Annotated in this window: 47 protein-coding genes and 4 tRNA genes (1 of these 51 running past the window's edge); 24 read left to right on the top strand and 27 right to left on the bottom strand. The window is 68.1% G+C overall.

From position 1 onward, the window contains the following. The 4 genes from mprF to NS334_RS03950 all read right to left on the bottom strand — a co-directional run. Positions 1–2,557 carry the 5' portion of a bifunctional lysylphosphatidylglycerol flippase/synthetase MprF gene (mprF, locus tag NS334_RS03965; RefSeq protein ID WP_058754680.1) on the bottom strand. Its footprint begins 17 nt before the window's first position, so only the first 2,557 of its 2,574 coding nucleotides appear in the window; it begins with the start codon at positions 2,555–2,557; its stop codon lies off the left edge, out of view. Then, positions 2,550–3,005, bottom strand: coding sequence for a DUF2147 domain-containing protein (locus NS334_RS03960; RefSeq protein WP_083500238.1), 456 nt, complete (start codon positions 3,003–3,005; stop codon positions 2,550–2,552). The genes mprF and NS334_RS03960 overlap by 8 nt, the downstream gene beginning before the upstream one ends. A gap of 91 nt (positions 3,006–3,096) precedes the next feature. Next, entirely contained in the window at positions 3,097–3,834 is a 738-nt protein-coding gene (locus NS334_RS03955; RefSeq protein WP_058754679.1) for an AcvB/VirJ family lysyl-phosphatidylglycerol hydrolase, read from the bottom strand. 3 nt (positions 3,835–3,837) lie between these two features. Next, positions 3,838–4,206 carry a hypothetical protein gene (locus NS334_RS03950; RefSeq protein WP_058754716.1) on the bottom strand — a complete coding sequence of 123 codons (369 nt, stop codon included), beginning with the start codon at positions 4,204–4,206 and terminating at the stop codon, positions 3,838–3,840. 156 nt (positions 4,207–4,362) lie between these two features. Between NS334_RS03950 and NS334_RS03945 the strand changes: the two genes are divergently transcribed. Then, positions 4,363–7,290 carry a PAS domain-containing protein gene (locus tag NS334_RS03945; protein ID WP_193752994.1) on the top strand — a complete coding sequence of 976 codons (2,928 nt, stop codon included), beginning with the start codon at positions 4,363–4,365 and terminating at the stop codon, positions 7,288–7,290. Position 7,291: 1 nt separating this feature from the next. On the opposite strand, the gene NS334_RS03940 is transcribed toward NS334_RS03945, so the two are convergent. Further along, a complete protein-coding gene (locus NS334_RS03940) occupies positions 7,292–8,896 on the bottom strand; it encodes a DUF5597 domain-containing protein (protein ID WP_058754678.1) in 1,605 nt (534 codons plus the stop codon). 185 nt (positions 8,897–9,081) lie between these two features. On the opposite strand from NS334_RS03940, the gene NS334_RS03935 reads away from it, so the two are divergent. Beyond that, positions 9,082–11,352 carry a TIM-barrel domain-containing protein gene (locus NS334_RS03935; protein WP_241491798.1) on the top strand — a complete coding sequence of 757 codons (2,271 nt, stop codon included), beginning with the start codon at positions 9,082–9,084 and terminating at the stop codon, positions 11,350–11,352. Positions 11,353–11,354: 2 nt separating this feature from the next. Here NS334_RS03935 and NS334_RS03930 read toward each other — a convergent pair whose 3' ends face one another. From NS334_RS03930 to NS334_RS03915, 4 genes are read right to left on the bottom strand one after another with little or no spacing between them, the layout of a single operon-like run. Further along, positions 11,355–12,824 (bottom strand): Ppx/GppA family phosphatase, encoded by a 1,470-nt coding sequence (locus tag NS334_RS03930; protein WP_058754676.1) that lies wholly within the window; start codon positions 12,822–12,824, stop codon positions 11,355–11,357. Continuing rightward, positions 12,821–15,001 carry an RNA degradosome polyphosphate kinase gene (locus tag NS334_RS03925; RefSeq protein ID WP_058754675.1) on the bottom strand — a complete coding sequence of 727 codons (2,181 nt, stop codon included), beginning with the start codon at positions 14,999–15,001 and terminating at the stop codon, positions 12,821–12,823. The genes NS334_RS03930 and NS334_RS03925 overlap by 4 nt, the downstream gene beginning before the upstream one ends. Then, the gene (locus tag NS334_RS03920) at positions 14,998–15,618 is read right to left on the bottom strand and encodes an HdaA/DnaA family protein (RefSeq protein WP_058754714.1); all 621 of its coding nucleotides are present in this window, start codon (positions 15,616–15,618) and stop codon (positions 14,998–15,000) included. The genes NS334_RS03925 and NS334_RS03920 overlap by 4 nt, the downstream gene beginning before the upstream one ends. Further along, the gene (locus NS334_RS03915; protein WP_342585530.1) at positions 15,615–16,808 is read right to left on the bottom strand and encodes a heavy-metal-associated domain-containing protein; all 1,194 of its coding nucleotides are present in this window, start codon (positions 16,806–16,808) and stop codon (positions 15,615–15,617) included. The genes NS334_RS03920 and NS334_RS03915 overlap by 4 nt, the downstream gene beginning before the upstream one ends. Positions 16,809–16,917: 109 nt before the next feature. Here NS334_RS03915 and purM point away from each other — a divergent pair, with 109 nt between their 5' ends. From purM to NS334_RS03900, 3 genes are all read left to right on the top strand, one after another. Continuing rightward, the gene (gene purM, locus NS334_RS03910; RefSeq protein ID WP_058754673.1) at positions 16,918–18,009 is read left to right on the top strand and encodes a phosphoribosylformylglycinamidine cyclo-ligase; all 1,092 of its coding nucleotides are present in this window, start codon (positions 16,918–16,920) and stop codon (positions 18,007–18,009) included. Between the two features lie 77 nt (positions 18,010–18,086). After that, positions 18,087–18,599, top strand: a complete 513-nt coding sequence (gene purN, locus NS334_RS03905; RefSeq protein WP_058754713.1) for a phosphoribosylglycinamide formyltransferase — start codon at positions 18,087–18,089, stop codon at positions 18,597–18,599. Positions 18,600–18,609: 10 nt separating this feature from the next. Next, the gene (locus NS334_RS03900) at positions 18,610–18,966 is read left to right on the top strand and encodes an MmcQ/YjbR family DNA-binding protein (protein WP_058754672.1); all 357 of its coding nucleotides are present in this window, start codon (positions 18,610–18,612) and stop codon (positions 18,964–18,966) included. Between the two features lie 193 nt (positions 18,967–19,159). Here NS334_RS03900 and NS334_RS03895 read toward each other — a convergent pair. Then, positions 19,160–19,235, bottom strand: a tRNA-Ala gene (locus NS334_RS03895). A gap of 85 nt (positions 19,236–19,320) precedes the next feature. Continuing rightward, positions 19,321–19,641 (bottom strand): FYDLN acid domain-containing protein, encoded by a 321-nt coding sequence (locus tag NS334_RS03890; RefSeq protein ID WP_058754671.1) that lies wholly within the window; start codon positions 19,639–19,641, stop codon positions 19,321–19,323. A gap of 100 nt (positions 19,642–19,741) precedes the next feature. Here NS334_RS03890 and aroA point away from each other — a divergent pair, with 100 nt between their 5' ends. Together aroA and cmk are read left to right on the top strand one after the other, a co-directional pair. Beyond that, positions 19,742–21,079, top strand: coding sequence for a 3-phosphoshikimate 1-carboxyvinyltransferase (aroA, locus tag NS334_RS03885; RefSeq protein WP_058754670.1), 1,338 nt, complete (start codon positions 19,742–19,744; stop codon positions 21,077–21,079). Continuing rightward, on the top strand, positions 21,076–21,699 hold the full coding sequence (cmk, locus tag NS334_RS03880; RefSeq protein ID WP_058754669.1) for a (d)CMP kinase: 624 nt from the start codon (positions 21,076–21,078) through the stop codon (positions 21,697–21,699). The genes aroA and cmk overlap by 4 nt, the downstream gene beginning before the upstream one ends. Here cmk and NS334_RS03875 read toward each other — a convergent pair. Together NS334_RS03875 and NS334_RS19340 are read right to left on the bottom strand one after the other, a co-directional pair. Then, positions 21,696–21,971: a type II toxin-antitoxin system RelE/ParE family toxin gene (locus tag NS334_RS03875; RefSeq protein WP_206542629.1), complete on the bottom strand. Its 276-nt coding sequence runs from the start codon at positions 21,969–21,971 to the stop codon at positions 21,696–21,698. The two genes, cmk and NS334_RS03875, sit on opposite strands and share 4 nt — an antisense overlap. Before the next feature lies 1 nt (position 21,972). Next, positions 21,973–22,416: a type II toxin-antitoxin system ParD family antitoxin gene (locus NS334_RS19340; protein WP_342585529.1), complete on the bottom strand. Its 444-nt coding sequence runs from the start codon at positions 22,414–22,416 to the stop codon at positions 21,973–21,975. 83 nt (positions 22,417–22,499) lie between these two features. Between NS334_RS19340 and rpsA the strand changes: the two genes are divergently transcribed. The 5 genes from rpsA (at position 22,500) to NS334_RS03845 (ending at position 26,748) form a co-directional block, all read left to right on the top strand. After that, on the top strand, positions 22,500–24,206 hold the full coding sequence (gene rpsA, locus NS334_RS03865; RefSeq protein ID WP_058754666.1) for a 30S ribosomal protein S1: 1,707 nt from the start codon (positions 22,500–22,502) through the stop codon (positions 24,204–24,206). A 188-nt stretch (positions 24,207–24,394) separates the two neighbouring features. Continuing rightward, positions 24,395–24,676: an integration host factor subunit beta gene (gene ihfB, locus NS334_RS03860; protein ID WP_058754665.1), complete on the top strand. Its 282-nt coding sequence runs from the start codon at positions 24,395–24,397 to the stop codon at positions 24,674–24,676. Positions 24,677–24,767: 91 nt separating this feature from the next. Continuing rightward, a tRNA-Leu gene (locus NS334_RS03855) sits at positions 24,768–24,851 on the top strand. Positions 24,852–24,883: 32 nt separating this feature from the next. Continuing rightward, positions 24,884–26,320: an ABC transporter substrate-binding protein gene (locus NS334_RS03850; protein WP_058754712.1), complete on the top strand. Its 1,437-nt coding sequence runs from the start codon at positions 24,884–24,886 to the stop codon at positions 26,318–26,320. Positions 26,321–26,346: 26 nt separating this feature from the next. Continuing rightward, entirely contained in the window at positions 26,347–26,748 is a 402-nt protein-coding gene (locus NS334_RS03845) for a DUF4112 domain-containing protein (protein WP_241491797.1), read from the top strand. Here the strand turns inward: NS334_RS03845 and NS334_RS03840 are convergent. Further along, complete coding sequence (locus tag NS334_RS03840) at positions 26,738–27,847, bottom strand: anhydro-N-acetylmuramic acid kinase (RefSeq protein WP_058754663.1); 1,110 nt, start codon at positions 27,845–27,847, stop codon at positions 26,738–26,740. The two genes, NS334_RS03845 and NS334_RS03840, sit on opposite strands and share 11 nt — an antisense overlap. A 93-nt stretch (positions 27,848–27,940) precedes the next feature. Between NS334_RS03840 and rimO the strand changes: the two genes are divergently transcribed. Further along, a complete protein-coding gene (rimO, locus tag NS334_RS03835; RefSeq protein WP_058754662.1) occupies positions 27,941–29,278 on the top strand; it encodes a 30S ribosomal protein S12 methylthiotransferase RimO in 1,338 nt (445 codons plus the stop codon). A gap of 86 nt (positions 29,279–29,364) precedes the next feature. Next, positions 29,365–30,450: a methyl-accepting chemotaxis protein gene (locus NS334_RS19265; RefSeq protein ID WP_083500236.1), complete on the top strand. Its 1,086-nt coding sequence runs from the start codon at positions 29,365–29,367 to the stop codon at positions 30,448–30,450. A 199-nt stretch (positions 30,451–30,649) separates the two neighbouring features. Here the strand turns inward: NS334_RS19265 and NS334_RS03825 are convergent. After that, positions 30,650–30,736 (bottom strand) — tRNA-Leu (locus NS334_RS03825). 175 nt (positions 30,737–30,911) lie between these two features. Between NS334_RS03825 and NS334_RS03820 the strand changes: the two genes are divergently transcribed. The 5 genes from NS334_RS03820 to gltB all read left to right on the top strand — a co-directional run bounded on the left by NS334_RS03820 (position 30,912) and on the right by gltB (position 39,378). Then, positions 30,912–31,841: a complex I NDUFA9 subunit family protein gene (locus tag NS334_RS03820; RefSeq protein WP_058754711.1), complete on the top strand. Its 930-nt coding sequence runs from the start codon at positions 30,912–30,914 to the stop codon at positions 31,839–31,841. A 31-nt stretch (positions 31,842–31,872) separates the two neighbouring features. Further along, positions 31,873–32,682, top strand: coding sequence for an undecaprenyl-diphosphate phosphatase (locus NS334_RS03815; RefSeq protein ID WP_058754661.1), 810 nt, complete (start codon positions 31,873–31,875; stop codon positions 32,680–32,682). A 155-nt stretch (positions 32,683–32,837) separates the two neighbouring features. Beyond that, the gene (locus tag NS334_RS03810; protein WP_058754660.1) at positions 32,838–34,277 is read left to right on the top strand and encodes an NAD(P)-dependent oxidoreductase; all 1,440 of its coding nucleotides are present in this window, start codon (positions 32,838–32,840) and stop codon (positions 34,275–34,277) included. Then, positions 34,274–34,852, top strand: coding sequence for a DUF2059 domain-containing protein (locus NS334_RS03805; protein WP_058754659.1), 579 nt, complete (start codon positions 34,274–34,276; stop codon positions 34,850–34,852). The genes NS334_RS03810 and NS334_RS03805 overlap by 4 nt, the downstream gene beginning before the upstream one ends. Continuing rightward, positions 34,852–39,378: a glutamate synthase large subunit gene (gltB, locus tag NS334_RS03800; protein WP_058754658.1), complete on the top strand. Its 4,527-nt coding sequence runs from the start codon at positions 34,852–34,854 to the stop codon at positions 39,376–39,378. The genes NS334_RS03805 and gltB overlap by 1 nt, the downstream gene beginning before the upstream one ends. A 148-nt stretch (positions 39,379–39,526) precedes the next feature. Here the strand turns inward: gltB and NS334_RS03795 are convergent, their stop codons facing one another. From NS334_RS03795 to NS334_RS03770, 6 genes are all read right to left on the bottom strand, one after another. Then, entirely contained in the window at positions 39,527–40,027 is a 501-nt protein-coding gene (locus NS334_RS03795) for a hypothetical protein (protein ID WP_153002576.1), read from the bottom strand. Positions 40,028–40,145: 118 nt separating this feature from the next. Beyond that, positions 40,146–41,585: a sugar porter family MFS transporter gene (locus tag NS334_RS03790; RefSeq protein WP_275044671.1), complete on the bottom strand. Its 1,440-nt coding sequence runs from the start codon at positions 41,583–41,585 to the stop codon at positions 40,146–40,148. Positions 41,586–41,657: 72 nt separating this feature from the next. Next, complete coding sequence (locus NS334_RS03785; RefSeq protein WP_058754656.1) at positions 41,658–42,404, bottom strand: SDR family NAD(P)-dependent oxidoreductase; 747 nt, start codon at positions 42,402–42,404, stop codon at positions 41,658–41,660. Then, entirely contained in the window at positions 42,401–43,534 is a 1,134-nt protein-coding gene (locus NS334_RS03780) for a fumarylacetoacetate hydrolase family protein (RefSeq protein WP_058754709.1), read from the bottom strand. The genes NS334_RS03785 and NS334_RS03780 overlap by 4 nt, the downstream gene beginning before the upstream one ends. A 95-nt stretch (positions 43,535–43,629) precedes the next feature. Further along, positions 43,630–43,941: a hypothetical protein gene (locus NS334_RS03775; RefSeq protein WP_058754655.1), complete on the bottom strand. Its 312-nt coding sequence runs from the start codon at positions 43,939–43,941 to the stop codon at positions 43,630–43,632. 81 nt (positions 43,942–44,022) lie between these two features. Then, positions 44,023–46,131, bottom strand: a complete 2,109-nt coding sequence (locus NS334_RS03770; protein ID WP_153002575.1) for a putative bifunctional diguanylate cyclase/phosphodiesterase — start codon at positions 46,129–46,131, stop codon at positions 44,023–44,025. Between the two features lie 189 nt (positions 46,132–46,320). On the opposite strand from NS334_RS03770, the gene NS334_RS03765 reads away from it, so the two are divergent. Further along, complete coding sequence (locus NS334_RS03765; RefSeq protein WP_058754653.1) at positions 46,321–46,797, top strand: GAF domain-containing protein; 477 nt, start codon at positions 46,321–46,323, stop codon at positions 46,795–46,797. An 86-nt stretch (positions 46,798–46,883) separates the two neighbouring features. Continuing rightward, positions 46,884–47,273: a response regulator transcription factor gene (locus NS334_RS03760; RefSeq protein ID WP_083500234.1), complete on the top strand. Its 390-nt coding sequence runs from the start codon at positions 46,884–46,886 to the stop codon at positions 47,271–47,273. Between the two features lie 4 nt (positions 47,274–47,277). Here NS334_RS03760 and NS334_RS03755 read toward each other — a convergent pair whose 3' ends face one another. Beyond that, the gene (locus NS334_RS03755; protein WP_058754651.1) at positions 47,278–48,108 is read right to left on the bottom strand and encodes a D-alanyl-D-alanine carboxypeptidase family protein; all 831 of its coding nucleotides are present in this window, start codon (positions 48,106–48,108) and stop codon (positions 47,278–47,280) included. A gap of 59 nt (positions 48,109–48,167) precedes the next feature. On the opposite strand from NS334_RS03755, the gene NS334_RS03750 reads away from it, so the two are divergent. The 3 genes from NS334_RS03750 (at position 48,168) to NS334_RS03740 (ending at position 51,365) form a co-directional block, all read left to right on the top strand. Further along, complete coding sequence (locus tag NS334_RS03750) at positions 48,168–48,731, top strand: DNA-3-methyladenine glycosylase (protein WP_058754650.1); 564 nt, start codon at positions 48,168–48,170, stop codon at positions 48,729–48,731. A gap of 140 nt (positions 48,732–48,871) precedes the next feature. Next, positions 48,872–49,279, top strand: coding sequence for a DUF2946 family protein (locus NS334_RS03745; protein ID WP_058754649.1), 408 nt, complete (start codon positions 48,872–48,874; stop codon positions 49,277–49,279). 94 nt (positions 49,280–49,373) lie between these two features. Then, complete coding sequence (locus NS334_RS03740; protein ID WP_058754648.1) at positions 49,374–51,365, top strand: TonB-dependent receptor; 1,992 nt, start codon at positions 49,374–49,376, stop codon at positions 51,363–51,365. Positions 51,366–51,413: 48 nt separating this feature from the next. Here the strand turns inward: NS334_RS03740 and NS334_RS03735 are convergent, their stop codons facing one another. The 5 genes from NS334_RS03735 to NS334_RS03715 form a co-directional block, all read right to left on the bottom strand. After that, on the bottom strand, positions 51,414–52,190 hold the full coding sequence (locus NS334_RS03735) for a 3-keto-disaccharide hydrolase (RefSeq protein ID WP_083500233.1): 777 nt from the start codon (positions 52,188–52,190) through the stop codon (positions 51,414–51,416). Beyond that, the gene (locus NS334_RS03730; RefSeq protein WP_058754646.1) at positions 52,187–53,554 is read right to left on the bottom strand and encodes a Gfo/Idh/MocA family protein; all 1,368 of its coding nucleotides are present in this window, start codon (positions 53,552–53,554) and stop codon (positions 52,187–52,189) included. The genes NS334_RS03735 and NS334_RS03730 overlap by 4 nt, the downstream gene beginning before the upstream one ends. A 107-nt stretch (positions 53,555–53,661) precedes the next feature. Next, on the bottom strand, positions 53,662–55,326 hold the full coding sequence (locus tag NS334_RS03725; protein WP_058754645.1) for an MFS transporter: 1,665 nt from the start codon (positions 55,324–55,326) through the stop codon (positions 53,662–53,664). A 371-nt stretch (positions 55,327–55,697) separates the two neighbouring features. Then, positions 55,698–57,338, bottom strand: a complete 1,641-nt coding sequence (gene tig / locus NS334_RS03720) for a trigger factor (protein WP_058754644.1) — start codon at positions 57,336–57,338, stop codon at positions 55,698–55,700. A 57-nt stretch (positions 57,339–57,395) separates the two neighbouring features. Then, a tRNA-Leu gene (locus NS334_RS03715) sits at positions 57,396–57,480 on the bottom strand. Positions 57,481–57,671: the final 191 nt, after the last annotated feature.

Genomic DNA, 57,671 nt, shown 5'->3' with positions numbered 1-57,671 from the left:
CGCGCCCGATCAGCCGCGACAGGTCGCGCAACGCGCGCACCAGCGCGATGCCCTTAGGCCCCGCGATGTAGCGTGGCTCCCAGCGCGGCGCGAACTTCTCCTTGTAGCTGCGCAGGCCCCTAAAGCCGTACAGCCGCTCGCCATGATTGAAGACCAGCGACGCCGCGCGTGCCCAGGCCGGTGCCAGCCGCCGCCCCGAGATTCCCGAAAGCGGGGCGATCCCCAGTGAGAAGCGCTGATACCCGCGTTGTTGCGCCCACTGGATGATGTGGACGAACAGATAGTCCATCGTTCCGTGCGGCGCATCGTTGCGGTGACGCATCAGGTCGACGGACGCTTCCGCATGATTGTCGGTCAGCCAGAGATTGGCGAACGCGACGATCCGCTCTCCTTCCATCACCAGTGCGACGTCGAATCGCTCCATATAGTCGCGCGCGAAATGGCCGAGGCTGAACCCCTTCTCCGCATGCCCCTTGTCATCCATCCACTCGCGGGAGATGGCCTCCAATTCGTCGATCACCACCGCCACGGCGGCGGCGGGCACGATCCGGAACGATAGCCCGCGTCGCGCCGCCGCGCGCTCCGACTTGCGCAGTGAACGCAGGCGCGGCGTGTCCAGCGTGAAGTCGGGCAGATCGATGATCGCCTCTTCACCGTATTTGACGATGTGAAGCCCCATGCCGATCGCGAGTTCCAGCACGCGATTGGTGACCTGATACAACAGCAACCGGCCCTGCGCCTGATCGGCCAGATCACGGATGCGCCACAACAGGTCCGGCCACGCCGCCGCGTCGCCGACCGGATCGCCCATCACGATCCAGCTTGCGCCACGGATCTGGTACATCAGCATCGCATCCCCGCTGTCGTCGAACAGCATGCGCTTGTCGCCGGTGTGCACCAGCATCGCATCGGTGCGGTCGGCCAGCGCCAGCGGACGATCGAGCGTCGCCGGATCGACCGGCTGATCGTCGGGGACGGTCGGGGCCGGCCCCATCCACCACCACGCCAGACCCGCGATCAAGGCCACCGTCGCAGCCAGCATCCCGCGCAGAAAACGCGGTGCGTCGCCTTTCAACGCGAAATGCCACCACAGATCGTCGGCATAGGGAACGCGGCGATAGGCGAACAAGCCGATCCACACCGCCGCCGCCAGCACCACCAGCACCGCCGAGAACCAGCCGGCCGACAGGCGCACCTGTGTCAGCGCGCTGCGGCGATAGAAGGCGCCCCGCGTCCATTGCAGCATCGCCGCCAGCGTCAGGCACGCGATCGCCTCCTCATAATCGATGCCCTTGGCCAGCGAGAAGGCCGCGCCTGCCAGCAACAGCGCGCGCGTGGCGACGAACGCGCCGTCCAGCCGCCGGTACAGGCCCGGCGCGAGCAGCAGCAGCCCGGTGCCGACCAGGCTGGCGGCAATATGGCTCGCCTCGATGAAGGGAAGCGGGACGATCGCCACCAGCACGCCCATCCGCGCGTGGAGCGACGGCAAGGAATCGGACAGCAGCAGCATCGCACCGCCCATGAATGTCGCGGTGCTCAACGCCAGCGGCGCGATGCCGTTGGCGACCGCGCGCCCATCGCGGATCAGGCGCGCGGAAAAGGGCGTGTCGAGGAGATGACGTCGCCGCACGCCCTCGCGCCACGCCAGGATCGCGACCGCGACGGCGAGCGGCAGCAGGTAATAGATCACGCGATAGGCGATCAGCGCGGCGAAGGCGATCGAACGGTCGCCCGGCAGCACCGCCATCACGACCGCCTCGAACACCCCGATTCCGCCGGGAACATGCGCCAGCACGGCAGCGACGATTCCCAGCGCATAAGCCAGGATGAAGGCCGGCAGCAACGCGGGGTCGGCCCCCTGTACCAGTACGAATAACGCCGCGGCGGCCGCGCTGGTGTCCAGCACCGCCAGCGCGATCTGCGACAGGGCCTGCCCGGCGCTGGGCAGCGGCACGCTCAGTCGCCACACACGCAACGGCCCCTTCGCCCCGCCACAAAGCATGACCAGCGCCGCCACGACGACGAGGATGATGGCTGCGACCGCGTGCGAGGCGGCCGCCGGGATCGTCAGACCGGCCAGATCGATCGGTCCAGGCCGCGCCAGCAGCGCCACCGCCGCAACCGTGACGACGCCGCTCCAGAAGGTCGCGCTGGCGATGCCGATCACGCGCGCGACGTCGGGGCCGTCCAGACCGTTGGCGGTATAGATGCGATACCGCGCCGATCCGCCGGTCAGCAGCGACAGCCCGAGGTTGTGGCTGAGCGTATAGCTGGTGAACGACGCGAGCGCGGCGATCCGCCAGCGCAATGGCCGGCCGATGATCCGCAGCGCCAGCACGTCATAGCCGGTGAGGGTCAGGTAACTGAGCGCGGTGAAGGCGATCGACAGGATAATCTGCCACGCCGACACCGCATGGAGCGCGGCACGCACCTGCGAGAAATGCAGTTCGCGCGTCAGCTGCTGCATCGCGACGAAGCCGAGCGCGATGAGCACCAGCACCGCCAGGATCGACAGCGGCGTACGATACCGGGCCACCATCGCACGCCATTCACGCATGGGGAACGTCCGCGATCCGGTGCCAGACCTGCGACTTGCAGATCAGTCCTCCCAGGATGCAGCCCTTCACCTTCATGTCGTTGGGGCCGATCTGCTGAATGATCGAATAGAAGCGCCGTCCCATGTCGGGCACGAACACGGTACCCGACCAATTGCCCGGCTTGTCCGACCGGTAATTTTCCAGCAACGCCGTGCCGATCAGCTTCGTGACGCCGCCATCGCGGGCATCGCTCTGCGCCTCGTCATTGGCCCAGACGATCCATCCGCACAGCCGGTCGCCGCACGGCCCGGTCCGCACCGCCACGCTCTTGTACGGGTTCATCCACACGCCGTAGATTGGATGGGTCGCGGGTGTCGCGGCTGCCGGCTGCGATTGCGACTGCGCCACGGCCGGATGGGCGGTAGCCGCGAACATTCCTGCCATCGCCAGGAAGAGATATTTCAACATTCGGTCGTCCCCTGTGATGCGACGACCATGCCCCCCAATGGATTGCCGACAGGTCGACGCCGACTGAATTATCGGTAATGAAGATGACGGATCAGCGACCGTTAACGACCGATGCCCACAAGGTCTTGGAGATCAACGGAATATCATAGCCAAGGAAATGTCCGCCGGGCAGCGTGACGCTGCGCACGTTGCTTCCGGTCAGCGACGGGCACAGGCTGTGCTCCTCTTCTTCGCCGTGGATGCACGTCAACTGTACCCAGTCGATCCGGCGCGCGCTGGGTATGGCGGATTCGTCGGGCGCGCCGTCCAGCACCCCGCCCGGACTGACCTTGAACAGCAAGGTGCTGCCGGGGACCAGAAGAACGATGCCCGCGACATGCGGACGCAGCGCCACCGGCAGGCTCGCCGCGCCATATTGCAGCATGTCCGCCCCGAACGACTGGCCGATCAGCACCACCCGCCGCGCGCCGCGCATCCGTAGCGCGCGCGCCACCGTGTCGGCGACAATCCGGTCGATATCCTCCGGCGTCCGACGCTGTCCGAATGCCGCCAGCGAGTTGAAGGACAACACGGTCATGCCATGCGCGTTGAGCGAGCCGATCAATCGCGGTCCCATGCCGGCATTGATGCCCATATCGCCCGACATGAACACCGCCACCGTCCCCGCCTGCCCGACGGGCGTCGGCGCGGTCGCCGGATCGACGCGGTAGATCCGCCCGCCGAAGTAACCGAGGAAGCCGACGAACCCGAGCAGCAACAGCACGGCGGCCGTTATCGCGCCGGCGACGATCGCCAGCGGGTTGCGGCGGGCGTTGGGCGCGATGATCATGGCTCAGGCACTCACGGCATAGGTGATGACGAAGCAGGCGGCGGTCAGCAGCAGCATGGCGAGGATGAAGGTGGCGTCGGCGACCTGCTCCATGCGGTGCAGCGTCGCATGCTGGCGTGGCGCGGGCGAACGCAACGACAGATAGGACGCCAGCGTCGCCACCAGGAACAGCAGCGAATCGATCGCCAGCAGATCGTCGGCGAAGCTGGCGCGTCGCCCCCAGGCGATCCCTACATGCAACAGGCCGATGCCCGTCAGGCAGACGCCGACCATCGCCGCCGCGATCGGGCAGATCATGCGGCAGATCCGTTCGTCGAGCGCGTGTCGTCGTTGCGTCGGCGCGATCGACAATCGGGAGGGCGGACGGCTCATCGCGACGCTTGTGCGGGCCGGCACTTCGCCCCCGGCTGTCCGGAACATGAGCAAATCGTCATAATGAGGCTTCAAGACACGCGCCAAGCGCCCTTTTTTTCCCCGTCCGTCGAAACGATCGGCTACACCGTACAGGATCAACGATTGGGCGACGACTTGAGCACGGACAGCGACCGCAACCGGGGAACGCCCGCCAGCGCGATGGCGGCGCTGGTCGAATCGCACGACTGGTCGGCGACCCCGCTCGGTGATCGCGCGGGCTGGCCCGTGTCGCTCCGCAATACGGTCGCGATGATGCTGGCATCCCGGCACGCGATGTGCCTGGCCTGGGGGCCATCGCTCACCTTCCTCTACAACGACGCCTATGCCGGCTTCCTGGGTCCGCGCCATCCCATGGCACTGGGCGATTCCCTGCCGGAGGTATGGTGGGACGTCTGGCCCGACATCAAGCCGTTGCTCGAAGCCGCGTTGGCCGGACAGGCGACCTGGTCGGAGGATCTTCACCTCGTCATGGAACGCAACGGCGTTCCTGAGGATACGTGGTGGAGCTTTTCGTACAGCCCGCTCTACGATGACGACGGCAACGTCGCCGGGATGATCGACATCGTCAGCGACATGACCACCAAGGTGCAGGTCGAGCGTCGGCAGGCGTTTCATCTGCGGCTCGAACATGCGCTGCGCACACTGGCCGACCCGCAGGAGGTCCAGGCGGTCGCCGCCCGCCTGCTCGGCGAACATCTCGGCGCACAACGCGTGACCTATGCGGAAGACAACGGGGACGGGCGCACCGCCACCGTGACGCGCGGCTATGTCGACGGCGTTCCGGCGATGGAGGGACTGTACCGCTACGACGAGTTCAGCCCCGAACTGGCGCCGCTGCTGCGCACGGGGAAGCCCGTCTTCTGTAACGATACCGCCCGTTACCTGAAGGGCCGTCGGGATCTGCTCGACACCTGCGCACGGCTGCAAATCGGCGCGACGCTCAACGTGCCGTTGGTGAAGGACGAGCAACTCGTCGCGCAACTCGCGATCCACTACCGCGCACCGCATCCGTTTCTTCCCACCGAGATCGCACTGGCCGGTGAGGTAGCGGAGCGCACATGGGCTGCCGTCGAGCGCGCGAAGGTGCACGTCGCGTTGCGGGAAAGCGAGGCGCGCTACCGCACGTTGTTCGAGGCTCTCGACGCCGGCTTCGCGGTCGTCGAAATGGTGTATGACGATGACGGCCAGCCGCTCGATTATCGCTTCGTGGAGGTCAATCCGGCCTTCGAGAAACAGACCGGATTGACCGGGGCCCCGGGACGGCTCGCCCGCGATCTGGTGCCGGGGCTGGAACGGCATTGGGCCGAAACCTATGGCCACGTCGCCCGGACCGGCGATCCGGTGCGGTTCGAGAACGGGTCGGACGCGATGGGGCGCTGGTTCGACGTTCATGCGCTGCGCGTCGGTGATCCGGCTCAGCACCGTGTCGCGATCCTGTTCAACGACATCAGCGCGCGGCGCGCGGCCGAGCAGCAATTGCGCAGCCTGAACGAACGGCTCGAACAACAGGTCGCGGAGCGGACGATCGAACTGCGCCGCTTCCGCGACGTCGTGGACGCGACCACCTCGCCGATCTGTGCTTTCGATCTCGATGGCCGCGTCGTCGCGTTCAACAAGGCGCAGTCGGCCGAGTTCAAGCGGGTCTTCGGGGTCGATGTCCGCGTCGGCGACGATCTGGCGGCGCTGCTGCCAGAGGATCAGGGGCCGGTGATCCGCGCGATGATGGCGCGCGCGCTGGCGGGCGAAACCTATACGGTGATCGAGGAATTTGGCGATCCCGACCTCGCCAAACCTTATTGGCAGGTCACCTACACGCCACTGCGCGACGAAGCAGGCGACGTGGTTGGCGCCTTCCATCTGGCCGTCGACATCACCGGCCGGCTTCGTGCGGAGACAGAGCTGGCCGCCGCGCAGGAGGCGCTGCGGCAGAGTCAGAAGATGGAGGCGATGGGCAGCCTGACCGGCGGCGTCGCGCATGATTTCAACAATCTGCTGACGCCGATCTTCGGCAGTCTCGACCTGCTTCAGCGGCGCGGCCTGGGCGGCGAGCGTGAACAGCGACTGATCGCGGGTGCCATCCAGTCGGCGGAGCGCGCGAAGACGCTCGTGCAACGGCTGCTCGCCTTCGCCCGCCGCCAGCCGCTACAGCCGATGCCCGTGGACGTGAGCGCGCTGGTGGCGGGGATGGCCGATCTGGTCGCCAGCACCTCCGGTCCGCAAACGCGCGTGATCGTCGATGGTGCCGAGGGACTGCCCGCGGCGTTCGCCGATCCGAACCAGCTCGAAATGGCGATCCTGAACCTGTGCGTGAACGCGCGCGACGCGATGCCGGACGGTGGGCGGCTGACGATGACGACCCGCGCCGCCACCCTGACGCGCGGCCATCCCAGCGGGCTTCCCGCCGGTCGCTATATCTGCCTGTCGGTCGCCGACACCGGGACGGGTATGGACGCGGATACGCTGAATCGCGCGGTCGAGCCGTTCTTCTCGACCAAGGGGATCGGCAAGGGGACCGGGCTGGGACTGTCGATGGTGCACGGCCTTGCCGCGCAGCTCGGCGGTGCGCTGACCATCGACAGCGAGGTCGGGCTGGGCACCGACATTCGCCTGTGGTTGCCCGCGACCGATGAGCGAAGCGTCGCGACGCCACGCAACGAGACGACGGGCAATACCTTGACCGCCGGGCTCGCGCTGGTCGTGGACGACGAGCCCGCCGTCCGGGCCAGCACGGCCGACATGATGATCGATCTCGGTTTCGAGGTGGTTGAGGCCGCCTCCGCCGAGGACGCGCTGAGTGCCGTCGGCCATGCCTTGAGCCCCGACGTCCTCGTCACCGATCACCTGATGCCGGGGATGAACGGCACCGATCTCGCGCGTGAGCTGCGCCGTCGTCGCCCCGCACTGCGCGTGCTGATCGTGTCGGGCTATGCCGACGTGGAGAGCGTCGCGCCCGACCTGCCACGGCTGGTCAAGCCGTTCCGCCAGGCCGAACTCGCCGCCGCGCTGTCGGAAGCCGGCGTCGTCACCGCGACGCCCGCCTAGCTCAGGATCGGTAACGCCCCATTGTGACCTTCAGGATGTGCGGACGGTCGATCAGATTGATGCCATAATCGGTCTGATCGCCGTTCCACACCCGCGACATCACCCACTTTCCGTTCGCGAACGTCCCTTCCTCGACCCGAAGCATCAGCGCATCGGTCCGCTTTGCGGCGTCCTCGATCCGCACGCGAACATGGTCGCCGACGATCAGGAACTCGTTGTCCGATAGCTGCGCCACCGCAAGTCCACCGACCGGCTCATTCGCCCAGGGCGCGGGATCGGCCTTCAGCCATGGCCAGTCGCGCATTCCGAACTGCCATTCGCCCCAGGCGGCGCTGACCGTCCACGCGCCCATGCGCGTCGATGTCGCGGCGCCGTCGTCGGGCTTGGCCACGCCCCAGGTTGGTCGCTCGAAGGCGATCTTCGCCCAGTCGCGCATGATCGAGCCGAACATCGTGTAGGACAATGCCAGCGGCGCCAGCGTCGCCTCGCTCAGATCGCGCGCGCCCAGCGGAAAGTTGAAATATCCGCTGTCGTCCATCCCGAACGGCGCATAACCGATCGCCCCGCGCCCGAGTGCCGGATAGACATAGCGGTGGAAATCGCGCGCATTGCCCACCTCTGGCACCATCAACGCATTGTCGGTGCGGGCATATTTCTCCAGATACTGTTCAGCGTTCGCGCTCTTGCGGTCATAGATGTCGGGTGCGGCGAAATCGACGTGCGGGGCGGCGGCCTTCCAGATGTCCAGCACGTCCTGCTGCGGCCCGCCACTCGCCACGCCGTTCGGGTCGGGGACGTTCGATGGCCCGGCCAGCGCGGCGTTGACGTACATCGGCAGCGGCTTGACCGCCTTGCCCGCCGCCGCGATCCGGTCGACGTATGCCGCGACATACCAAGTGTTGAATGCCCGGTCGGCCTGTGCCCCGAACACCTGCGCCCATGTGCCGCTCTTTCCCATCCGCTTCGCCAGCGCGGCCGGGATTGGCCCCGTGAACAGCGCATCGGCAGCGGCGGAATAGTCGCGCGGATTACGGTAGCTGCCGGTCTCATTCTCCGGCTGCACCATGATGACCGTATGCCGCAGGTCGTGATCGCGAAGATATTCCATCATCTTCACGAAGGCACGCGTGTCCGCCGCCAGTGTCGCCTCGCCATGCGCGCTCAAGACGTCGTGATCGCTCCCGTCACGCCTTTTCATGCGCGGGAAGCGCCGGTTGTCGAGCTTCACCCAGTCGGGAGTGTAGGACAGCGAGGTATTCTTCCACGTCCCGAACCACAGCAGCACGACCCGCTTGTCATGCGCGCGTGCCTGATCGAGCAGCGCCTGCAGGAACGAAAAGTCGAAACGCCCTTCGACCGGCTCGACCTGCTGCCACGCGATCGGCACCTCGACCGTATTGGCGTGGATGCGGTCCAGCACCGGCCATGCCGTCTTCAACGCCTCGGGATAGTTCGACGAATTGTTCACCTGTCCGCCCAGGATCGTGAACGGCGCCCCGTCGACGATCAGCGCATGGCGGCCGTTCTTCGTCTCGAGATGCGGCACCTGCGCGGTGGCGCCCGACGCGGCGAGCAACCCCGCGATCATCAGGTGGCGTGCGATCATGTCCTTCTCCCCTGTCCGCGACCATCATCGGCTTGTGCGGCGGGGTAGCGTCCCCCTAGAAGAATGGTAGCGCTACGATCTGTCGGCGCAACAGGAGAGACGACGACATGACGGCACGCGCCCCTCATCGGCATCGCGGGCACTTTCTGCGCCACGCGCTTCTCGGCGCCGCGGCGTTCGCCGCCATGCCAGCGATGGCCGCGCCGCTCGCCACGGTCGATCGCAACGGCGCGCTGGTCGCGGTCGAGCCCTATGCCCCCAACATCGTCCGCATCACGATCGCGCTCGATCGGGCACTGGCGGACGCGCCGCCCGGCGACGGCCCGCAAGCCGAAGCCGATTCCGCCGGGTGGCAGCATCGCACCGACGCAGGTGGCGACATTTTCTCCTCGGACGCCATGAATGTGCTGGTCAGGGCGCAGCCGTGGCCGGGCGCGCCGACCCAGATGCAACGCTATTTCGCGCCCTCGCTTCCCCCGGTCTCGATCGCCTTCACCCGCTCCGACGGCGCCACCATCGCCGAAATGAAGGGCTGGGAACGCGCGCCGCATGTCGTCAGCGGCGAACGCACCTTCCGCATCGGCGCCAGTTTCGCGGTTCAGCCGGACGAACATTATTACGGGCTCGGCCAGAATCAGGAGGGTATCCTCGACCTGAAGGGTCGCACGATCGACTGCCGCCACAATTACGACGCCCCCGCCGGGGAGACGGTCTGCGTGCCGTTCATGGTCACGAACAAGGGCTATGGCATCGTCTGGGACAATCCGTCCGCCACCATCGTCTCTCCCGGGCTCAACAACAACACCCGTTTCCAGTCCGAAGTCGGGGAGCGCGTGTCGTTCTTCGTCATCACCGGCGACACCACCGACCAGCTCTACGCCGGCTACGCCCGGCTGACCGGCGTCACGCCACTTCCGCCGAAGGCGGCGTTCGGGCTGATCCAGTCGAAGGCACGATACGAGACACAGAAGGAACTGCTCGACGTCGCCAACGGCTATCGCCGCCGCGGCTATCCACTCGACGTCATGGTGCTCGACTGGTTCTATTGGACCCGCATGGGCCAGCTCGATATCGACCGCAACTTTTTCCCCGATCCCAAGGAGATGAACGACCAGCTACGCGCGCAGGGGATGCGGTCGATCATCAGCGTGTGGCCGCGTTTCGAGAGGGAATCCCGCTACTTCGACCTGCTCGCCGCCAAGGGCTGGCTGCTCCACCACGAGGACGGCAGCCCCGTCGACGGCCTGCCGATCCGCTCGGACCGCGCCGGCGCGCTGCTCGATTCGACCAATCCGAAGGCACGCGACTGGTTCTGGGAACGGATCAAGGAGAACCTCGGCAGCCAGGGTTTCGACTGGTACTGGCTCGACGAAACCGAGCCGGACCTGGTGCCGGACGGCTACCATTATTCCATCGGTACCGGCGACCGGTTCCACAACCTCTATCCGTTGCTGCACACCTCGGGCGTCGCGCAGGGGTCGGCACGCGATCGGCCGAACCTGCGGAACCTGATCCTCTCGCGTGCCGCCTATCTCGGTTCGCAGCGGACCGGCTCGCTCTTCTGGTCGTCGGACATCCAGTCGACGTGGGAAGCGCTTCGCCGGCAGGTGCCCGCGGGGCTTGGCTTCACCGCGAGCGGCCTGGCCTATTGGAGCAGCGACACCGGCGGGTGGCAGTGGCCGAACGGGCCGAAGGCGTCGCGTCCGCTGCTGCTCGACCCGGCAGGCGCGACCGCGATGGGGCCGAACTATCCCGACTATCCGGAACTGTTTACCCGCTGGTTCGCCTACAACAGCTTCACCCCGACGCTGCGCATCCACGGCCAGCGCCCGGGCAGCGCTGCGATCTGGGAATATGGCACCGCCGCGGAGCCGATCCTCGCGAAGTTCCTGAAATTGCGCTATTCGCTCATGCCGTATCTCTATTCGCTGGGCTATGGCACCTACCGGACCGGCGCGCCGTTCATGCGCGCGCTGTTCATGGATTTCCCCAACGATCCGCACGTCGCCACGATCGGCGATCAGTATATGTTCGGCCCCGCCTTCCTGGTTGCGCCCGTCACCGAACAGGGGGTGACGTCGCGCAAGGTCTATCTGCCCACCGGGGCGGACTGGTACGATTACTGGACCAGCAAGCGCTATCCGGGCGGCCTGACGATCGACGCGCCCGCACCGATCGACCAGATCCCGCTGTTCGTTCGTGCAGGGTCGATCGTCCCGATGGGCGCCCCCATCCCGAGCACCGCGACCCGCCAGCAGCTGGAGACGATCCGCGTCTATCCGGGACGCAGCGCCAGCTTCACGCTCTATGACGACGATGGCACGACCAACGACTATCGCACCAAGGGCGGGCGCAGCACGACGCTGACCTGGGATGATGCCGCCGGTCGCCTGACCGCCACCGGCGCGCTGCCGACCGGTCAGAACGCCGCTGGCCTGGTGCAGGTGATCCGCTGACGTTACTGGGCGGCGGCGCTGAGCCCCAGCGCCGCCGCCAGCGCCCGATGCCGCTTCTGAACGGCTTCGCCATAGAGCGCCGCATCGCCGGGCTCCAGCGACAGCCGTACAGCGCCGTTCACGACGCTCAATGCCGAGCGCGCCAGCGGACCGGCGACGCCGCCGCTCAGTCGTTGGCCCAGCCGGATCGCCAGGCCCCATTGCACCGCGCGCCGCCGCGCCGCATCGCTGGCCAGCGCGGGCAGCGGATCGGGGCTGGTGATCGCGCCGCCCAGCGCGGTCCAGAGCGCCTGCGCCAGCATCGCGCGCCCACGGGCGTCGATCGCTACCCAATTGCCGTGCAAGGCGATTTCAACCCCGCGTTCGGCGCGAAAGTCGGGGTTGGCGCGCCAGCCGACATCCGCCAGCTGGCATGCGGCCATTCGCAGCCGCGCCGCCTCCGGACGATCCTCGACGAACAGCGGCGCGATCCAGCGGTCGAGGAGATCGCCGTGCTCGGGGAAGCGCCCGCTGCGCCGTCCTTCGTCGCGCGTCGCCACCACCAGCGGATCGGTGGCGCGATCGGCGGCGCCCAGCGCCTCGTACAGCAGCCCCTCGCGCAGCCCATAGGCGGACACCATCGTTCCGCTGCACCGTAAGTGCTTGAGCATGGACGACAATAGCGCCGCCGCGTCCGACAATGTCGGGATGCGACCGGAGGAGATGCCCGGCACGTCCTTCAACCGCGCCTTGCCGACATGCGACAGCGTGCGCCGCAGGCGCACGACCGTTTCCGGCGACATGGCATATTGGTGGATCACCGGCAGCGGATAGCGGTTCAGCTCCATGTCGAGCCGCGCCAAGGCGCGCCACGATCCGCCAATCAGATAGAAAGGCAACGCTTTTCCCGCGCCCAGCCAGTCGCTGTCCGCCAGCAGCTTGCGGACGCGCCGGTCGAGCCGCCCTTGCTCGCGCAGCGCCGCGATGCGCAGAACCCCCAGCGGAAAGGACACCCGCCGCGTCAGCTTGCCGCCCCGCACCCGTACCAGTTCCAGCGAACCGCCGCCCAGATCGCCGACGATGCCGTCCGCCTCCGGGATGCCCGACAGGACGCCATAGCCGGCCGCCTCGGCTTCCTGCTCACCGGATAGTATTTCGACCGTTAAACCAGCGGCTTGCGCGACAGCGATCAGATCGCCGCCGTTGCTGGCGTCGCGCACGGCGGCGGTCGCGACGGTGCGGAGGGTGGCGACGTCCATCTCGCGCGCCAGCGCCGCGAAGCGGCGGAGCGCGGTTTCGGCAAGCGCCATCGCCTGCGCATCGATCGATCCGAACTGCGCCAGGCTGCGACCGAGACCCGCCAACACCTTCTCATTAAAGAGAATTGCCGGCAGGCGCGGCGGCCCCTGATAGACGACCAGCCGGATCGAATTGGAGCCGATGTCGATGATCGCGGTGCGGGGTTCCTCGGTCGACCGGCGGGAGGCGCTCAACGCTTGCGCCTCAGCGAGAGGACCGGCACCTCATCGCCGTCCAGCGCGGCCCCACGGCCGGAGAGCGACGGGTTCACCATGAAATAACGATGCAGATTGAAAGGCTTCTCACCCGGTGTATCACGAACGTAGCTGCCGTCCGGTTCCAGTTCCCAGCTCTGTTCGTTGTCGATCAGGTTCGCGACCATCACCTGATCCAGCACCTGATCGTGCACCGTCTCAGTGGATAATGGCAGCAAATACTCCACCCGTCGGTCAAAATTGCGCGGCATCCAGTCGGCGGAGGAAATATACACGACCGCCCCGTCATTGGGCAGCAGCGCGCCATTGCCGAACGCGGTGATGCGGCTGTGCTCCAGGAAGCGACCGACGACCGACTTCACGCGGATGTTCTCCGACATGCCCGGCACTTTCGGGCGCAGGCAGCAGATGCCGCGCACGATCAGGTCGATCTCGACCCCCGCGCCGCTCGCCTCGTACAGCTTCTCGATGATCGTCGGATCGACCAGCGAGTTCATCTTCGCCCAGATCGAAGCGGGCTTGCCGGCGCGCGCGTTCGCGATCTCGGCATCGATGCAGGTCATCAGACGATCGCGCAGCGTGCGCGGGCTGAGCACCACCTTCTCCATACCCGCCGGCTCGACATAGCCGGTGATGTAGTTGAACATCCGCGCCGCATCGCGCCCGATGCGCGGATCGGCGGTGAAGAAGCTGAGGTCGGTATAGATCTTCGCGGTGACGGGATGGTAGTTGCCGGTCCCGAAATGGCAGTAGGTGCGGAACTTGCCCGCCTCTCGCCGGACCACCATCGCCACCTTGGCGTGCGTCTTCCAGTCGATGAAGCCATAGACGACCTGCACGCCCGCCCGCTCCAGCGCGCTGGCCCATTGCAGGTTCTGCTCCTCATCGAACCGCGCCTTCAACTCGACCACGGCCGTCACCGACTTGCCGGCCTCCGCCGCCGCGATCAGCGCGCTGATGACCGCCGACTGCTTGCCGGCGCGGTACAGCGTCTGCTTGATCGCGACCACGTCCGGGTCGTTCGCCGCCTGTTTCAGGAAGGCAAGCACGACGTCGAAGGTCTCATACGGGTGATGGACGATGATGTCCTTGGCCCGGATCGCCGCGAAGCAATCGCCGCCGAACTCACGGATCCGCTCCGGAAAGCGCGGGGTGAAGGGCACGAACTTCAGGTCGGGGCGATCCTCGTCCGCCAGCAGCGACAGATCGCCCACCCCCAGGAACGAGCCCGTCTCCGTGACGATCGCATCCTCGCCGCCCAGTTCCTCGCGCAGCGCGGCGGCGAGCGTGTCGGGCATCCCCGTCTCCAGCTCCAGCCGGATCACGCGCCCGCGCCGCCGCCGCTTGATGGCATTCGCGAAGTAGCGGACCAGATCCTCCGCCTCTTCCTCGATCTCGATATCGCTGTCGCGCAGCACGCGGAATTCGGCGGCGCCGAGCACGTCATAGCCCGGGAACAGCACGTGTGAGAAACGCTTGAGAACCGATTCGACGGCGACGTAGCGCGCGACCTCCGCCCCCGGCAGCCGCACGAAACGCGGCATCGCGGCGGGCAGCATCACCAGCTCGCGGATCGGCTCCTTGTCCGATCGGCGGACCAGATCGAACATCACCGCCATCCCCTTGTTGGGCATGAACGGGAACGGATGCGCGGGGTCGAGCGCCTGCGGGGTGATGACCGGAAAGAGCTGTTCCTGGAAATAGGTGTCGAGCCACGCGCGCTGTTCGACATCCAGCGTGTCGAGCGAGCGGCTGCCCAGCACGGTGATGCCCGCCTGGTCGAGATCGCGGCGGATATCGCGCCACACCGCCTGCTGGCTGGCCATCAGCGCGTCGGCCTGCTCGACGATCGCCGCGAGCTGCTGTCCGGGCGTCAGGCCGTCAGCGGAGCGCGCCTCCACGTCCAGCATCTGCTGCCCCTTCAGGCCGGCGACACGGACCATGAAGAATTCGTCGAGGTTGCCGCCCGAGATCGCGAGAAAACGCAACCGTTCGAGCAGCGGATGCGCGGGGTTGCACGCTTCCTCCAGCACGCGGCGATTGAAGGCCAGCCACGACAGTTCGCGGTTGAAGTAGCGACCGCCGTCCCGCTCAAGAAACGGATCGTCGAGCGGGGTGTCGGTTTCGATACGCGCGATACTGGCGGGTCGGGTCATGAGGCTTGGTCGCTCCGCTTGTTGGCCGCCGGATCGCCGTCCAGCGTCTCGCGCGCCAACGGGATCGTCAGGCGGCGACGCCCGGCCAGCGCGGCTTGATCGAGCCTATCGATCGTCTCCATGACGGCGGCGTGACTCCTCCCTGTCCGCGCGGTCAGCCATGCGATCAGATCGGGGCGCGCATCCAGATGGCGACGCGCGAACCCGTGTTCGAACAAGGCCGCGACCAGCGCGTCCTCGGGCGGGCCGATCGTCGCAGCGGGGCTGGCCGCCAGCCGCGACCGCAGGTCCGGCAGCGCGACCGGCCATGCCGGGGGCAGCGCGGCGGCGATCAGCAGCAGCGGGCGCCGCTCCTCCTGCGCGCGGTTCCAGGCGTGGAACAATTCCTCCTCGTCGGCGCGATCGGCGTCGTCGATCACCGCCCCGCCCGACCGTGCCGCGAAGATGCGCCCCAGCAGCGACCGGCCCGACCGCGGCGGACCGGCCAGCAGCGCCGTCCGCACCGGCCAGGTCGCCCAATGTTCGAGCATCCGCACCGCCCGCGCATTGGAATCGACGATGAAGAATTCGCCCTGCTCATCCGCGGGCCAGGCCAGCGGCAGCGCGATCTGGTTCATCCGCCCGCTCCGCTGCGCGGGGCGGCGGCGGGTGGCGCGGAGGTGGCGGCGGCGCGGCGGATGCGCAGCGTCGGCGCGGTGCCGATCACCTGCCACCCGCGCGCCTCCAGCGCGGCGCGCAGCGCATCGGCGGTGCCGACGAAGCTGACGTTCATCGACGAGATGCCGCCCAACGCCAGGCTGGTCGTCGCGGCGGCGGTCACGCCGGGCACGCCGCGCACCGCCGCCTCGGTTCCGGTGACCGCGGCCGCATCCGGCGTATCGAACTGAAGCGTGACCGCGACGGTGGTCGTGGCCAGCGCCGGATCGTCGACGATCAGGTCCGACGCTTCTTCCGGCGGCGTTTCCACGACCGGCATGATCGGGTTGAGACCGGGATCGGTGCCGAGGTAGCCGCCGCGCAGCGCCTGTTGATAAACGCCGTCCAGCCGCCGCACCGCCTCGTCGAGCAGCGCCGGAACGCCGCGCGGCCCGCCGACGCGCAGCGTGAAGCGCTGCAACACGCGGTGGTCGGGGCCGTAGCGCGCCTCGAACACGCCGATCACCGGGCCGCCCGGCCATTGCCGGTACAGCCGCACGGTGGGCATCAGCACGTCGCTGGCGCCATACGAATCGACCAACGTCCGCCACCAGGCGCGGTCGGGACGCTGCGTCTGGCCGACGTCGAGCAGCAGCGGATCCGGCCCGGTGCCGGCCGGGCGCACATAATCGATCGCGCTGGTGCCGGTGCGGAAACGCGCCCATGCCTCCTGCCAGACCGTCCGCTGCTCGAACACGGTGCCGACCCCGGTCGACCATTGCACCGGCACCACCAGGAACGGTGCCGAGCGTGGCATCGCCGCCGAGACCCCCAGCAGCCCGGCGGCGCGCGCGCGATCGAACAGCACGCCCAGCCGCGCGACATAGCGGTTCGGGCCGATCTGCTCGTCCTCGACCACGATGCTCGACACGATCGAATCGAGCGTGCCGTCCGACACCAGCCCACCGCCCGCGCCCAGCCGCTGCGACAGTTGGACGAAGCCCTTGCGCTGCGCCTCGCGCCAGCCGGCGAGCCGCGCGGCATCGGCATTGGGGCCGCTGACGTCGACGCGGATGCCCGACACTTCGAAATCGTTCGAGCTGTCGACCGCCGCGACGCCGCGATCGCCGCCCTCGATCTGCGCGACGACGCCACCGGCGCCGAGCGCCACGATGGCGACGGTAAGGACAAGGGCGACAGGCAGGCGAAGACGCATGTTGCGCGTCTTTTGGCGAAGCAGGCGTGGAAATCCAAGCGCGATATGGCTAGGCGGCATTTCCATGAGCAACGAAGGCTACACCTACGAGAGCGCCGGCGTGTCGATCGCCGCCGGAAATGCGCTGGTCCGCGCGATCGCGCCGCTGGCGCGTGCGACGCGCCGGCCCGGTGCCGATGCCGACCTGGGCGGGTTCGGCGGCTTCTTCGACCTGAAGGCGGCGGGCTTCACCGATCCGTTGCTGGTCGCCGCCAACGACGGCGTCGGCACGAAGCTGAAGCTCGCGATCGAGTGGAATCGCCATGCCGGGGTCGGGATCGACCTGGTGGCGATGTGCGCCAACGATCTGGTCGTGCAGGGCGCCGAGCCGCTGTTCTTCCTCGATTACTACGCCACGGGCCGGCTTGACAACGCCGTGGCGGAGAGCGTCGTCGCCTCGATCGCGGAGGGGTGCCGGATCGCGGGCTGCGCGCTGATCGGCGGCGAGACCGCCGAGATGCCGGGCATGTACAGCGACGGCGACTATGACCTGGCGGGCTTCTGCGTCGGCGCGGTGGAACGCGGCGACGTGCTGACCGGCGCGGGGATCGCGGCGGGCGACGTGATTCTGGGCCTCGCCTCGTCGGGCGTCCATTCCAACGGCTTCTCGCTGGTCCGGCGGCTGGCGGCGGACAAGGGCTGGAAGCTCGACCGCCCCGCGCTGTTCGACGCCGACCGGTTGCTGATCGACACGCTGATGGCGCCGACGCGCATCTATGTCGCCAGCCTGCTGCCGCAGATTCGCGACGGACGGATCAAGGGGCTGGCGCATATCACCGGCGGCGGTCTGCTGGAGAATATCCCGCGCGTGCTGCCGAAGGGCGTGCATGCGCATGTCGACGCCGACGCATGGGAGCAGCCCCGGCTGATGGCGTTCCTGCAGGCGCAGGGCGCGATCGAGCCGGAGGAGATGGCGCGCACCTTCAACTGCGGGATCGGCATGGCGGTGATCGTCGCCGCCGAAGAGGTTGAGGAAGTGGTCGCCGGGTTGAGCAAGGCGGGCGAGACCGTACATCGCATCGGGCGGATCGAGGCCGGCGAGCGCGGCTGCACCGTGTCGGGCCGCACCGAGACGTGGAGCGCGCGTGCCGACTGGACCGCGACGCATCACCAGTGAGCGACGTGCCAGTGAACGATGCGGCGACGCGCGAGCCGGCGAAGGTCGCGGTGCTGATCTCGGGCCGGGGATCGAACATGCAGGCGCTGGCGGCCGAACAGGGTGACGCCTATCGCATCGTCGTGGTCGCCTCCGACAAGCGTGAGGCGGCAGGTCTGGCGTGGGCGACGGCGAACGGGCTGCCGACTTTCGCGCTGTCGCCCAAGGGCATAGGGAAGCCCGCTTACGAGGCGGCGCTGGACGCGGCGCTGCGCGAGGCGGGCGCGGACTATATCGCGCTGGCGGGCTATATGCGGCTGCTGTCCGACGCGTTCGTCGCGCGCTGGCGCGGGCGGATCGTCAACATCCACCCGTCGCTGCTGCCCAAGTACAAGGGTCTGGACACGCACGCGCGCGCGATCGCGGCCGGCGATGCGGTGGCGGGCTGTTCGGTGCACGTCGTGACCGAGGAACTGGACGGCGGCGCGGTGCTGGGCCAGGCCGAGGTGCCGATCCGCGCCGACGATACGCCCGATACGCTGGCCGAGCGCGTGCTGGCGGAGGAACATCGCCTGTATCCGGCGGTTCTGAAGGCGTTCGTCCAACCGTAAGCAGGTCCGCATGACCCCACTCGACCGCGTCCGCGCCATCGCCACCCTGCTGCCGGAGACCGCAGAGCGCGAGAGCCACGGGCAGCCGAGCTTCTTCGTCGCGGACCGGATGTTCGCGCAGTTCCGCGACGATCACCACGGCGACGGATTGACGGTGGTGTGCGTACGAACCAGCGATGCCGACGAACAGGCGACGCTGATGGAGGCTGTGCCGGGCGTGTACCGGCGCCCGGCATATCTGGGGGCCTCGGGCTGGGTGAGCCTCGATCTCGGTGGTGACGCGGACTGGGCGCTGGTCGAGGACCGGATCGCACGAAGCTGGGAACTGTCGGAGCCGCGCCGGCTGCTGGAGGCCGGCGGTCGGTAGCCGCGCTACCACGATCGCGACGGGGCGCGTTGGTGTGACCGGGGCGGGATTGACGGTCCGGCTGTCGTGACGATGTCGGGAGACATGACTACCTGGCGTCCAACGATGGATGCCGGGTGGACCGCGTCTGGCGTTGTTGTTCACGCCCGCGCAGGAGGGGCGGAAGCGCCAATCGCGGCGCTCAGTACGGGAATGGTGGAGCCGAGGGGGATCGAACCCCTGACCTTCGCAATGCCATTGCGACGCTCTCCCAGCTGAGCTACGGCCCCATTCCGTCCGGGAGGCAGCCCTCTATCCGGGGGCTGCGGGATTGGCAAGCGGTGTTTTGCCGCCTGCCGCACCTTTTTTCACACGTCAGTTGTTTTCGTCGTCTTCGCTGATCGTCTCGACGCCCAGATCGTCGTCGCCGCCCAGATCGACCTCGTCGTCGGCGGAGGGCTCCTCGTCCTCACCGGTGTCCAGATCCTCGTCGTCACCGGCCAGATCGGCGTCGACCTTTTCCTTGTCGGGCTTGGCGGCCTCGAACGGCAGCGGCTGCTTGGACTTCAGGATCGGCTCCGGCTCCCATGCATAACCGCAGTTGATGCAGGTGACGGGCTCGTCCTTCTGGAGGTCGTAGAAACGCGTCGCGCATTTCGGGCACGTACGCTTCGTGCCCCATTCCGGCTGGATCATGCCGTGAAAAGCCTTTCGGATGGGTGGATCAAACAGGTCGCCCCGCTGAAGTGGAGCGCGCCTTGCCATAGCGCAAGGCGGCTGGCAAGGCGCGGCGCGCATGGCGCATTCTTCCTCCCCCACTCCGTTCACCGTCCCCGGCCCCGCGCGGCTGGCGGGACGGATCCGCGTTCCCGGCGACAAGTCGATCAGCCACCGCTCGCTGATGCTGTCCGCGCTGGCGGTCGGCGAAAGCCGCGTCGAGGGGTTGCTGGAGGGGGAGGACGTGCTCGCCACCGCCGCCGCGATGCGCGCGATGGGCGCGACGATCGAGCGCGGCGACGACGGCATCTGGCGCATTTACGGCGTCGGGGTCGGCGGGCTGCTCCAGCCATGCCAGGCGCTCGACATGGGCAATTCGGGCACCTCGACGCGGCTGCTGATGGGGCTGGTCGCCAGCCATCCGATCACCGCGACCTTCACCGGCGACGCCTCGCTGTCGGCGCGACCGATGGCGCGCGTCACTGTGCCGCTGGCACAGATGGGCGCGTCGATCGAGGCGTCGCCCGGCACCCGCCTGCCGCTGATGGTGCGCGGGGCGTGTCCGGCGGTGCCGATCGACTATGAGCTGCCGGTCGCCTCGGCACAGGTGAAGTCGGCGGTGCTGCTCGCCGCGCTCAACACGCCGGGCATCACGCGCGTGATCGAGCCGGTGCCGACTCGCGACCATAGCGAGCGGATGCTGGCGGGTTTCGGTGCGCAGCTGACCGTCGAGCAGGGCCCGCGCGGGCGGGTCATCTCGCTGACCGGCGAGGCGGAGTTGAAGCCGCAATCGATCGTCGTGCCCGGCGATCCGTCGTCGGCGGCCTTCTGGATGGTCGCGGCGTCGATCGTGCCGGGCAGCGACGTGGTGATCGAGAATGTCGGGCTGAACCCGACCCGCGCCGGGCTGGTGACCGCCTTGCGCATGATGGGCGCGGATATCACCGAACTGGATGCGCGGGTCGTCGGCGGGGAGCCGGTCGCCGACCTGCGCGTCCGCCACGCGACGCTGGCCGGGATCGTCGTGCCGCACGATCTGGCACCGTCGATGATCGACGAATATCCCGCACTCTTCGTCGCCGCCGCCTTTGCCGAAGGCAAGACGGTCGCGCGCGGCGCGGAGGAACTGCGCGTCAAGGAAAGCGACCGCATCGCCGCGATGCGCGCCGCGCTGGAGGCCAATGGCGTCACCACCGAGGAGCATGAGGACGGGCTGACCGTCCACGGTTCGGGCGGCGAGAAGATCGCGGGCGGCGGCACGGTGGCGACCAAGCTCGACCACCGCATCGCGATGAGCATGACCGTCGCCGGGCTACATGCGCGGAACGCGGTGACGATCGACGATATCGCGCCGGTCGCGACCAGTTACCCGGCCTTCTACCAGCAGCTTGAGACGCTGTCGGGGCGTGCGGCGTGATTATCGCGGTCGATGGTCCCGCCGCGTCCGGCAAAGGCACGATCGCGCGCGCGCTGGCGCGGCATTACGGCGTGCCGCATCTCGACACCGGATTGTTGTATCGCGCGGTCGCGGCGCAGGTGCTGCGGCTGGATCTGGACCCGGCGATCGAGGCCGATGCCGTGGCGGCGTGCGATTTCGATGACACGCTGCTCGCCGATCCGGGCTTGCGCGACGATGCGACGGGGCAGATCGCCTCGATCGTGTCGGCGCATCCACTGGTGCGCGCGGCGCTGATGCAGCGACAGAAGAAGTTCGCGCACCAGCCCGGCGGCGCGGTGCTCGACGGGCGCGATATCGGGACGGTGATCGCGCCTGACGCCGACGCCAAGCTGTTCGTGCGCGCCACGCCGATGATCCGCGCGCGACGCCGTCATGACGAGCTGAAGTCGCGGGGCAGCGCGATCAGCTACGATCAGGTGCTCGCCGATATCCGCACCCGCGACGACCGCGACAGCTCGCGCTCCACCGCGCCGCTGGTCGCGGCGGAGGATGCGATGGAGCTCGACACCAGCTTCCTGTCGATCGACGCCGCCGTGTCGCGGGCGATCGCGTTGGTGGAAGGGCGAACCGCGGGCTAATCCGCCGCCCAATCCTCGCGCCCGTGGCGGATGCGCAGGATCAGCACGTCGTCATCCTCATCGATGGCATAGAAGATGAGGTGTGACCCGGTTGGGTAGCCGCGAATGGCTTCGCGCAATTCGAGCCGCTCCCGACCGGCGCGTGGATGATCGCCGAGGAAGGCAAACGCCCGATCCAGCAGGTCCGCATAACGTTCGGCCTGTTCCTCGCCGAATGTCTCGACACCGTGGAGGTAGATGGAGAAATAATCCTCGTCCGCCTCATCACTCAACCTATATCCCATCGGCGGCCACGATCAGGCGCGCGCGCCGCCTTGCCTCAATACGCCGTTCTTCGGGGGATCGCTCCGAAACGCCGCTCGCCCGCCCCTCATCGATCAACCGCTGCATGTTCGCGATCTTTTCCGCGCGCACCTGTTCGCGGCGGATCAGGTCGCGCACGACATCGCTGGAATTGCTGTAGCGGCCGGTCGCCGCCTGCTGCTCGACCCAGTCCTTCATGGCATCGGGGAGCGAGATGTTCATCGTGGCCATGCCCGCAGCGTCCGCCGATTGGCAAAGATTGTCAACCTTGCTTCTTCGCGGCATTTCGCCTAAGGCGCGGCGGTCCGGCGGGCTGGGGCTCGCGGAGGCGCGGCGCGATCGTATATCCATCGCGCCTTTTCGCACATCCGCGAAAGGCCACCGTCGCTCCCCGATCCCATGGATGTCGCGCACGGCACGGGGTCGGCGCGGCGGTGATGGCCAAGACCGGCGGACCCAACCGCCTGGCCGGAAAACGACATAGGACTGTTTCTTTTATGGCCTCAGTGGCAACTCCCTCGCGTGACGAATTCGCGGCGATGCTCGATGACATGTTCGGCGGCGCCGACAGCTTCGAGGGCCGCGTGGTGCTGGGCACCGTCACCGCCATCGAAAACGACCTGGTCGTCATCGACGTCGGCCTGAAGAGCGAAGGCCGCGTGCCGCTGCGCGAATTCGCGCCTGCGCCGGGCCAGAAGGCCGATCTGAAGGTCGGTGACGAGGTCGAGGTGTACGTCGACCGCGTCGAGAACATGCATGGCGAAGCGATGCTGTCGCGCGACCGCGCACGCCGCGAAGCCGCCTGGGACAAGCTGGAGCTGGAATTCGCCAAGACCGCGCGCGTCGAGGGCGTGATCTTCGGCCGCGTGAAGGGTGGCTTCACCGTCGACCTGAACGGCGCCGTGGCGTTCCTGCCGGGTTCGCAGGTCGACATCCGTCCGGTGCGCGACGTTACCCCGCTGATGGACATCCCGCAGCCGTTCCAGATCCTGAAGATGGACCGCAAGCGCGGCAACATCGTCGTCAGCCGCCGCGCCGTGCTGGAAGAGACCCGCGCCGAGCAGCGTTCGGGCCTGATCCAGTCGCTGCATGAAGGCCAGATCATCGACGGCGTCGTCAAGAACATCACGGATTACGGTGCGTTCGTCGACCTGGGCGGCATCGACGGCCTGCTGCACGTCACCGACCTCAGCTACAAGCGCGTCGGCCACCCGAGCGAGATGATCAACATCGGCGACACCGTGAAGGTGCAGATCATCCGCATCAACAAGGACACGCAGCGCATCTCGCTGGGCATGAAGCAGCTCGAGAGCGATCCGTGGGACGGCGCCGCCGCCAAGTATCCGGTCGGTGCGAAGCTGTCGGGCCGCGTCACGAACATCACCGAATATGGTGCGTTCGTCGAGCTGGAAGCCGGCATCGAGGGCCTGGTCCACGTCAGCGAAATGTCCTGGACCAAGAAGAACGTCCACCCGGGCAAGATCGTCTCGACCTCGCAGGAAGTCGAAGTCGTCGTGCTCGAGGTCGACGAGGACAAGCGCCGCATCTCGCTGGGCCTGAAGCAGGCGCAGAACAACCCGTGGGAGGCGTTCGCCGCCGCGCATCCGATCGGCTCGACCGTCGAAGGCGAAGTCAAGAACGCGACCGAGTTCGGCCTGTTCATCGGCCTGGACAACGACGTCGACGGCATGGTCCACATGTCCGACATCGCCTGGGGCGTGTCGGGTGAGGACGCGCTGAACCTGCACCGCAAGGGTGAGGTCGTTCAGGCCGTGGTCCTCGACATCGACTCCGAGAAGGAGCGCATCTCGCTGGGCATGAAGCAGCTCGAGCGCGGCGGTCCGGTCGCGGCGGGCGCGGGCGATCGCCTGGGCAAGAACCAGGTCGTCACCGTCACCGTCCTCGAAGTCCGCGATGCGGGCCTCGAAGTGCAGGCGGGCGACGATGGCGCGACCGGCTTCATCAAGCGCACCGACCTCGGCCGCGATCGTGACGAGCAGCGCCCGGAGCGTTTCCAGGTCGGCCAGAAGTTCGACGCGATGGTGACCGGCTTCGACCGCTCCAAGAAGCCGACCTTCTCGGTCAAGGCGATGCAGATCGCCGAGGAGAAGCAGGCCGTGGCGCAATACGGTTCGTCCGATTCGGGTGCGTCGCTGGGCGACATCCTGGGCGAGGCGCTGAAGGCCCGCGAAACCAAGAAGTAAGCGGCGGTTCGTCCATCGGACCGTTAAAAGGGGGATCGGCCGACCGGCCGGTCCCCCTTTTTCTTGCCCGGGGTCCGGCAAGTGACCCAATTTGCACAATCGTTGTCATTTCGGTGCTACCGGCCGGCGAAACTCACCTGTATCAGGTCGCCCTGAAGATAACCGGGACAATCAAGGGCTAACGCGCAATGATCAGGTCGGAATTGGTGCAATCGCTGATGAAGGACAATCCCGGCCTATCGCAGCGCGACGTGGAGGCGATCGTCTCCACCTTCTTCGATGAGATCGTCGCTCGTCTGGCGGCGGGCGGCCGCGTCGAATTGCGCGGTTTCGGCGCCTTCTCCACCCGCGCGCGCGATGCCCGCACCGGTCGCAACCCGCGGACCGGCGAGACGGTCGACGTGGAGGCGAAGCGCGTCCCCTTCTTCAAGCCCGGCAAGGAAATGCGCGTCCGCCTCAACGTGGCATGAACCATGGCGACCCGGCACCATGGCTTTCGCGATGGCCGCGCCGACGATGGCTTGACGTAAGCCGTCGCAACGGCTTCGTGGCGCACGATGCGCGGGCGTGGCGGAATCGGTAGACGCTGGGGACTTAAAATCCTCTGCCATTGGCGTGCGGGTTCGAGTCCCGCCGCCCGCACCAGCATCGTCGCGCGGGTCGCGCCGCGCCTGATCATGATCGCCGTCATGGCGGGCGCCGGGACGTCGTGCGGGCGACGCGCCGATGTCGGGGCGGTGGTGGTCAGCGTCATCGGCGACGCGCCGGTGCTGCCCGGCCGGTCGCGCGCCGACCTGAACACCGGCGACCGGTTGCTGACCGACTCGCTGGCCGAGGGACTGGTCCGGTTCGATGCCTCCGGACAGATCGAGGCGGGAATCGCCGAGCGGTGGATCGTCATCGACGACGGCCGCAGCTACATCTTCCGCCTTCGCAACGCGCGCTGGGCCGACGGATCCCCGGTCCGGGCCGGCGATGTGGTGCCGCTGCTGCGCCGCCAGATCGCCGCGTCCTCGACCAACAGCGTCACGCCCTATCTCACGGCCGTCGAGTCGATCGTCGAGATGACACCCGAGGTGATCGAGATAGAGCTCGCCCGGCCACGCCCCGACCTGCTGAAGCTGTTCGCCCAGCCCGAGATGGCGCTGCTGCGGCCGCGCGGCGGCGGGGGCGCCGGGCCGTTCCGGCAGCGGGCGGCGACGCGCGACGGCGCCCTGCTGACCCCCGCGCTGGACCCGGATCGCGACCCCGACGAGGATGCGCCGACGCCGGAGGAGAATGTGCAATTGCGCGGCGAGCGCGCCGCGCTGGCCATCCTGCGCTTCGTCGAGCGGCGTTCCGATCTGGTGACGGGCGGGACGATCGGCGACTGGCCGATCCTGCAGGCCGCCAACCCCGCGCCACCGAACGTCCGCATCGATCCCGCGGCCGGATTGTTCGGCGTGGCGGTGGTCCGTCGCGAGGGCTTCCTGGCGGATGCCGCGAACCGTGCCGCGATCGCGCAGGCAATCGACCGCGCGGACCTGACCGGCAGCATCTCCCCCGATTGGCCCGCCCGCGAGACGATCCTGCCCGAACAGCTCGATTCGGCCGCGCCACCGAGTTCGCCGGGCTGGGCGACGATCCCCGTCGAACAACGCACCGCCGCCGCCGCGCGGCAGGTCGCGGCATGGCGCGCGACGCACGGCGTGCCCGCACTGCGGCTCGCGCTGCCCGGCGGTCCGGGCGGCACCTTGCTCTGGGCGAGGCTGGCGCGGGACCTCTATGCGATCGGTGTCCGCCCGCTCCGCGTCGCAGCGGACGATCCCGCCGCCGATCTGCGCCTGATCGACCGCGTCGCGCCCTATGACAATGCGCGCTGGTATCTGGCCGAGGCGTGCGTGGCCTGTTCGGACGATGCGATGGCCGCGATCGAGGCGGCGCGGCTGGCCGACACGCTGCCGGCCCGCGCGCAGGCGACGGCGCGCGCCGACCAGTTGCTGGCACAGGACGTCGCGTTCATTCCCATCGCGCGGCCGTTCCGCTGGTCGCTGGTGGCGCTGCGCCTGCGACAGTGGCAGCCGAACCCGCGCGCGTGGCACCCGTTGAACCGGCTGCGCGTCGCCCCCAATTGAGCATCATGGTCGCTCGCCCCACCCCCATGTCGCCCGCCTTCTTCGACACGTTGCCGGTCGGGCGCGATCCCGTGGCGATCCGCCGGCGGGTGGAGGCGGTCGAGCGGTTGCTGGAAGGTCTGTATGTCATCCCCGGGATCAACCGGCGCGTCGGGCTGGACGCGATCGTCGGGCTGGTACCGGTCGTCGGCGACCTGCTGGCGGGTGCGATGGGGATGTGGCTGGTCTGGGAAGCGCGCAATCTCGGCATGAGCCGCATGGCGTTGTTCGGCATGACCGCGCGCGTCGGTTTCGACACGGTGCTGGGCATGGTGCCGTTCGTCGGCGATGCGGCCGACTTCTTCTATCGATCGAACACGCGCAACCTGAAGCGGATCAAGAAGCATCTCGACCGCCATTATCCCGCGACGGTGACGGTCACCCGCTAGACGGCTGGCGATCCGCCGGCACGAACACGGTTCCGCCGGGCATGGCACGGGGCGCGCCGGTGATGCCGGGAAAGCTGATCGGCAGCCCCAGCAGCGTCCGCACCGCCATATAGGCGAAGCCTTCCGCCTCCATCGCGTCGCCGTTCCAGCCGAAGGCATCGACCGGTTCCGGGGTCAGCCCGGTCCGCTCACCGATCATCCGCAGCATCGTCGGATTGTGCCGCCCGCCCCCCGCCACCAGCAGGCGGCGCGGACGCACCGGCAACAGCCGCAGCCCCTCCGCCACCGTGACGGCGGTGAAGGCGGTCAGCGTCGCCGCGCCGTCCGCTGCCGACAGCCCGCGCGCCGGCTGGACCGTAAAATCGTTGCGGTCGAGCGACTTGGGATAGGGCGCGTCGAAGAACGGATGGTCGAGCATCGCGGTCAGAATAGCTTCGTCGACGCGGCCCGCCGCCGCCAGCGCACCGTCCTTGTCGAAGCGTGCGCCGCTCTCCTGCTCCACCCAGCTGTCGACCAGCCCGTTGGCGGGGCCGGTGTCGAACGCCGCCACCGCCTCGCCGCCGTCGATCAGCGTGACGTTCGCCACGCCGCCCAGGTTCAGGATCGCGACCGGCCCCTCCAGCCCGGCGGCCAGCGCGGCATGATAGACCGGGATCAGCGGCGCGCCCTGCCCGCCCGCCGCGACATCGGCGCTGCGAAAGTCCGCGACGGTGCGGATGCCGGTCGCATCGGCCAGCACCTGCCCGTCGCCGATCTGCCACGTCCAGCGGCGGTCGGGACGGTGCGCGACGGTCTGCCCGTGGAAGCCGATCACCCCGACCTCTCCGGCCGCCACGCCCGCGTCGCGGAGCAGCTTCTGCACTGCGAGCGTGTGCGTGCGCGTGATGAGCGCCCCCGCCGCCACCAGTTCCGGGCTGGCGCGCGGGCGCGGATAGGTCAGCGCCAGCGCGGTCGCCTCCGCCAGTTGCGTGCGCGCCGCGTCGGAGTACGGCTCCCCGCGAAAGGCGATCGCGCGCACCGCCTGCCGCCCGTCGGTGTCGATCAGCGCCGCGTCGATCCCGTCCAGCGACGTGCCCGACATCAATCCGATCGCCAGCATCCGCGCGCCCTTTCGTCCGTGAAACGCCTCGCTATCGCGCGTGCCGCCGCCACTGGCAAATCGCGTCGTCCCGCATTATGTGCGGGCGATCCCATGGCAACGCAAATCCCCTCACCGCCCCGCGTGGGCATGGTCTCGCTCGGCTGTCCCAAGAACCTGGTCGACAGCGAACGGATCCTGACCCAGCTTCGCGCCGACGGCTATCAGATGTCCGCCGATTATGTCGGCGCGGACGTCGTGCTGGTCAACACCTGCGGCTTCCTCGATTCGGCCAAGGAGGAATCGCTGGAGGCGATCGGGGAGGCGATCGCCGAAAACGGCCGCGTCATCGTCACCGGCTGCATGGGCAAGGAAGCGGAAGCGATCCGCGCCCGCTTCCCGGACGTGCTGGCGATCACGGGCGCGCACGAATACGAACAGGTGGTGGAGGCGGTCCACGCTGCCGCGCCTGCCTCGCTCAGCCCGTTCGTCGACCTGATCCCGGACGCCGGGCTGAAGCTGACGCCGCGCCACTACAGCTATCTGAAGATCTCGGAGGGCTGCAACCACCGCTGCTCCTTCTGCATCATTCCGTCGTTGCGCGGCGATCTCGTCAGCCGCCGCCCCGATGCGATCCTGCGCGAGGCGGAGAAGCTGGTCGCGGCGGGGACGAAGGAATTGCTGGTCATCAGCCAGGACACCTCCGCCTATGGCATCGACATCCGCGACCAATCGCGGATGTGGAAGGGCGCGGAGGTCCGCCCGCACATGACCGACCTCGCCCGCGAACTGGGCAGGATCGCCCCGTGGGTGCGGCTCCACTACGTCTATCCCTACCCCCACGTCGATCAGGTTATCCCGCTGATGGCCGAGGGGCTGGTGCTCCCGTATCTCGACATCCCGTTCCAGCATGCCGCGCCGTCGGTGCTGCGCCGGATGAAGCGCCCCGCCAACGATGCCAAGGTGCTGAGCCGCATCAAGGCGTGGCGAGAGGTCTGCCCGGATATCGCCATCCGCTCGACCTTCGTTGTCGGCTTCCCCGGCGAAACCGAGGCGGATTTCCAGTATCTCCTCGACTGGCTGGACGAGGCGCAGCTCGATCGCGTCGGCGCCTTCCGGTTCGAGCCGGTCGAGGGTGCGTCGGCCAATGCGCTCCCCGATCCGGTGCCCGAAGCGGTCAAGGAAGAGCGGTATGCGCGGATCATGGAGAAGACCGCCGCGATTTCGGCCGCCAAGCTGGCCGCCAAGGTCGGTCGCACGCTGGAGGTGATCATCGACGCGGTCGATGTGGAGAGCGGCGGCGCGTCGGGTCGCTCGATGGCCGATGCGCCGGAGATCGACGGCGAGGTGCATCTGCGTGACGCCGGGCATGCCGCGCCGGGCGACATCCTGCGAGTCGTGATCGAGGAGGCCGACGACCACGACCTGTTCGGCGTACCGGCTCACCGCTAACTCTCTGGAACATCGACACTCGGGCGAGATCCTCACCATCGCTTAACCATCGCGCCCTACACCGCGGTGCGTGATGAGGAGTTGTCATGCCCCGACGAATACGGTCCCTGCTGGACTCGCTGAGTAGCGAGGTCACGTCGCATGCGGACCGGTCCGAAGCGATCGCCAGCCAGACCCGCCTGCTCGCGCTGAATGCCGCGATCGAGGCGGCGCGCTCCGGCGAGGCCGGGCGCGGCTTCGGCGTCGTGGCGCAGGAGGTGAAGACACTGGCGGCGCAGGCGCGCAATTCGTCGCGCGCGTTCCGCGAGGAATTGCTCGGCCGGCTCCACCAGGGCAGCGAGATCGCCGCCGAACTGGTCCGCGAGCTGGAAGGCGGACGACTGGGCGAACTGGCGCAATCGATCGCCGACGCCTTGTCCCGTACCCTGTACGACCGCGCGATCGATGTGCGCGTCCTGGCCACCGATCATTCGATCCGCGAAAGCCTGTTACTCGCCGACAGCGACCGCGCCGAAGCGCGCGCGCTGGAACGGCTGCGGGCGCTGCTCAGCTTCTCGCCCTATTTCCTGAACGCGTTCGTCGTCGCCGGCGATGGCTCGGTGCGGGTCTGCGCGCACGAGAATGCGGCGGTGCGGACGATCCGCTTCGACGGCTATCCGCAATTCCAGCGCGTGATGAACGACGCGCCGACGTCGGGCTGGGTGACGGACGAGGTGTGGGCCAATCCATGGTCGAACGATCGCAAGGTGTTGATCTTCGTCGCCCCCGTCGTCGTGGAGGGCGCGACGCTGGGCGTCTGTTATCTGGAATATGATTTCGAGGGGCAGGTCGCGCGGCTGATCGACATCATGAACCGTTCGTCGCGGCGCGCGGCGGTGTCGATCGTCGATCAGTTCGGCCGCGTCGTCGCGACCAGCGGTACGCGCCGCTTCCAGGAAGCGCATCCTCACGCCACCTCGTCCGCCACGACGCAGATCCAGTCGCTCGACGGACTGGTGGTCGCGCAGGCGAGCGTGCCGAGCGACCATGGCGTGCCGGGGCTCAACTTCCGCTGCATCATCGAGGATCACGTCGCGACCGACAGCGAGATCGTCGCCGCCGTCAGCGGCCGGCCGCAGGATGACCCGATCGGATCCGTCACGACGAATGGTTACGGACGTCAGAGCGTGTAGGCCGGGCGGCGCCCTGCCTCTCACGTGTCGCGATGATCCGGCAATGGTCCGCATGGATCGCTTGCGGGAGGAAAGGCTCTGACGGGCAGTATATGAAGACAGGCAAGAACAGGCCATCGCACTCGTACTAACGTACCAAGTGCAAGCCGAAGCCTATACTGTCTGTACTTTCCCCGGAGCATCATGCCCTGCGGGAAAATGGTGCCCAGAAGAGGACTCGAACCTCCACGACCTTGCGATCGCCAGCACCTGAAGCTGGTGCGTCTACCAATTCCGCCATCTGGGCACGGGGTAGGTGGGTGCCTCTATGGGCGGCGGCCGGAGCCGTCAACAACAATTTTCACTTTTTTGCATCGCAGCGGCCGATCGGGCTATCCCCTCCCCGCGCACGGCCTTGTCAACGCCGGGTGCGGCGGGCAAGGCACGGTCAAGGGCTAAAGGCTTTCGACATGAAGGACGGCATGAACAACAAGCTGGTAACGCTGATCGGCGGTGGGGGCTTCCTTGGCCGCTATATCGCACAGGCATTGCTCAAGTCGGGGGCGCGGGTGCGCGTGGCGCAGCGCGATCCCCGTCAGGCGTTCTTCCTGAAACCGCTGGGCGGGCTGGGACAGACGCAATTCGTCGCGGCCGACGTGACGCGCGCCGACACGATCGCCAATGCGGTCCATGGCGCGGACGCGGTGGTCAATCTGGTCGGCACCTTCGCCGGCAATCTGGCACAGGTGCATGTCGAAGGCGCCCGCAATGTCGCCGCAGCGGCCGCCGCCAATGGCGCGGCGCTGGTCCATGTCTCCGCCATCGGTGCGGACGCGAACGGCGATTCGAGCTACGCGCGCAGCAAGGGCGCGGGCGAGGACGCGGTGCGCGCCGCCTGCCCCGGCGCCACGATCCTGCGCCCCTCGACCGTGTTCGGGCGCGAGGACCAGTTCGTGAACCGCTTCGCCGGGATGATCGCCGGCCTGCCGGTCGTCCCCATCCTGCGCGCGGGCGCGCGGTTCCAGCCGGTGTTCGTCGGCGACGTGGCGCATGCGACCGTCGCCGCGCTCGACGATGCCGGGACGTTCGGTGGCCGGACGTTCGAATTGGGGGGGCCGGAAGTGTTGACGATGCGGGAACTGCATCAGCGGATCGCCCGCCATATCGGACGACGCGCGCGCTTCGTCGAACTGCCCGACGCGCTCGGGGGCCTGCTCGCCGCCCTTCCCGGCACGCCGATCAGCACCGACCAGTGGAAGCTGCTTGGCCATGACTCGGTGGTGAGCGCCGGCGCGGAAGGCCTCGCCGCGCTGGGCATCGGCGCCACGCCGCTGGACGCGGTCGCACCCGACTGGCTGGTCCGCTTCCGCAAGGCCGGCCGCTTCGGGCTGATCAACCGCACCGCCGGCTGAAGCCCGCGACACACCAGACGGGGGAACGCGCGTGACCGACCTGTTGACCATCATCCTGCTCGGCATCGTCGAGGGGGTGACAGAATTCCTGCCCGTTTCCTCGACCGGCCACCTCGTCCTCGCCGGCGCGCTGCTGGGCCTGTCGGAGGGCGACGCGACGTTCGACATCGTGATCCAGCTGGGCGCGATCCTTGCCGTGATCGTGCTGTTCTGGCGGCGCTTCCTGCGTGTCGGCACCGGACTGTTGCGGCGCGAACCGCCGGCCGTCCATTTCACGCGCAACGTCCTGCTCGGCTTCCTGCCGTCGGCGGTGGTCGGCGCGGTCGCCTATTCCGCGATCCGCGCCGTTCTGGAGGCGCCGGGGATCGGGCCGACGGTCGTGGCGATCGCGCTGATCGTCGGCGGCATCGCGATCCTGTTCATCGAGCGGGTCGCGCCGCGTGCCGAACCGGGCTCCGTCGAGACGATGCGGTGGAAGACCGCACTGGCGATCGGCGTCGTGCAATGCCTGTCGATGATTCCGGGCGTCAGCCGTTCGGGCGCGACGATCATGGGCGCGCGCGCGATGGGCGTCGATCAGGAGACGGCGGCCGAATTCAGTTTCTTCCTGGCCATCCCGACGATGATGGGCGCGACGACATTGGCGCTGTGGAAGAGCCGTCACGAATTGGGCGACGCGCACCTCTCCGCGATCGCGATCGGCTTTGTCGTTTCGTTCGTCGTGGCGATGATCGTGATCCGCTGGTTCATGGCGATCGTGACCAAGCATGGTTTTGCGCCATTTGCCTGGTACCGAATCATCATTGGCGTGATCGCGCTTGCCGCGCTCGCCCTGCGATAGGTATCGCATCGGGACTAATGTCGCACGCTACATGCGATCCTGTTGCAACTGCGGCGGCAACCCACCAGTTATTAGGTCAGCTTTGCTGCCGTACCGTCGAAAAAACGCGTGACACGCGCTGATGCATGTGAGATTTCGGCCACCGGAGGACACCGATGGCCGACATGCTGAAGTTCGTTGAACGCCCGCAATCCTATCCCGCGAAGCGCGTCGCCGCCGATCGCGCGGAGGACTTTCGCGAGATCGCCGAACGCTATGCCACGCCCGCAGCGGAGGATCAGGCCGGGCGCTGCTCGCAATGCGGCGTGCCCTATTGCTCGGTACATTGCCCGCTTCACAATCATATCCCGGACTGGCTGCGCCTGACCGCCGAGGGGCGGTTGCGCGAAGCCTATGAGCTGAGCAACAGCACCTCGACCATGCCGGAGATCTGCGGCCGCATCTGCCCGCAGGACCGGCTGTGCGAGGGCAATTGCGTCATCGAGTTCAGCGGGCACGGCGCGGTCACGATCGGCTCGGTCGAGAAGTTCATCACCGACACCGCCTGGGAAGAAGGCTGGGTCGAACCGCTGGTGGCCGGCCCGGCGCGCGGCCAGTCGGTTGGCGTGATCGGCGCGGGTCCGGCGGGGCTGAGCGCCGCGGAATATCTGCGCGGGCATGGGTATGAGGTGCACGTCTATGACCGCCACGATCGTGCCGGCGGGCTGCTGACCTATGGCATCCCCGGCTTCAAGCTGGAAAAGCCGGTCGTCATGCGCCGTGTCGATCGCCTGAAGGACGGCGGCATCGTCTTCCATGAAGGCTTCGAGGTCGGCCGCGACGCGACGCTGGACGAACTGCGCGCGCGCCACGACGCGCTGCTGATCGCCACCGGCGTTTATAAGGCACGCGCGATCGAGGTCGCCGGCAACGAGCTGAACGGCGTCGTCGCGGCGCTCGACTATCTGACCGCCTCGAACCGCAAGAGCTTCGGCGACCATGTCCCCGCCTTCGAGGACGGCAGCCTGAACGCGGCGGGGCGCAACGTCGTCGTGATCGGCGGCGGCGACACCGCGATGGACTGCGTCCGCACCGCGATCCGCCAGGGCGCGAAGAGCGTGAAGTGCCTGTATCGCCGCGACCGCGCCAACATGCCAGGCTCGCAGCGCGAGGTCGCCAACGCCGAGGAGGAAGGCGTCGAGTTCGTCTGGCTCTCCGCCCCCGCCAGCTTCGCAGGGAGCGACGGCAAGGTCACGGCCGTGCGCGCCAACAAGATGCGGCTGGGCGCTCCCGACGCCAGCGGCCGCCGCGCGCCCGAGGTCGATCCCGGCGCGGCCGAGGACATGCCCGCCGATCTGGTCATCAAGGCGCTGGGCTTCGATGCCGAGGAACTGCCGAAGCTGTGGGGCGCGGCCGAACTGGGCGTGACGCGCTGGGGCACGGTGCTGGTCGACAGCAAGACGCTGATGACCAGCCTGGACGGCGTGTTCGCGGCGGGCGACATCGTGCGCGGTGCCTCGCTGGTCGTCTGGGCCATCCGCGACGGTCGCGATGTGGCGGCGACGATGCATCAATATCTGAAGGCGCAGGCGAAGGCGGCGAAGGTGGCGGCATGATGCGCATCCTCCTCGCCGCAGCGATCGCGCTGTCGCCCGCCGCCGCCATCGCCCAAACTCCGGCAAGCGCCCCGGCGACCGCCGTCGATCCGGCCCGCCTCGCGGCGGCGACCGAGTTGCTCGACGTCCTGTTCCCGCCCGCTACGCGCGTGCAGATGATGGACGGCATGATGGCGCCGTTGATGATCAACCTGCGGCAGGGTTTCATGCAGAACCCGCAGTTCGCCGCCGAAATGACGAAGAACCCCAAGGTGAAGGCAGCCTTCGACCGCTTCGTCGACGCGCAGTTCGGTCGCAGCATGGAGATGATCCGCACCTCGCTGCCGGGCATGTTCGACGCGATCGCGCGCGCCTACGCCCGCCGGTTCGACGTGGCGCAGATGGGTGAGGTCGAACGGTTCTTCCGCACCCCGACCGGGAAGACGTACATGCAGGCGTCGTTGACGATCATGGCCGATCCCGATGTCGCCGCGTTCCAGCGCAAGATGATGGCCGACGCGATGACGCGCACGCAGGCCGATACCGCCGCCTTCGTCAAGGAAGTCGCGGCGATCCAGCAGAGCGAGAAGAAGTGATGACCGACAGCATCGACGCCCGCCGCGCCCAGCTCGCCGAACATGGCATGTACCGCCCCGAGTTCGAGGGCGATGCGTGCGGCGTCGGCCTCGTCGCAGCGACCGATGGCAAGCCGTCGCGCCGCGTGGTGCAGTCGGCGATCGACGCGCTGAAGGCGGTGTGGCACCGCGGCGCGGTCGATGCCGACGGCAAGACCGGCGATGGCGCGGGTATCCATGTCGACCTGCCGGTGCGCTTCTTCGACGATTGCGTCGCCGCGTCGGGTCACAAGCTGCTTCCGAACCGGCTGGCGGTCGGCATGGTGTTCCTGCCGCGCACCGATCTGTCGGCGCAGGAGACGTGCCGCACGATCGTCGAGTCCGAGGTGATCGGCGCGGGCTATACCATCTATGGCTGGCGGCAGGTGCCGGTCGACGTCTCGGTGATCGGGATGAAGGCGCAGTCGACCCGCCCCGAGATCGAGCAGATCATGATCGCCGGCCCGATGCCCGACGAAGTGTCGGCGGAGGAGTTCGAGAAGAACCTGTATCTGGTCCGCCGCCGCATCGAGAAGCGCGTGATCGCGGCGCAGATCCAGGGCTTCTACGTCTGCTCGCTGTCGTGCCGCTCGATCATCTACAAGGGGCTGTTCCTCGCCGAGAGCCTGTCGGTCTTCTACCCCGACCTGACCGATGCGCGGTTCGAGAGCCGCGTCGCGATCTTCCACCAGCGCTATTCCACCAATACCTTCCCGCAATGGTGGCTGGCGCAGCCGTTCCGGTGTCTCGCGCACAACGGTGAGATCAACACGATCCGCGGCAACAAGAACTGGATGCTCAGCCATGAGATCCGCATGGCCTCGATCGCGTTCGGCGAGCATTCGGAGGACATCAAGCCGGTGATTCCGGCCGGCGCGTCGGACACCGCCGCGCTGGACGCGACGTTCGAGGCGATCTGCCGTTCGGGCCGCGACGCGCCGACCGCCAAGCTGATGCTGGTGCCCGAGGCATGGCAGGACGGGCAGGACGACATGCCGCCCGCGCACGCCGCGATGTACCAGTATCTCGCTTCGGTGATGGAGCCGTGGGACGGCCCCGCCGCGCTGGCGATGACCGACGGCCGCTGGGTGGTCGGCGGCGTCGATCGCAACGCGCTGCGTCCGCTGCGCTATACGCAGACCGCCGACGGGCTGCTGATCGTCGGCTCCGAAGCGGGGATGGTCGTCGTGCCGGAGAGCACCGTCGTCGCCAAGGGGCGACTGGGGCCGGGGCAGATGATCGCGGTCGACCTGCACGAGGGTCGCGTCCTGCTCGACCGCGAGGTCAAGGACCGGATCGCCGCCGAGCAGGATTACGCCGCGATGATCGGCGAGTTCTCGACGATGGACGACCTGCCCCCCGCCCCGGCGGGCACGCTGACCCGCTACGACCGCGCCGAGCTGGCGCGGCGGCAGGTCGCGGCCGGGCAGACGATCGAGGACATGGAGCTGATCCTGTCGCCGATGGTCGAGACCGCCAAGGAAGCGATCGGCTCGATGGGCGACGACACGCCGCTCGCCGTCATCTCCGACAAGCCGCGCCTCATCAGCCAGTTCTTCCGGCAGAATTTCGCGCAGGTCACGAACCCACCGATCGATCCGCTGCGTGAGCGCTACGTCATGTCGCTCAAGACGCGCTTCGGCAATCTCGCCAACATCCTCGATACCGAGGATCGGCGCGAGCGCGTGCTGGTGCTCGAATCACCGGTGCTGACCTCGACCGACTGGGCGCGGCTGAAGGCGTATTTCGGCAATGCCGCCGCCGACATCGACTGCACGTTCGAGGCGGGCGGCGGCCCTGATCGCCTGCGCGCCGCGATCCAGCGCATCCGCAACCAGGCCGAACAGGCGGTGCGCGAGGGCAAGAGCGAGCTGTTCCTGACCGACGAGCGCATCAGCGAGGACCGCGTGGCGATCCCGGGCGTGCTGGCGGCGGCGGCGGTGCACACGCATCTGGTTCGCCGGGGTCTGCGCTCCTACGCGTCGATCAACGTCCGCGCGGCGGAATGCCTCGACACGCATTATTATGCGGTGCTGATCGGCGTGGGCGCCACGACCGTGAACGCCTATCTGGCCGAAGCGGCGATCGCCGACCGCCATGCGCGCGGGCTGTTCGGCAAGCTGTCGATCGAGGAATGCACCGCGCGCCACAAGAAGGCGATCGAGGAAGGGTTGCTCAAGATCCTGTCGAAGATGGGGATCGCGGTCATCTCCTCCTATCGCGGCGGCTATAATTTCGAGGCGGTCGGCCTCAGCCGCGCGCTGGTCAACGACCTGTTTCCGGGCATGCCCGCGAAGATCAGCGGCGAGGGCTATGCCTCGCTGCACGTCAACGCGACCGACCGGCACGAGGCGGCGTTCGATCAGGCGGTGGCGACGCTGCCGATCGGCGGCTTCTATCGCCAGCGCCACACCGGCGAGGCGCATGCCTATTCGGCGCAGCTGATGCACCTGCTGCAGACGGCGGTGTCGACCGACAGCTATTCCAGCTACCTGCAATTCTCGCGCGGGGTGTCGGACCTGCCGCCGATCTATCTGCGCGACCTGTTGCAGTTCAACTTCCCCAACGAAGGCGTCGCGGTCGATCAGGTCGAGGCGATTACCGAGATCCGCAAGCGGTTCGTGACGCCGGGCATGTCGCTGGGGGCGCTGTCGCCGGAAGCGCATGAGACGCTGGCGATCGCGATGAACCGCATCGGCGCGAAGGCGGTGTCGGGCGAAGGCGGCGAGGACAAGATCCGCTACACGCCGTATCAGAATGGCGACAACGCGAACTCGGTCATCAAGCAGGTGGCGTCGGGGCGCTTCGGCGTCACCGCGGAATATCTGAACGCCTGCGAGGAGATCGAGATCAAGGTCGCGCAGGGCGCCAAGCCCGGCGAGGGCGGGCAGCTGCCCGGCTTCAAGGTGACCGAGTTCATCGCCAAGCTGCGCCATGCGACGCCGGGCGTGACGCTGATCTCGCCGCCGCCGCACCACGACATCTATTCGATCGAGGATCTGGCGCAGCTCATCTACGACCTGAAGCAGATCAACCCGCGCGCGCGCGTCTGCGTCAAGCTGGTGTCCTCGGCGGGCATCGGCACCGTCGCGGCGGGCGTGGCGAAGGCGCATGCCGACGTCATCCTCGTCTCCGGCCATGTCGGCGGCACCGGCGCCAGCCCGCAGACGTCGATCAAATATGCGGGCACGCCGTGGGAAATGGGGCTGTCCGAGGTCAACCAGGTGCTGACGCTCAACGGCCTGCGCGGGCGGATCAAGCTGCGCGCGGACGGCGGGCTGAAGACCGGGCGCGACATCGTGATCGCCGCGATCCTGGGCGCGGAAGAATTCGGGATCGGCACGCTCAGCCTCGTCGCGATGGGCTGCATCATGGTGCGCCAGTGCCACAGCAACACCTGCCCGGTGGGCGTCTGCACGCAGGACGAGGCGTTGCGCGGCAAGTTCGTCGGCACGCCGGAAAAGGTCATCAACCTGATGACCTTCATCGCCGAGGAAGTGCGCGACATCCTCGCGCGGCTGGGCGTGCGGTCGCTCGACGAAGTGATCGGGCGCACCGAACTGCTGCGGCAGGTCAGCCGTGGTGCCGAGCATCTCGACGACCTCGACCTGAACCCGATCCTCGCCAAGGTCGATGCGACCGATGCCGAGCGGCGGTTCAGCCTGTCGACGTTCCGCAACGACGTGCCCGACAGCCTCGACGCGCAGATCATCAAGGATGCGGCGGCGGTGTTCTCGCGCGGTGAGAAGATGCAGCTGACCTATTCGGTGCGCAACACGCACCGCGCGGTCGGCACGCGGCTGTCGAGCGAGATCACGCGGACGTTCGGCATGTCGAAGCTGGCGGAGAACCATGTCACGATCCGCCTGCGCGGCTCGGCGGGCCAGTCACTGGGCGCGTTCCTGTGCAGCGGCGTCACGCTGGAGGTGTTCGGCGACGCCAACGATTATGTCGGGAAGGGGCTGTCGGGCGGCAAGATCGTCGTCCGCCCGGCGGTGTCCTCGCCGCTGCGCAGCCAGGACAACACCATCCTCGGCAACACCGTCCTGTACGGCGCGACCAGCGGCAAGCTGTTCGCGGCGGGTCAGGCCGGCGAGCGGTTCGCGGTCCGCAATTCGGGCGCGACCGTGGTGGTCGAGGGCTGCGGCGCGAACGGCTGCGAATATATGACCGGCGGCGTCGCGGTGGTGCTGGGCGAGGTCGGCGCGAACTTCGGTGCGGGCATGACCGGCGGCATGGCGTTCGTCTATGACCCGACCGGCAGCTTCGCGCGCCGCGCCAATCCCGAGAACATCGTGTGGCAGCGCGTCGCCGCCGCGCATTGGGAAGAAGTGCTGCGCGGGCTGGTCGCCGAACATGCGGTCGCGACCGACAGCCGCTGGTCGCGCGGATTGCTGGACGACTGGGCCCGCGTGATCGGATCGTTCTGGCAGGTCGTACCGCGCGAGATGCTGTCGCGGCTCAGCCATCCCCTCGACGATGCGGAAACGCTGGAAGCGGCGGAGTAAGGTTCCGGGCGAAGCCTGCCCGCAGCGATCGTAACTCCGGACTTGTCCTGGGGTCCACCGGACCGCAAACGCTGAAATCAGGGCGTCTGCGGCACGGTGCCCCCCGGAACAGGTCCGGCATGGCGGAGTGGCTTTTGCGATGGGCCGATTACGGCTGGGGTGATGCGCTCGGCCGACGCCACACGAGCCACGCCGCAACCGCAGCGATCGCGAGAACCGGCCACCCGCCATCGGTGCGCCACAAATACCCTGCTCCCACGACCGATACGGCAAGCGTCAGCAGCGCCGCGACCACTGGCGCGTGGAGCCGCCGCGCCAGCCACGCCGCCACACCGATCGCCGCGAGCGCGTTGATCGCCAGCCACGCATAGGATGCCCCCGGCGACAGCGCGCCGACGAACGGCAGCTTGATCGTCGCATAGCCGATCATCCGGTTCGGAAAGGTGTCGGCCGCCAGATGCAGGCCAATCCCCGCCCCCATCCCGCACGCGGCGGGTTGCCAGTGTCGACGCGTCAGCAGCAGACAGGCCGGCAGGGCGCTGTGCGTCATCGCGCTGCGGTGCCCAAGCCATAGATGCAGGTCGACGTCGGGCAGCGTCAGCCCGATCGTGAAGGCGAGGATGGTCAGGGCGGCGGCGACCAGCGGCATCATCGTCCGGTGGCATGTGGCCGCGCGAACGTCAAAGCCGCCGCTCCAACATACGTCACCCCGGCCATCGCCGGGGTGACGTCTCTACAGAACGTCGCCGCGACCGGCGACGAGGCGATCAGCCCTGCATGTCCTCCAGCTCGCGCCCGCGCGTCTCATGCACCATCTTGCGGACGAAGAAGAACGAGATCGCGGCGAACAGCGCATAGCCGGTGTAGGTCACCGCCAGCCCCGGCGACACGACCAGCGCCGGGAAGGTCACCGAGATCACCGCATTGGCGATCCACTGCGCGAAACCCGCGACCGCGAGGCCCGAACCACGGATCTGGTTCGGGAACATCTCGCCCAGCATCACCCACATGACCGGGCCCCAGCTGGCGTTGAAGAAGATCACATACAGGTTCGCCGCGATCAGCGCGATGACGCCATTGTTACCCGGCAGGCTGACCGCGCCCGCCGCGTCGGTGACGGCGGTCGAGAAGGCCCAGGCGACCACCGCCAGCGTCACCGCCATGCCCGCCGAGCCAATCAGCAGCAGCGGCTTGCGCCCGATCCGGTCGACGGTGAAGATCGTGAAGATACAGGCCCCGATCGACAGCACGCCCGACAGGATGTTGGTCTGCAGTGCATAATCCTCGGAGAAGCCGACCGCCTCCCACAGGGTCGCCCCGTAATAGAAGACGACGTTGATGCCGACGAGCTGCTGGAACACGGCCAGGCCGATGCCCGCCCAGACGATCGGGCGGATCTTGCCGGTCGCGCGGTCCTTCAGGTCGGACAGCTTGGGACGGTGCTGATCGGCGGCCAGGCTGCCGCGGATGTCGGTGACCTTGCGATCGGCCTCGGCCGTGCCGAACAGGCGGGTCAGCACCTTGTGCGCCTCGGCATCCCGCCCCTGCGCGACCAGATAGCGCGGGCTTTCCGGGATCACGAACAGCGCCACGAGGTAGATCGCCGCCGGGATCGCCTGCAGCCAGAACATCCAGCGCCATGCCTGGAACCCCAGCCAGAAATCGGCGGTCGAGCCGCCGGCATAGCGGGCCAGCGCGAAGTTCGCGACGAACGCGCCGGTCAGGCCGGTGATGATCATCACCTGCTGCACGCTCGACAAGCGGCCACGGATCGCCGCAGGGGTGACTTCGGAGATATAGACCGGCGAAATGACGCTGGCCGCGCCGACGCCGAGCCCGCCGACGATGCGGGCGAAGATGAAGATCGCCGACGAGCCGGCGGCACCGGCCAGCAGCGCGCTGCCGAGGAACAGGACGGCGGCCAGCATCATCACGCCGCGCCGCCCGATCCGGTCGGCGAGCCGCCCGGCCAGGAACGCGCCGATCGACGAGCCGACCAGGATCGCGCCGACATTGACCCCGATGCCGAGCTTGCCGAGGTCGAACGCGGCCTCCAGCCCCTTCTGCGTCCCGTTGATGACGCCCGAGTCATAGCCGAACATGAACCCGCCGATCGTGGCCACCGCCACGATCGCCGCGATGAACCCCATGTTCACCCGCGCCGCCGCACCCGGATCGCCGGGCGCACCCGCCGGCTCGCTCATCATCATCGCCATCCCGTCCCGCTCCCTCAATCCGATCTTGTTCTTGCTTAGTTTCAGGCGTTTGTCACCGGCGCTCTATCGCCACCCGGCATCCACGAAATAATCGTGTCCCGTGCACATCCGCGCATCGTCGGAAGCGAGGAACAGCGCCAGCGCGGCGACGTCGGCGGGCTGGATGCGCCCGTCGAGGCATTGCGCCGCGACGATCTCCGCCTCACCTTCTGGCGTGTACCATTTCTCCTGCCGCGGCGTCTGGACGTTGCCCGGTACGATCGTGGTAACGCGAATATTGTCGCGCCCCAGGTCGCGTGCGAGCCCGCGCGTCATCCCCTCGATCGCGGCCTTGGCGGTCTGATAGAGCACCAGATCGGGCAGGCCGAGGTGCCAGCTGATCGAACCGAAGTTAACGATCGCACCACCGCCCGACGCCTTCATATGCGGTACCGCCGCCTGCGCGGCGAAGAACAGGTGGCGAAGGTTCACCGCCATGCGGTCGTCCCAATATTGGGGCGTCACCTCGGCGACCGTATGCCGGTCATCGTTCGCGGCATTGTTGATGAGCACGTCGACGCCGCCGATCGCCTCGGCCAGCGTCGCGATCGTACCCGGCAGCGCATCGACATCGGTCAGGTCGCAACGATGGAAATGAACGCGGTCGCCCAGTCGTTCGGCCAACGCCGCCCCGGCTTCTTCCGCGACATCGACGAAGGCGATGTGCGAGCCCTGCCGCGCGAACGCCTCGACCAGACCCGCGCCGATCCCGGTCGCGCCGCCGGTGATGATGACCCGCTTGCCTTCCAGCGACGGATAGATCGCGCTCACTTGCCAGTACTCAGCAGCCCGCGCCGCACCAGATTGCGGAACAGCGCCCCGATCCCGTCCGTCCACGGCGCGGCGTCCTTCGACGTCACGACGCGGTTCGTCAGGCGGCCCAGCCGCTCGCTCTCGATCGTCACGCGGTCGCCGATCTTGTGGGTGAAGCCGCGCCCGACATCGTCGCGATCCTGCACCGGCGCGAAGAGCGTCCCGAGGAACAGCACGAAGCCGTCCGGATATTGATGCTCCGACAAGGTCTGGCGAACCAGGTCGAGCGGATCGCGGCTGATCTCCGCCATGTTGCTGACACCGTCGAGGACGTAGCCGTCCTCGCCCTGGATGTTCAGCCGCACTTCCGCATGGCGCACATCGTCGATCGTGAACGTGTCGTCGAACAGCCGCACCAGCGGACCGAGCGAGCAGGAGGCGTTATTGTCCTTCGCCTTGCCGAGCAGCAGCGCCGAACGCCCCTCAAAATCGCGCAGGTTGACGTCATTGCCCAGCGTCGCGCCGATCGCCTCGCCGCGGCTGTTCACCAGCAGCGCGACCTCCGGCTCCGGGTTGTTCCAGCTCGAATCGGAACGGATGCCGATCTCCGCATCGGGCCCGACCGTCGCCAGCACCGGCGCCTTGGTGAAGACCTCCGCGTCCGGGCCGATCGCGACTTCCAGGTATTGCGACCACAGTCCGTCCTCGATCAGCGCGCTCTTCAACGCCGCCGCCTCGGCCGTGCCCGGCACCACGGAACGGATCGAGCCGCCGACGCGCGCCTCCAGCCGCTCGCGGATCGCCGCCGCCGCCGACCAGTCGCCGCGCGCGCGCTCCTCGATCACGCGCTCGATCGCCGACACCGCGAAGGTGACGCCGCATGCCTTCACGCATTGCAGATCGACCGGGCTGAGCAGTTCCAGCCCCGCCGCGTCCAGTGCGCCGAGCGACCGTCCGCCAGCACCCGACAGATCACCCGCCTCGACCAGCATCGACAGGGTCGGCGCGACCGCCGACATGTCGAACGCCTCGCCCGCGATGACCAGCAGCGGGATCGGCCCGTCCGCCGTCGCCGCCCGCCCGACAAATCGACCCGACCGCCAATCGTGCGGCAAGCCCGACGCTACCGCGCCGTTCACCTGCGCCATCATCCCCTCCACGCTTCGCAACTTGATAGCGCTACCAACACCGGCGGCGCACTCATGTCAAGCTAGCGTGGCGCTTGGTGCCTTGTCGCCCCCCCTTAACGGCCCCGTCGCGCGAGCCACGGCGGGAGCGTGCGCGCGGGCGCCGGTCCGCGCGCCTGCGCGGTTCCACGACGCGCCAACCACGGCTTTGCGGGTTGCTCGCGACTCGAAGCGTCGTCCTCGACCTGCTCCCGCAGCGAGTGCAGGCTGCCGGCCATGTCGGCGATCTCGCGCTGGAGCCGCGCGTGCTCCCTCAAAAGTTCTTCCGCTTTCACAATATCATCGCCAGAAGCACCGCGACGACTCTGCGTTGCCGCGCTCGCCGGTCGCGTATCGCCACCGGGCAACATCAAGTTGTCGTCTCCCATCACCAATCCCCCCAAAATGCCCACATCCACTGTAAAGCAGCGGGATAGTGGGAGCAATTTGACGGGACCGGCCGCCGCGGCTCAGATCACCATTTTGGGGCATTGGCCGAAGCCGCCGCCGGCGATGTCGACGACATCCACGGGCTCACGGCTGGGACGCCCCAACAGATAACCCTGCACCTGATTCAGCGACCATTTGCGCAACAACGCCAGTTGCGCCTCATTCTCCACGCCTTCCGCGACCACCGGTATGCCCAGACTGGTGCCCAGCGCGACGATGCTGCGAACGATCGATGCCGACGGCGCATGGTCCAGCATCGTCATCACGAAGCTGCGATCGACCTTCAGTTTGTCGAAGCGGAAGTCCCGCAGGTTGCTGAGCGATGAATAGCCCGTACCGAAATCGTCCATCACGATCCGCGCGCCCTGATGCTGCAAGGTGCGCAGCACGGTGAGTACCGGCTGGCGACGATTGTCCAGCAGCGTCGCGCTTTCCGTGACCTCGAACTCCAGCCGAGTCGGCGCGATCCGATGGCGTCGTGCGAGCGCCAGCAGCTCATGCGCCAGCGCCGGTTGCCGGAACTGCAGCGCCGACAGGTTGAGCGCGAGCGTGATGTGCTCGGGCCACGCGCTGGCCGCCTCCATCGCGCGATCCGCCACCCATCGGCCGATCGCATCGATCCGGCCGCTCGCCTCCGCCAGCGGGATGAAGCGGTCCGGCGGGATCTCGCCCAGTTCGGGATGCGCCCAGCGAACCAGCGCCTCATGCCCGATCACCTCCAGCGTGGCGGTATCGGCGATCGGCTGAAAGGCGAGGTACAGCTCGCCGCGCTCGATCGCGCCGTCCAGATCGCGCGACAAACGCCAGCGCAGCCGCACCTCCTCCTTGAACTGGTCGTCGAAGAAGCGCGCGGTATGCCGCCCCTCCGCCTTGGCGCGATACATCGCCATGTCGGCGAGGTTATAGAGCTCCTCGCGCTCCTGCGCGGCGCCGGACAGGGCGACGCCGATGCTCATCTGCACCGGCACCGTATCGCCGACGGTCGCCTCGCACGCGCGCAGAATGCGCCTGACCAGCGCCTCGGCCGCGTCCGGCTGCGCACCGCCGACCTGGATGATCGCGAACTCATCCCCGCCCAGTCGTGCGACGAGGTCGCTGGCGCGCACGCACCCGCTCAACAGCCGGGCGGCGCTGCACAACGCCTCGTCGCCGCCAGCATGGCCGAAGCGATCGTTGATCGACTTGAACTCGTCCAGGTCGATCGCAAACACCGCCAGCCGCTCGCCGATCCGCGTGGCGCGCACCAGCTCCTGCTTCAGCCGCTCCTCGAACAGCAGGCGATTGGGCAGGCCGGTCAGTACGTCGTGATGCGCCAGATAGTCGATGTGCCGCTCCGCCCGCTGCCGCAGCTCGACGGCGGCACGATATTCGCCGATGCCGCGTGCCAGGTCGCCGAGCTCGTCGTGCCGCGTCGCGCCGGGAACATGCGCGCCCGCATCCGCACCGGCGCTGAGCTGACGCACGCGCTCGGCGATCGCGACGATCGGTTTGATGACCTGTCGCCGCAGCCACAGGGTGCAGGCGAGCAGGAAGAGCAGCACCGCCACCGCGCCCGCCAGGATTCGCCACATGCGGCGCCTCAGCTCCACCGAATTGTTTCTCACCGTCGCCGCGATCCGCTCGACCAGCCGCTCGCGCACCGCCGTCCGGCGACTCTCCAGGTGACGTAGCGCCGCCAGGAATGCCGGCATGTCGGGCCCGATCCGTTCCGGTGCACGCCGCGCCTCCGTCAGCAGGCCGAGGCTCAGTGCCGCGAACCGTGTCTCGGCGATCCGCCGGGCGTCCATGAGCGCCCGCAGGTCGGCGGACACTTCCGGGTCGGCCGGGGCCGCCGCGACACCATGTCGAAAGAAGCGCAGCGCCTCCGCCACCGAAGCCCATTGCCGGGGAGTAATCGCGCGCTCCTGCTCGGCCAGCCGGGTGACCTCGCCCACCCCCAGCCGCAGCCGCCGCTGCCGCTGATCCTGCCGATCCTCCAGCTGCAACAGCCCGGCCAGCCGTCCCGCGGCGGCATTCTCCGCGCTGATGTGATGCGCCAGCAACGATCCGCCCAGCACAAGCAGCAGCCCCAGCGTCAGGACGGCGCCGAAAGCGACAGCAACGCGGGTAGAAATGGATGTCGGCAGCACACAACCTCCGCGGGCGGTCCGACGTAACGGAAAAGGCGTTACTTCTTTATGAGCGTGCCCCGCCCGGCGCAACAGCGACCCCGGCATCCACATGGGCCGGCGACAGCGCTCTCCGCGCGCTTGGTGCTTGACTCACCCGCCGCCAGACCAGAAAATATAGAACTATTAAGGGGCTACAAGCGAGTGTTGATGAGCAGCGCGATGATCGCCGAAGAGGCTGCCCGGCAGGCCGCGGTGGATCGTCTGGATCTGCCGTCCAAACGCTGGGACGAACGGCTGCAACGCATCGCGGCGCGCGCGGCGGAGGTGGCGGCGACTCCGATCGGCGCTATTTCCGTCGTCGACCGTGCCCGGCAGTGGATGATCGCCAAGCGCGGCCCGGTCGCCGACGAAGTGCCGCGCGAGATATCGTTCTGCGCGCAGGTGATCCATCAGCCTGGGGAGCCGCTGGTGGTGACCGACGCCTCGCGCGATCCCCGCTTCGCCACCAACCCGGCCGTGGCTCACGCGCCGTTCGTCCGGTTCTACATCGGCATCCCGCTGGTGGATCGCGCCGGTTATCCGCTGGGTGCGCTCTGCGTCATCGACCATCAGGCGCGCGATCGCCTGCCCGACCTGTACGAACTGGCGGCGCTGGCGCGTGAGGCGGAGCGGATCATGGCCTGAACGAATTGTGCCAAATTGGGCCTCGGCAGAATAGCTTTGCTGCTGTAATCGGTTGCGGTGCGCGCCGCGAACCGGCGCGTCGGGCGATGACGACGGGAGGACGGGTGGCGGGTCGAAAGTGCATCATGCTGGTGGAGGACACACCCAGCCACCGGAAACTCTACGCATCATGGCTTGAGATCGGCGGATACGACACGCACGTCCTGGAAGACGAGCGCGACGCGCAGCGTCGTGCCGAGGACGTCCGCCCCGACGCGATCATCGTCGACATCCGCCTGCCGAACCTGAGCGGGCTGGACGTGATCGAGGGGTTGAAGACGACCGAGACGACGCGCACGATTCCGGTGATGGCGCTGACGGTGCTCGACAGCCCGCAGGACAAGGAGGCTTGCCTGGCCGCCGGCGCCGACGCATTCGTGACCAAGCCCGACCATATCGCGACCTTCCTCGACCGGATCTCCGGGCTGCTCGCCTGATCGGCTAGCGACGCGCGCCGCGCGCGCGCGGCTCGGTGAAGCCGACCTCCATCAGGTTGGCGACCAGCACGTCGCGTGCGCTGCCCGACGGCGCCCCCATGACCACCACGATCACCCGCCGGCTGGCGCGCCGGGCGGACGCGGCCAGGTTGAAGCCGGCCTCGACCGTATAGCCGGTCTTCAGCCCATCCAGCCCGACCACCTTGCCCAGCAGCTTGTTATGGTTCTCGCGCTGATGCCCTTCCCAGGTGATGCGGCGCGTCGAGAACAGTTTGTAGCGCCCGGCATGGGCACGGATCAATTGCCGCGCCAGGATCGCCATGTCGCGCGCCGTGGTCCGCCCCGCACTCGGCGCCAGCCCGGTCGCGTTGCCGAAGGTCGTGTCCGCCATCCCGATCGCCTTGGCACGCGCGTTCATCCGGCGCACGAACGCGCGCTCGTTACCGGCCAGGTGATCGGCGAGCGCCACCGCGATGTCGTTGGCGGAGATCACCGCGATCGCGCGCAACGCGGCGTCGAGCCGGATCGTCCGGCCGCGCCGCAACCCCAGCCGCGACGGCTGCTGCCGTTCGCCCGCCGCGTCCATGCGGATCGGCGTGGATGGCTTCAGCGTGCCCGCATCCAGTGCCTCGAAGGCCAGCAGCAGCGTCATCATCTTGGCGAGCGAGGCGGGGGGCCGGGATCGCCCGGCATTGTCCTCGTCCAGTATCTCGCCGGTGCCGGCATCCATGACGATCTGCGACACGGGCGCGCGGGGCGCGGCGGTGACGGCGGAGGGGCAGAAGGCGGCGAGCAGGAACAGCACCGCCGGGGCGAAACGCGACGCATACGGCATGGCATGGCGCTTAACCGATTTGCGCGCGCATCTCCACCGCCGGCGCCTATATCGCGACCATGGACCGCTCCTTCTTTTCCCGCGACGTGGTGACGGTGGCGCGCGCGCTCATCGGCGTGACGGTGACGGTCGACGGCGTCGGCGGGGTGATCGTCGAGACCGAGGCCTATGACGCGGCGGACCCGGCTTCGCACAGCTTCGCCGGGCCGAAAGCGCGCAACGCGACGATGTTCGGCCCCGCCGGCGCGGCCTATGTCTATCGCATCTACGGCCTGCACCATTGCCTGAACGTCACCTGCGGCGATGGCGCGGCGGTCCTGATCCGGGCGCTGGCACCGACCGATGGCGTGGCGACGATGCAGGAGCGGCGCGGGATCAGCGTTCGGTCGGCGTCGCTCTGCGCGGGACCGGGGCGCCTGTGCAGCGCGCTGGACATCGACCTGGCCTTCGATGGCAAACCGCTGGACGCGCTGCCGTTCGCATGGCGCGACCGCGCGGTGGCGCCGCCGATCCTGGCCACCCCCCGCATCGGCATCACGCGCGCCGCCGCGACGCCGTGGCGCTTCATCCTGCCCGGGTCGCCCTCGCTCAGCCGGCCGGCTCCTGCCGCCGATCGCCGTTAACGCGGCGGTGACGGTGACGCGCTATGCCGCACGATCGTTGGAGGAGCGTGATGCCAGGCTTGCCGCCGTCCATTGCAACAGGATCCCTGTGCGACCTGCAGCCGGCTGACAAAGCGGTGCGGGTGGGATAAGCCGCGCCCGTGTCGACGATCCGCCGCCTGCTGCTGACACGCCCCGCCCTCGTCGCGCTGCTGTGCACGGCGATGCTGGCGCTGCGCCTGCTGGTGCCGGTCGGCTATATGCTCGCCGAGCAACAGGGGCGGATCGCGATCATCGTGTGCCCCGGTGTCACCGCCCGGACGATCGCCCACATGGCGATGCCGGGGCACGACACGCATGAGGCGCCCGCCGGGCATGATCGCGGTGCGGAGGGCGTCTGCGCCTTTGCCGGTCTTTCCGCGCCGATGCTGGCCGCGATCGATGCCGTCCTGCTCGTCGTGGCGCTGGCGCTGGTCGCCGCCGCCGTGCTGCGCCGGGTGCCGGACGTTACGCCGTGCGCGCGGCTTCGGTTACGGCCGCCGTTACGCGCCCCGCCCCTGCCCGCCTGAACCGACCGGATCAACGTCGCGCATCGCTGACCAAGCGCGTGCGCGCTTCCCGGCTCGCCTCGTTCTGGCGGGTCGTTCAGGGGGAATCGTCACCATGTATCGCTATCTGCTGCCCGCGCTGTGCGCCGGGCTGTCCACCACCCCTGCGCTTGCGCAGGACCAGCAACCCGACACGCAATTCACGGTCGGCGACATCATCGTCACCGGCCGCGCCGCGCCGCGCTCGACCGAGAATGTGCTGACCTCGGTCGACATTCTGGGCGGCGACATCGCGCAACGCCAGAATGTCGACAACGCGTGGGAGCTGTTCGCGCGGTTGCCGGGCGTGGTCCTGACCGACTTCGGACAGGGCACGACCTCCGGCCGCTTCTCCATCCGCGGCTTCAACGGAGAGGGAGAGATCAACGCCGTGAAGCTGCTGATCGACGGTGTTCCGTCGAACGACAGCGCCGGCCGGATGGACTTCATCGACATGATCTCGCCGCTCGACATCGCGTCCGTCGAACTGGTTCGCGGCACGTCGGACCCGCGCTGGGGGCTGCACGCGATCGCCGGCAGCGCCAACGTCCTGACCCGCCAGGGCGGCACCTACCTGGACACGCGGGTGCTCGGCGGCGCGTTCGGCACGCTCGACGCGCAGCTCGCGGCGGGCGCGGAGACGGGCGCCTTGTCGCAGAATTACCTGCTCGGCTACCGCCGCAGCGGCGGCTTCCGCGACCACGGCGACCTGGAACGGCTGAACATCGCGGGCAAATGGTTCTACACCGCCGGCACGACGAAGCTGGGGCTGACCATGCGCCATTCGCGCAGCACGGGGGATGAGCCGGGCTATCTCACCGACGCCGACGCTTATGGCGAGCGCCGCCGCTCCTATTCCGTGTCGGACAGCGACGGCGGCCGGCGCCAGTTGTCGCAATATGCGCTGCACCTGCAGGCGACCCCGGCCACGAACCTGACACTGAGCGCCCACGGCTATGCCAACCGCATCGATGACGATCGCTACGTCCGCTTCTCCGCGCAGGTGTCGCAGCAGCGGCGGCTGACGCATGAACGCCAATATGGCATCGTCTCCGCGCTGCACTGGCACGCCAGCGACTGGATGATGGCGGAGGTCGGCGGCGACGTGCAGTGGCAGGACAATCGCAGCCTGCGCTGGACCACCGCCGCGCGCCGGCTGGTCGCCGCGACCCGCGACCAGCGATATGCCACGACCGTCGGCGGCGGATACGTGCAGGCGATCGTCACGCCGGTGTCGTGGCTGACGGTGACGCCGGCCTGGCGGCTGGACCGGGTCGGCGGCGACTTCACCGACCGGCGGAGCGGGCGCAGCTATCCCGCGAACGATTACGGGACGATCAGCCAGCCGAAGCTGTCGGTCGCGCTCACCCCGCTGCCGGGCGTCACCGCTTATGGCAATTACGGCCGGACGTTCCAGATCGGGGTCGGATCGGGCGCCTATGTCATCCCGCCGCGCGTCCGCGATCTGGCGCCGTCGATCAACACCGGCTGGGAGGCCGGCGTGCGGCTGGCGCGCGGTCGCTGGCTGACCGGACGCATCGCCGCGTGGCAGCAGGTGGCGAGCGGGGAGCTGAAGCGGCGGCTGAACGATCCGGCGGGCGAGTTCGACAATCTCGGTCGCACACGCCGGCGCGGGGTCGATGTCGAAGTGTCGGTTCAGCCGACCCGCGACCTGTCGCTATGGGGCAGCTGGTCGCATCAGCGCGCGGTGATCGTCACCCCCGATCCCGCCAGCCCGGCGCAGGCCGGCAACCTGATCGATCACGTGCCGCAGAACGTCTATACCGCCGGGGTGGAATGGTCGCCGGGGGCGTGGCGCGTATCGTTATGGGGCAACGGCCAGTCGTCCTACGAGCTGACCACCGCCAACGCGCAGGGCCGCTACGGGGCCTATACGCAGATCACAGCCGAGCTGGCGCGCGCGCTCGACCGGCATGTCGAACTGTCGGTGCAGGTCCGCAACCTGACGGACGATCGCTACGAATATGTCTGGTTCGATGGTGCGCAGCGGCTGCACGCACCGGCCGATCCGCGCGCGCTGTTCGGCGCGGTGCGCTTCCGGCTGTAGCGGGTTCGCCCGTCACCACGGCTGAATAGCGGGGTGACGGGCGTCCGGTCAGTCTGGCAGGTCGCGTACCCAGATGTTGCGGAAGCTGATCGGCGCGCTCGGGTCGCCGTGATCCTGCAACTTGATCGATGCCTTGCCATGCGCGGTATATTTCGGCTGACCGATATAGGTCGTCGCGCCACGCAGCTCGGTGTGGTTCTGTACCAGCACGCCGTTGACGTAGGCGGTGACGAACGCCGGCCGCGTCACCGTGCCGTCGGCACCGAATTGCGGCGCGCTCCACGTCACGTCCACGGTCTGCCACTCGCCCGGCTTGCGGGCGGGGTTCGCGAGCGGCGGGGTCTGCTTGTACACCGCCCCCAGCTGTCCGTTGACGTAGGTGGGGTTGTTGTAGCTGTCCATGATCTGCAGCTCATACCCCTCGTCCCCCTTGCCGGTGGACGCCAGGAACAAGCCGCTGTTGCCACGCGCCTGCCCCTCACCGGTGATGCCGGCCGGGATCCTGTACTCCAGATGCAGCTGATAGCTGCCGAAGGTGCGCTTGGTCTGGATATTGCCGGTGCCCTTCTTCACCGTCACCGCGCCGTTCGCAACCGTCCAGCCCGCCGCGCCGCCGGTGTTGACTGCCGACCATTGATCCAGTCCCTTGCCGTCGAACAGCACGATCGCGTCGGCCGGCGCGGCCCATCCCGCGAACGCGCCCGGCGTCACCACCGGCACCGCCGGCGACCATTGCTCGGTCGCCTTCGGATCGCCCTCCGGCGTCTGCGCGACACTGGCCGATGCGGCGAGCAGCAGCCCGGTGCCCAGCACGATACCCTTCATAGCTCCCATCCCTTTCGATACTCCCGATCCAGATAGCGGTTCGCATCCGGGACGTTGGTAACGCGTCCGGCGACCCCGTCATAGTCGATTGGCACGCCAGCACGCAGCGCGACGCCGCCCAGCAGCATCGTCTCGGTCAGCGGCTGCGCGACCGCGAAGGGCGAGGAGATCGCCTCCTCGCCCCGGATCGCGCGAATCCAGTTCATCTCATGACCCCGGATGCCGTCGCGGATGCGCGGCAGCGACACCGGAACGACCTGCGCACGCTCGGCGACGCCGTCGCCGATCAGCGTCGGCTTCTCGCCATAGGTTTCGTGCATCAGCATGCCCTTGTCGCCGATGTAGAGCACGCCCCCGCCCGGATCCATCCGCGCGCCCGCCGGCATTCCCGGCGGGGTCGGCGGCATCAACCCGCCATCGTACCAGGTCATGCGGATCGGCCCGCCCTTCGCATTCCCGAAATCGAAGAAGGTGACGGTGGCGAGCGGATAGCTGCCGTCCGCCGGGCTCTTCGGCGTTCCCCACGGGCTATGCCGCGTCTCGACGCGCGTCGGCAGCCCCAGCTCGAGCGCCCAGACGGGAAAGTCGACGAGATGCGCGCCCATGTCGCCCAAAGCACCGGTCCCGAACGGTGCCCAGCCGCGCCAGTTGAAGTGCGCATAGATCGGGTTGTAGCCCCATTCGACCGGCGCCGGCCCGCGCCACACGTTCCAGTCGAGCGAGGCCGGGGTCGCCACCGCCTCCGGGCGCGCGATGCCCTGCGGCCAGATCGGGCGGTTGGTCCACACCTGCACCTCGCGCACGCGGCCGATCGCGCCGCCACGGATGATCTCCACCGCGCGGCGCCCGTCGTCGCCCGAATGGCCTTGATTGCCCATCTGCGTGACCAGCTTCGGGTTGCGTCGCGCCAGATCGGCCAGCACGCGGCCCTCGCGGACCGTGTAGGTCAGCGGCTTCTGGACATAGACGTGCAGCCCGCGCTCCATCGCCCATTTCGCGGCAACCGCGTGGTGATGATCGGGCGTCGCGATCAGCACCGCGTCCACATCCTTCCGCGCGTCGAACATGCGGCGGTAGTCCGCATATTTCTCCGCCTTATCGTATGCGGCCTTCAACGCGGCACGCTTCGGATCGGCGACCGCCTTCGCGACATGCGCCATGTCCGGATCGGCCATCGCGACGATATTTTCGCCGGTCAGCCGCTCCATATTGGCCGCGCCCATCCCGCCGGCACCGATCACCGCGACATTGACGCGATCGTTGGCGGCGCGACGGCGACGCTTCTGCGCCCCCGCCGGTGCGGCCGAAAGGCCGGCGGCCAGCGCGGCGGCCCCGCCCAGCCAGCTTCGGCGGTCGATCGTCATGGCATCCTCCCGGTCTTCTGTCGTGCGACGAGAATGGAAGAAAGACTGTCCTGACTCAAGAAGTTATCATGTCACACGTCTCGCCGCGCCGTGCCGCCCGGCATGGCTCACGCATCGATATCGCGCTGGAACGTCTCGGGCAGGAACAGCAGCCCCAGGATCAGCGTCACCGCCGCCAGCACCACCGGATACCACAGCCCGTAATAGATATCGCCGGTCGCCGCGACCATCGCGAAGGCGGTGGTCGGCAGGAAGCCGCCGAACCAGCCGTTGCCGATATGATAGGGCAGCGACATGGAGGTGTAGCGGATCCGCGTCGGGAACAGCTCCACCAGCAACGCGGCGATCGGACCATAGACCATCGTCACCAGCAGGACCATGAACCACAGGATCGCGACGACCTTGACCGTGTTCATGCCCGTCGCCTTCGCCGGATAGCCAGCGGTGGCGAGCGCGTCCTTCAACTGCTCCTGATAGGCGGCGATCGCCGCCTTGCGCGCGTCGCCCTTCACCTGCGCCGGATCGGGCGCGACGAAGGTCTGGTCGCCGACCCGGACCTGCGCGATCGTCCCGGCCGGCGCTTCCACGTTGCGATAGGTGATGCCGTTCTTCGCCAGATAGGATTTGGCGATGTCGCAGCTGCGCGCGTCGAACTTGTTGCGGCCCACCGGGTCGAACTGGAACGAGCAATCCGCGTCGTGGCTGACCACCGTCACCGGCGACGCCGCCTGCGCGCGCGCCAGCGCCGGATTGGCGGCGTCGGTCAGCGCGCCGAACAACGGAAAATACGTCAGGCAGGCCAGCGCGCAGCCCGCCATGATGATCGGCTTGCGGCCGATGCGGTCGGACAACCAGCCGAAGAAGACGAAGAACGGCGTCCCCAGCCCCAGCGCGACCGCCATCAGCACGTTCGACGTCGCCCCATCGACCTTCAGCATCTTCTCGAGGAAGAACAGCGCGTAGAACTGACCGGTGTACCATACCACCGCCTGCCCCATCGCGGCGCCGAACAGCGCGATCAGCACGACTTTCAGATTGCCCCAGCGCCCGAACGCCTCGGTCAGCGGTGCCTTGGAGGTGGTGCCTTCCTCCTTCATCTTCAGGAACACCGGGCTTTCCGACAATTGCAGCCGGATCCACATCGACACGCCCAGCAGGACGATCGACACGAGGAACGGCAACCGCCAGCCGAAGCTGCCGAACATGTCCTCGCCCAGCAGGGTCCGAAAGCCGATGACGATCAGCAGCGCGGCGAACAGCCCCATCGTCGCGGTCGTCTGGATGAAGCTGGTGTAGAGGCCGCGCTTGTCGTGCGGAGCGTGTTCCGCGACATAGGTCGCTGCCCCGCCATATTCGCCGCCCAGCGCCAGCCCCTGCAACAGCCGCAGCGCAACCAGGACCACCGGCGCGGCGACGCCGATAGTGGCATAGGAGGGCAGCAGACCGACCGCGAAGGTCGACAGGCCCATGATCCCCATCGTCACCAAGAACGTGTTCTTGCGCCCGACCAGATCGCCGATCCGCCCGAAGACGAGCGCCCCGAACGGCCGCACCGCAAATCCGGCAGCGAAGGCGCCGAGCGCGAGGATGAAGCCGGTCGTCTCGTTGACGCCGGAGAAGAACTGCTTCGAGATGTTCGTCGCCAATAGGCCGTACAGATAGAAATCGTACCATTCGAACACGGTGCCCAGCGACGACGCGCCGATCACCAGTTTCTCGTTCTGGTTGGAGGACAGCGAACCGCCCCCGCTGTTCCCGAATGTCGTCGCCACGCCCTCTCCCGATCCCCGCTGTACGGATGATGTCGGGCGCCATGCTGATGAAGGAACGCGCCGTCGTCCACCGAAATTGCGCCGGGGCGGCGGGATCGCGCTGCGCTGGTGGCCAGCGACAGGAGAAGGATTTGTGCACGCAGAGATGCGGAGTCACGGGGTTTGCCGTCGCTCCAGCGCAGGCTGGGGTCACCGTGAGCACGACGGACGTCCTTTCTCCTCCGCGCGAGCGCCCCCTCCGGGGCGGTCCCCAAATGCGCGAAACCCAGCCACACCGTCGCGGTGAGACTGGGTTATCGTGCGATCCGATCCGCGATCGTGCGGACGGAAGGAGGAAGCCGGTCCGCTCGACCGGCCACCGTTATCGCAGCTTAGGCGGCCGGCTTCTTGGCGCGCGGCTTCTTCGCCGGTGCCGCGTCCGCCTCGACCGGGACGTCGGCAGCGGCCTCGCCCTCGGTCGGCGCGGCCTTCTTGGCGCGCGGCTTCTTCGCCGGAGCGGCCTCCGCCTCGGTCACCGCGCCAGCGTCGTCGTCCTTGGCGACCGGCTTCTTCGCGGCCGCCTTCTTGGCCGGCTTGGCCTCGGCGCCTTCGCCCTCGGCGGCCGGCTCGGCCTTCTTCTTGGCGCGGGTCTGCTTCGGCTTGTGGTTGTCGTGATCGTGGCTGTGCGTGCCGGTCGCGAAACCGTCCTCGCTCTCGATCGCGGCTTCCAGCTCTTCCTTGGTCGTCTCGCGGTCGGTGATCTCGGCCTTGTCGAACAGGAAGTCGACGACCTTGTCCTCGTACAGCGGCGCGCGCAGCTGCGCGGCGGCCATCGGGTCCTGCTGGACGTACTGGATGAAGCGCTGACGATCCTCGGGGCCGTATTGCTGCGCGGCCTGCATCAGCAGACGCTGCATCTCCTGCTGCGTCACCTCGACGCCGTTCGCCTGACCGATCTCGCTGAGGAGCAGGCCCAGACGCACGCGGCGCTCGGCGATCTTGCGATAGTCCTCGCGCTCCGCTTCCATCTCGTCGAGCGCCGCCTGCGGGTCGGGCTCGTGCGTCGCTTCGTGCTGGAGCTGCTGCCAGATCTGGTTGAACTCGGCCTCGACCATCGACGGCGGCACGTCGAAGTCATGCCCTTCGGCCAGCTGGTCGAGCAGCTTGCGCTTCATGTAGGTGCGCGTCAGGCCGTTGTTCTCCTGCTCGAACTGGCCCTTCACCAGCCCGCGGAGCTGCTCCAGGCTCTCGAGACCCAGGCTCTTGGCCATCTCGTCGTCGATCTGGCTCTCGCCGGCGGTCTTCACCGACTTGATCGTCAGGTCGAAGGTCGCGTCCTGGCCCGCCAGTTCCTTGGCGCCGTAATCCTCGGGGAAGCTCACCTTGATCTGGCGCTCCTCACCGGCCTTTGCGCCGACGACCTGCTCCTCGAAGCCGGGGATCAGGCGGCCAGCGCCGATCTCGACCGCCATGTCGGTCCCGGTGCCGCCGTCGAACGCCACGCCGTCCATCGTCTTGCCGACGAAGTCCATGACGACCTGATCGCCGGTCTCGGCGGCCTTGTCGCCCGCGTCTTCCCAACGCTTCGCGCCGTCTGCGAAGCGCTTCAGCTGCTCATCGATCGCCGATTCGTCGACCGGCACGGTCAGCCGCTCCAGCTTCAGGCCGTCGATCGCCGGCGCCGGCACCTGCGGCAGGACCTCCAGCTCGATCTTCAGCTCGGCATCCTTGCCGGACTCATAGCCCTCCGCCAGCTCGACGGTCGGCTGCATCGCCGGGCGAAGCTGCTTCTCGGCGATCAGCGCCTGGATGCCTTCCTGGATCGAGGTGTTCAGCGCGTCCTGCTCGATCGCGGGGCCGTGCATCTTCTTGACCAGGTTGGTCGGCACCTTGCCCGGGCGGAAGCCCGGCATCTTGATCTGCGGCGCGACGCGCTTCAACTCCGCATCGACCCGCTTGGCGATATCGCCCGCGGGGATGGTCAGGGTGTAGGCGCGCTTCAGGCCCTCGTTCAACGTCTCGACAGTCTGCATTGGCCGCTTTCGTCAGAAGAATTTCGTTAGTGGTGGCCACCCCGCTGGCGCGGGGACTGGTGCGGGCGAAGGGAATCGAACCCCCACATCTTGCGATACCAGAACCTAAATCTGGCGCGTCTACCAGTTCCGCCACGCCCGCTAGTCGGACACCGCCGGTCGGCGGGCTCTATACCGCGTTGCGTGCCGGGGCAAGGGCAACCACGGCCGGCGCGGGGCGTTGAAAGGCAAAAGGAGAAAAAGTCATGGCCACCAACCCCGGCGACCTGCCCGCCGACGTGCCGCAGCCGACGCCGCCCGCCACGCCCGACGCGCCCCCGCCCGAGGTGACGC

Origin of the sequence: Sphingomonas endophytica, from assembly GCF_001476895.1 — a bacterium.
In the GTDB taxonomy this organism is placed as follows: domain Bacteria; phylum Pseudomonadota; class Alphaproteobacteria; order Sphingomonadales; family Sphingomonadaceae; genus Sphingomonas; species Sphingomonas endophytica_A.
Note: the sequence above shows the minus strand (reverse complement) of the source record. Positions and strands in the feature narration are given on the sequence as shown.

What these genes read in the sequence shown, in the direction of transcription:
- NS334_RS03960 (WP_083500238.1), bottom strand. Translation starts at nt 3,005, where the DNA reads ATGTTGAAATATCTCTTCCTGGCGATGGCAGGAATGTTCGCGGCTACC.
- NS334_RS03955 (WP_058754679.1), bottom strand. Translation starts at nt 3,834, where the DNA reads ATGATCATCGCGCCCAACGCCCGCCGCAACCCGCTGGCGATCGTCGCC.
- NS334_RS03950 (WP_058754716.1), bottom strand. Translation starts at nt 4,206, where the DNA reads ATGAGCCGTCCGCCCTCCCGATTGTCGATCGCGCCGACGCAACGACGA.
- NS334_RS03940 (WP_058754678.1), bottom strand. Translation starts at nt 8,896, where the DNA reads ATGATCGCACGCCACCTGATGATCGCGGGGTTGCTCGCCGCGTCGGGC.
- NS334_RS03935 (WP_241491798.1), top strand. Translation starts at nt 9,082, where the DNA reads ATGCCAGCGATGGCCGCGCCGCTCGCCACGGTCGATCGCAACGGCGCG.
- NS334_RS03925 (WP_058754675.1), bottom strand. Translation starts at nt 15,001, where the DNA reads ATGACCCGACCCGCCAGTATCGCGCGTATCGAAACCGACACCCCGCTC.
- NS334_RS03920 (WP_058754714.1), bottom strand. Translation starts at nt 15,618, where the DNA reads ATGAACCAGATCGCGCTGCCGCTGGCCTGGCCCGCGGATGAGCAGGGC.
- purM (WP_058754673.1), top strand. Translation starts at nt 16,918, where the DNA reads ATGAGCAACGAAGGCTACACCTACGAGAGCGCCGGCGTGTCGATCGCC.
- purN (WP_058754713.1), top strand. Translation starts at nt 18,087, where the DNA reads ATGCAGGCGCTGGCGGCCGAACAGGGTGACGCCTATCGCATCGTCGTG.
- NS334_RS03900 (WP_058754672.1), top strand. Translation starts at nt 18,610, where the DNA reads ATGACCCCACTCGACCGCGTCCGCGCCATCGCCACCCTGCTGCCGGAG.
- NS334_RS03890 (WP_058754671.1), bottom strand. Translation starts at nt 19,641, where the DNA reads ATGATCCAGCCGGAATGGGGCACGAAGCGTACGTGCCCGAAATGCGCG.
- aroA (WP_058754670.1), top strand. Translation starts at nt 19,742, where the DNA reads ATGGCGCATTCTTCCTCCCCCACTCCGTTCACCGTCCCCGGCCCCGCG.
- rpsA (WP_058754666.1), top strand. Translation starts at nt 22,500, where the DNA reads ATGGCCTCAGTGGCAACTCCCTCGCGTGACGAATTCGCGGCGATGCTC.
- ihfB (WP_058754665.1), top strand. Translation starts at nt 24,395, where the DNA reads ATGATCAGGTCGGAATTGGTGCAATCGCTGATGAAGGACAATCCCGGC.
- NS334_RS03850 (WP_058754712.1), top strand. Translation starts at nt 24,884, where the DNA reads ATGATCGCCGTCATGGCGGGCGCCGGGACGTCGTGCGGGCGACGCGCC.
- NS334_RS03845 (WP_241491797.1), top strand. Translation starts at nt 26,347, where the DNA reads ATGTCGCCCGCCTTCTTCGACACGTTGCCGGTCGGGCGCGATCCCGTG.
- NS334_RS03840 (WP_058754663.1), bottom strand. Translation starts at nt 27,847, where the DNA reads ATGCTGGCGATCGGATTGATGTCGGGCACGTCGCTGGACGGGATCGAC.
- rimO (WP_058754662.1), top strand. Translation starts at nt 27,941, where the DNA reads ATGGCAACGCAAATCCCCTCACCGCCCCGCGTGGGCATGGTCTCGCTC.
- NS334_RS19265 (WP_083500236.1), top strand. Translation starts at nt 29,365, where the DNA reads ATGCCCCGACGAATACGGTCCCTGCTGGACTCGCTGAGTAGCGAGGTC.
- NS334_RS03820 (WP_058754711.1), top strand. Translation starts at nt 30,912, where the DNA reads ATGAACAACAAGCTGGTAACGCTGATCGGCGGTGGGGGCTTCCTTGGC.
- NS334_RS03810 (WP_058754660.1), top strand. Translation starts at nt 32,838, where the DNA reads ATGGCCGACATGCTGAAGTTCGTTGAACGCCCGCAATCCTATCCCGCG.
- NS334_RS03805 (WP_058754659.1), top strand. Translation starts at nt 34,274, where the DNA reads ATGATGCGCATCCTCCTCGCCGCAGCGATCGCGCTGTCGCCCGCCGCC.
- gltB (WP_058754658.1), top strand. Translation starts at nt 34,852, where the DNA reads ATGACCGACAGCATCGACGCCCGCCGCGCCCAGCTCGCCGAACATGGC.
- NS334_RS03795 (WP_153002576.1), bottom strand. Translation starts at nt 40,027, where the DNA reads ATGCCGCTGGTCGCCGCCGCCCTGACCATCCTCGCCTTCACGATCGGG.
- NS334_RS03790 (WP_275044671.1), bottom strand. Translation starts at nt 41,585, where the DNA reads ATGATGAGCGAGCCGGCGGGTGCGCCCGGCGATCCGGGTGCGGCGGCG.
- NS334_RS03780 (WP_058754709.1), bottom strand. Translation starts at nt 43,534, where the DNA reads ATGGCGCAGGTGAACGGCGCGGTAGCGTCGGGCTTGCCGCACGATTGG.
- NS334_RS03775 (WP_058754655.1), bottom strand. Translation starts at nt 43,941, where the DNA reads ATGGGAGACGACAACTTGATGTTGCCCGGTGGCGATACGCGACCGGCG.
- NS334_RS03765 (WP_058754653.1), top strand. Translation starts at nt 46,321, where the DNA reads ATGAGCAGCGCGATGATCGCCGAAGAGGCTGCCCGGCAGGCCGCGGTG.
- NS334_RS03760 (WP_083500234.1), top strand. Translation starts at nt 46,884, where the DNA reads ATGACGACGGGAGGACGGGTGGCGGGTCGAAAGTGCATCATGCTGGTG.
- NS334_RS03755 (WP_058754651.1), bottom strand. Translation starts at nt 48,108, where the DNA reads ATGCCGTATGCGTCGCGTTTCGCCCCGGCGGTGCTGTTCCTGCTCGCC.
- NS334_RS03750 (WP_058754650.1), top strand. Translation starts at nt 48,168, where the DNA reads ATGGACCGCTCCTTCTTTTCCCGCGACGTGGTGACGGTGGCGCGCGCG.
- NS334_RS03740 (WP_058754648.1), top strand. Translation starts at nt 49,374, where the DNA reads ATGTATCGCTATCTGCTGCCCGCGCTGTGCGCCGGGCTGTCCACCACC.
- NS334_RS03735 (WP_083500233.1), bottom strand. Translation starts at nt 52,190, where the DNA reads ATGAAGGGTATCGTGCTGGGCACCGGGCTGCTGCTCGCCGCATCGGCC.
- NS334_RS03730 (WP_058754646.1), bottom strand. Translation starts at nt 53,554, where the DNA reads ATGACGATCGACCGCCGAAGCTGGCTGGGCGGGGCCGCCGCGCTGGCC.
- tig (WP_058754644.1), bottom strand. Translation starts at nt 57,338, where the DNA reads ATGCAGACTGTCGAGACGTTGAACGAGGGCCTGAAGCGCGCCTACACC.